Origin of the sequence: Alcanivorax sp. UBA3183 (genome assembly GCF_002364155.1) — a bacterium.
In the GTDB taxonomy this organism is placed as follows: Bacteria; Pseudomonadota; Gammaproteobacteria; order Pseudomonadales; family Alcanivoracaceae; genus Alcanivorax; species Alcanivorax jadensis.
Window position 1 is genome coordinate 42450 of record NZ_DEXN01000014.1, and the last position, 44136, is coordinate 86585.

Annotated in this window: 39 protein-coding genes; 19 read left to right on the plus strand and 20 right to left on the minus strand. The window is 57.4% G+C overall.

The features are described 5' to 3' along the window. From mbhE to polA, 8 genes are all read left to right on the plus strand, one after another. The coding region (mbhE, locus tag B3Q33_RS05940) for a hydrogen gas-evolving membrane-bound hydrogenase subunit E (RefSeq protein WP_286827187.1) at positions 1–975 on the plus strand (975 nt) is incomplete at its 5' end. Beyond that, complete coding sequence (locus B3Q33_RS05945) at positions 968–1435, plus strand: Na+/H+ antiporter subunit B (protein ID WP_273010105.1); 468 nt, start codon at positions 968–970, stop codon at positions 1433–1435. The genes mbhE and B3Q33_RS05945, both read left to right, overlap by 8 nt. Continuing rightward, positions 1432–1779 carry a Na+/H+ antiporter subunit C gene (locus B3Q33_RS05950; RefSeq protein WP_273010104.1) on the plus strand — a complete coding sequence of 116 codons (348 nt, stop codon included), beginning with the start codon at positions 1432–1434 and terminating at the stop codon, positions 1777–1779. The genes B3Q33_RS05945 and B3Q33_RS05950 overlap by 4 nt, the downstream gene beginning before the upstream one ends. After that, entirely contained in the window at positions 1776–3269 is a 1494-nt protein-coding gene (locus B3Q33_RS05955) for a Na+/H+ antiporter subunit D (RefSeq protein WP_273010103.1), read from the plus strand. Before B3Q33_RS05950 ends, B3Q33_RS05955 begins: the two co-directional genes overlap by 4 nt. Further along, positions 3266–3739, plus strand: a complete 474-nt coding sequence (locus tag B3Q33_RS05960; protein ID WP_273010102.1) for a Na+/H+ antiporter subunit E — start codon at positions 3266–3268, stop codon at positions 3737–3739. The genes B3Q33_RS05955 and B3Q33_RS05960 overlap by 4 nt, the downstream gene beginning before the upstream one ends. Before the next feature lie 141 nt (positions 3740–3880). Beyond that, a complete protein-coding gene (locus B3Q33_RS05965; RefSeq protein WP_062815253.1) occupies positions 3881–4156 on the plus strand; it encodes a cation:proton antiporter in 276 nt (91 codons plus the stop codon). A 16-nt stretch (positions 4157–4172) separates the two neighbouring features. After that, positions 4173–4520 carry a monovalent cation/H(+) antiporter subunit G gene (gene mnhG, locus B3Q33_RS05970; RefSeq protein ID WP_286827241.1) on the plus strand — a complete coding sequence of 116 codons (348 nt, stop codon included), beginning with the start codon at positions 4173–4175 and terminating at the stop codon, positions 4518–4520. A gap of 206 nt (positions 4521–4726) precedes the next feature. Beyond that, a complete protein-coding gene (polA, locus tag B3Q33_RS05975) occupies positions 4727–7495 on the plus strand; it encodes a DNA polymerase I (protein ID WP_273010101.1) in 2769 nt (922 codons plus the stop codon). A gap of 24 nt (positions 7496–7519) precedes the next feature. Here the strand turns inward: polA and B3Q33_RS05980 are convergent, their stop codons facing one another. From B3Q33_RS05980 to B3Q33_RS05990, 3 genes are all read right to left on the minus strand, one after another. Continuing rightward, the gene (locus tag B3Q33_RS05980; RefSeq protein ID WP_273010100.1) at positions 7520–9190 is read right to left on the minus strand and encodes a reverse transcriptase domain-containing protein; all 1671 of its coding nucleotides are present in this window, start codon (positions 9188–9190) and stop codon (positions 7520–7522) included. A gap of 176 nt (positions 9191–9366) precedes the next feature. Continuing rightward, complete coding sequence (locus B3Q33_RS05985; RefSeq protein ID WP_272961668.1) at positions 9367–10272, minus strand: hypothetical protein; 906 nt, start codon at positions 10270–10272, stop codon at positions 9367–9369. A gap of 86 nt (positions 10273–10358) precedes the next feature. Next, complete coding sequence (locus B3Q33_RS05990; protein WP_272961667.1) at positions 10359–10718, minus strand: DUF6559 family protein; 360 nt, start codon at positions 10716–10718, stop codon at positions 10359–10361. A 255-nt stretch (positions 10719–10973) separates the two neighbouring features. On the opposite strand from B3Q33_RS05990, the gene B3Q33_RS05995 reads away from it, so the two are divergent. Together B3Q33_RS05995 and B3Q33_RS06000 are read left to right on the plus strand one after the other, a co-directional pair. Continuing rightward, on the plus strand, positions 10974–12173 hold the full coding sequence (locus tag B3Q33_RS05995; RefSeq protein WP_272961666.1) for a low temperature requirement protein A: 1200 nt from the start codon (positions 10974–10976) through the stop codon (positions 12171–12173). Positions 12174–12410: 237 nt separating this feature from the next. Further along, positions 12411–12878 carry a hypothetical protein gene (locus B3Q33_RS06000; RefSeq protein WP_272961665.1) on the plus strand — a complete coding sequence of 156 codons (468 nt, stop codon included), beginning with the start codon at positions 12411–12413 and terminating at the stop codon, positions 12876–12878. Between the two features lie 66 nt (positions 12879–12944). Here the strand turns inward: B3Q33_RS06000 and B3Q33_RS06005 are convergent, their stop codons facing one another. The 4 genes from B3Q33_RS06005 to B3Q33_RS06020 all read right to left on the minus strand — a co-directional run bounded on the left by B3Q33_RS06005 (position 12945) and on the right by B3Q33_RS06020 (position 14920). Then, positions 12945–13379 (minus strand): tetratricopeptide repeat protein, encoded by a 435-nt coding sequence (locus B3Q33_RS06005; protein WP_272961664.1) that lies wholly within the window; start codon positions 13377–13379, stop codon positions 12945–12947. Between the two features lie 89 nt (positions 13380–13468). Further along, positions 13469–13753: a Fis family transcriptional regulator gene (locus tag B3Q33_RS06010; protein ID WP_286827196.1), complete on the minus strand. Its 285-nt coding sequence runs from the start codon at positions 13751–13753 to the stop codon at positions 13469–13471. Next, complete coding sequence (locus B3Q33_RS06015) at positions 13740–14108, minus strand: type II toxin-antitoxin system RelE/ParE family toxin (protein WP_272961662.1); 369 nt, start codon at positions 14106–14108, stop codon at positions 13740–13742. Before B3Q33_RS06015 ends, B3Q33_RS06010 begins: the two co-directional genes overlap by 14 nt. A gap of 209 nt (positions 14109–14317) precedes the next feature. Then, the gene (locus tag B3Q33_RS06020) at positions 14318–14920 is read right to left on the minus strand and encodes a lysophospholipid acyltransferase family protein (protein WP_272961661.1); all 603 of its coding nucleotides are present in this window, start codon (positions 14918–14920) and stop codon (positions 14318–14320) included. Between the two features lie 273 nt (positions 14921–15193). Between B3Q33_RS06020 and B3Q33_RS06025 the strand changes: the two genes are divergently transcribed. Together B3Q33_RS06025 and katG (B3Q33_RS06030) are read left to right on the plus strand one after the other, a co-directional pair. Beyond that, the gene (locus tag B3Q33_RS06025) at positions 15194–15400 is read left to right on the plus strand and encodes a cold-shock protein (protein ID WP_035245969.1); all 207 of its coding nucleotides are present in this window, start codon (positions 15194–15196) and stop codon (positions 15398–15400) included. A 259-nt stretch (positions 15401–15659) separates the two neighbouring features. Beyond that, positions 15660–17906: a catalase/peroxidase HPI gene (katG, locus tag B3Q33_RS06030; RefSeq protein WP_273010099.1), complete on the plus strand. Its 2247-nt coding sequence runs from the start codon at positions 15660–15662 to the stop codon at positions 17904–17906. 85 nt (positions 17907–17991) lie between these two features. On the opposite strand, the gene B3Q33_RS06035 is transcribed toward katG (B3Q33_RS06030), so the two are convergent. Next, positions 17992–18567: an NUDIX hydrolase gene (locus tag B3Q33_RS06035; protein ID WP_272961660.1), complete on the minus strand. Its 576-nt coding sequence runs from the start codon at positions 18565–18567 to the stop codon at positions 17992–17994. A 182-nt stretch (positions 18568–18749) separates the two neighbouring features. Further along, a complete protein-coding gene (katG, locus tag B3Q33_RS06040) occupies positions 18750–20918 on the minus strand; it encodes a catalase/peroxidase HPI (protein ID WP_273010098.1) in 2169 nt (722 codons plus the stop codon). A 246-nt stretch (positions 20919–21164) separates the two neighbouring features. Here katG (B3Q33_RS06040) and B3Q33_RS06045 point away from each other — a divergent pair, with 246 nt between their 5' ends. Continuing rightward, positions 21165–21932: an outer membrane protein gene (locus tag B3Q33_RS06045; RefSeq protein WP_035245963.1), complete on the plus strand. Its 768-nt coding sequence runs from the start codon at positions 21165–21167 to the stop codon at positions 21930–21932. A gap of 143 nt (positions 21933–22075) precedes the next feature. Further along, the gene (locus B3Q33_RS06050) at positions 22076–23347 is read left to right on the plus strand and encodes an ABC1 kinase family protein (RefSeq protein ID WP_273010097.1); all 1272 of its coding nucleotides are present in this window, start codon (positions 22076–22078) and stop codon (positions 23345–23347) included. Positions 23348–23405: 58 nt separating this feature from the next. On the opposite strand, the gene B3Q33_RS06055 is transcribed toward B3Q33_RS06050, so the two are convergent. Then, entirely contained in the window at positions 23406–24815 is a 1410-nt protein-coding gene (locus B3Q33_RS06055; RefSeq protein WP_273010096.1) for an aldehyde dehydrogenase, read from the minus strand. A gap of 286 nt (positions 24816–25101) precedes the next feature. Beyond that, positions 25102–26385 carry a pyridoxal phosphate-dependent aminotransferase gene (locus B3Q33_RS06060; RefSeq protein WP_273010095.1) on the minus strand — a complete coding sequence of 428 codons (1284 nt, stop codon included), beginning with the start codon at positions 26383–26385 and terminating at the stop codon, positions 25102–25104. 198 nt (positions 26386–26583) lie between these two features. On the opposite strand from B3Q33_RS06060, the gene B3Q33_RS06065 reads away from it, so the two are divergent. Then, entirely contained in the window at positions 26584–28866 is a 2283-nt protein-coding gene (locus B3Q33_RS06065) for a choice-of-anchor F family protein (protein WP_273010094.1), read from the plus strand. 56 nt (positions 28867–28922) lie between these two features. Continuing rightward, complete coding sequence (locus B3Q33_RS06070; RefSeq protein WP_273010093.1) at positions 28923–30101, plus strand: OmpA family protein; 1179 nt, start codon at positions 28923–28925, stop codon at positions 30099–30101. A gap of 82 nt (positions 30102–30183) precedes the next feature. Here the strand turns inward: B3Q33_RS06070 and B3Q33_RS06075 are convergent, their stop codons facing one another. The 4 genes from B3Q33_RS06075 to B3Q33_RS06090 form a co-directional block, all read right to left on the minus strand. Beyond that, on the minus strand, positions 30184–32532 hold the full coding sequence (locus B3Q33_RS06075) for a helicase-related protein (protein WP_273010092.1): 2349 nt from the start codon (positions 32530–32532) through the stop codon (positions 30184–30186). 96 nt (positions 32533–32628) lie between these two features. Then, positions 32629–32895, minus strand: a complete 267-nt coding sequence (locus tag B3Q33_RS06080; protein ID WP_035245957.1) for a hypothetical protein — start codon at positions 32893–32895, stop codon at positions 32629–32631. Positions 32896–32909: 14 nt separating this feature from the next. Further along, positions 32910–33869, minus strand: a complete 960-nt coding sequence (locus tag B3Q33_RS06085; protein ID WP_035245956.1) for a hypothetical protein — start codon at positions 33867–33869, stop codon at positions 32910–32912. A 116-nt stretch (positions 33870–33985) separates the two neighbouring features. Beyond that, entirely contained in the window at positions 33986–34654 is a 669-nt protein-coding gene (locus B3Q33_RS06090; protein ID WP_273010091.1) for a hypothetical protein, read from the minus strand. A gap of 142 nt (positions 34655–34796) precedes the next feature. On the opposite strand from B3Q33_RS06090, the gene B3Q33_RS06095 reads away from it, so the two are divergent. From B3Q33_RS06095 to B3Q33_RS06105, 3 genes are all read left to right on the plus strand, one after another. Then, positions 34797–35282: a YajQ family cyclic di-GMP-binding protein gene (locus B3Q33_RS06095; protein ID WP_035245952.1), complete on the plus strand. Its 486-nt coding sequence runs from the start codon at positions 34797–34799 to the stop codon at positions 35280–35282. 144 nt (positions 35283–35426) lie between these two features. Further along, the gene (locus B3Q33_RS06100; protein ID WP_277673046.1) at positions 35427–35915 is read left to right on the plus strand and encodes a hypothetical protein; all 489 of its coding nucleotides are present in this window, start codon (positions 35427–35429) and stop codon (positions 35913–35915) included. Between the two features lie 176 nt (positions 35916–36091). Continuing rightward, the gene (locus tag B3Q33_RS06105; protein WP_286827203.1) at positions 36092–38200 is read left to right on the plus strand and encodes a VIT and vWA domain-containing protein; all 2109 of its coding nucleotides are present in this window, start codon (positions 36092–36094) and stop codon (positions 38198–38200) included. A gap of 116 nt (positions 38201–38316) precedes the next feature. Here B3Q33_RS06105 and B3Q33_RS06110 read toward each other — a convergent pair whose 3' ends face one another. From B3Q33_RS06110 to B3Q33_RS06130, 5 genes are all read right to left on the minus strand, one after another. Next, positions 38317–39504, minus strand: a complete 1188-nt coding sequence (locus B3Q33_RS06110; protein ID WP_286827205.1) for a glycosyltransferase — start codon at positions 39502–39504, stop codon at positions 38317–38319. A 6-nt stretch (positions 39505–39510) separates the two neighbouring features. Then, the gene (locus tag B3Q33_RS06115; protein WP_286827207.1) at positions 39511–40641 is read right to left on the minus strand and encodes a hypothetical protein; all 1131 of its coding nucleotides are present in this window, start codon (positions 40639–40641) and stop codon (positions 39511–39513) included. Between the two features lie 96 nt (positions 40642–40737). After that, positions 40738–41973, minus strand: coding sequence for an FG-GAP-like repeat-containing protein (locus tag B3Q33_RS06120; RefSeq protein ID WP_035245940.1), 1236 nt, complete (start codon positions 41971–41973; stop codon positions 40738–40740). A 60-nt stretch (positions 41974–42033) separates the two neighbouring features. After that, positions 42034–43260 (minus strand): FG-GAP-like repeat-containing protein, encoded by a 1227-nt coding sequence (locus tag B3Q33_RS06125; protein WP_084573402.1) that lies wholly within the window; start codon positions 43258–43260, stop codon positions 42034–42036. Between the two features lie 129 nt (positions 43261–43389). Next, on the minus strand, positions 43390–44136 hold a 747-nt coding region (locus B3Q33_RS06130; RefSeq protein WP_286827210.1), incomplete at its 5' end, for a GMC family oxidoreductase.

Genomic DNA, 44136 nt, shown 5'->3' on the forward strand with positions numbered 1-44136 from the left:
CCGGCCCTGCTGGCCGGCCTGGGGCTGCTGCTGGGGCTGATTCCCGGGCTGATTGACCGCAGCCTGCTCAGTGCCGCCGCCAGCGCCAGTCTGGGTGAGACAGTGACGCAACCGCTGGCGCTGTGGCACGGCATCAACACCGCCCTGCTGATCAGCCTCGGCGCGGTGCTGGTGGGGCTGGTACTGTTTCGCTACTGGCAGGGCTTCCGTCACGCCACTCGCTGGACCGACACCCTGGCCCGATTCGGCCCAGAGCAGGCCTATCACCGCCTGATGGATGGCCTGGTCGCCCTGTCCAATGGCCAGACCCGTCTGCTGCAAAGCGGCTACCTGCGCTATTACCTGATCAGCACTCTGCTGACCCTGGTGGCGCTAGTCATCGCTGCCCTTTGGCTGAACCCGGATGCGCTCAAATTGCGCCCGGACTTCACCGACATCCAGCTCCATGAAGCGGTGATCGCCGCCGTGCTGGTCATCGCTACCCTGGCGGCGGTCACCCTCCAATCGCGACTGGGGGCGGTGGCCAGCCTGGGCGCGGTAGGCTTTTCCATCGCCCTGCTCTATGTGCTGTTCAGCGCCCCGGACCTGAGTATCACCCAGGTACTGGTGGAAACCCTCACCGTGATCATGCTGGTCCTGGTGCTGTTCCGCCTGCCCGGCTTCCTGCGCCTCACCCGCACCCGCACCCGGCTGGCGGACGCCCTGGTGGGCATCACCGTGGGCAGCATGATCACGGTGCTTTTGCTGAGCGTGCTGGGCAGTCGCTACCACGGCAGCATTGCCCACTACTTCATCAGCGAGAGCGTGCCCGCCGGTTACGGCCGCAATATCGTCAACGTGATTCTGGTGGACTTCCGCGCCCTGGACACCCTGGGCGAACTCTTCGTGCTGGCGCTGGCCGCCACCGGGGTGTACGCCATGCTCAAGCTGCGCAGCAAGGGCGACACCACGGAACCGGAGGAAACCCATGACTAGAGAGCGCCGCATTCCGCCACCGGACCGCAACGCCCTGCGCACCCAGTCGCTGATCCTGCGCACCACCGGCTTTTTCCTTCTGCCGCTGCTGCTGCTGTTTGCCCTGTTCCTGCTGCTGCGCGGACACAACGCCCCGGGCGGGGGCTTTATCGCCGGGCTGGTGGCATCCGCGGCCATCGCCGTGCACCTGTTTGCCATGAGCGAAGCCGGCGCCCGCCGGGTCCTGCGGGTCGATCCCCGCGACCTGATCGCCTGGGGGCTGATCCTGGCGCTGGCCGCCGGGGTCATCGGCCTGTTCAGCGGCCAGCCGTTTCTCACTGCCCACTGGCTCACCGTCAGCCTGCCGGTGTTCGGTGAACTGAAGCTGGGTTCGCCCTTGCTGTTCGATCTGGGGGTGTTTCTGGTGGTGCTGGGCACCGCCAGCACCATCATCATCAACCTGGCGGAGCAGGACACATGACCAGCCTGATGGCCCTGGTGGTGGGCGTGCTCTACGCCGCCGCCATCTACATGATGCTGCGCCGCTCCATCGTCAAACTGGTGATCGGCCTGGTGCTGCTGTCCAACGCCGCCAACCTGCTGATCTTTACCGCCGCCGGCCTGCACCGGGATGCCCCGCCGCTGGTGCCGGATGACGCCCCGGTGCCCGCCGGCCTGGTGGCCGATCCGCTGGCCCAGGCACTGATTCTCACCGCCATCGTTATCGGCTTCGGGGTGCTGGCCTTCGCGGTGGTGCTGATCCGCCGGGCCTATGAGGTGGTGGAAGCGGACGACATGAACCAGATGCGGGATACCGACACATGAATCTGCTGGTTATCCTGCCCATTCTGATTCCCCTGGCAGCCGGGGCCCTGTCCCTGCTGGGGCGCCACTCCCAGCGCGTCCAGGGCGCCCTGGCGGTCATCGGTAGCATCGCCCTGGTGATCAGTGCCGTGGCGCTGTTACTGGCCACCTGGGAACAGGGCCATATCGTGTCCGAGCTGGGCAGCTGGCCCGCCCCCTTCGGCATCGTGCTGGTCAGTGACCTGCTGGCCGCCATCATGGTGTTGCTCAGTGCCGTCACCGGTGCCGCCACCGCGTTTTACTCCCTGGGCACCATCAGCATCGCCCATCGCAAGGCCGGTTATTTCCCGCTCATGCACCTGCTGCTGGCCGGGGTCAACGGCGCCTTCCTCACCGGCGACATCTTCAACCTGTACGTGTGGTTCGAGGTGATGCTGGTGGCGTCCTTCTCCCTGCTGATCCTGGGCGGCGAGCGCGCGCAGATGGAAGGGGCCGTCAAGTACGTGACCCTCAATCTGGTGTCCTCCGCCCTGTTCCTGTCCGCCATAGGGCTGCTCTATGGTTTGGTGGGCACGCTCAACATGGCCGACATTGCCGTGAAGCTGGGCGAAGTGGATTCCGGCATGACCACGGTGATCGCCATGCTGTTCATGGTGGCCTTCGGTATCAAGGCGGCGGCGTTCCCGTTCTTCTTCTGGCTGCCCGCCTCCTATCACACGCCCCAGGTGGCGGTGTCCGCCCTGTTCGCCGGGCTGCTTACCAAGGTGGGGGTGTATGCCCTGTTCCGGGTATTCACCCTGATCTTCGACATGGACGACCCGCTGATCCACCAGGTGCTGCTGTGGGGCGCCGGGCTGACCATGGTCACCGGGGTGCTGGGCGCCGCCGCCCAGTTCGAATTCCGCCGTATCCTGTCGTTCCATATCGTCAGCCAGATCGGCTACATGATGATGGGCCTGGCGCTGGCCTCGGTGAGCGTGCTGGCCTTGGCCGGCGGCATCTTCTACATCATTCACCACATCATCGTGAAGGCGAACCTGTTCTTTGTCAGCGGCCTGGTCTACCGCCTGCGCGGCAGCTACGAGCTCAAGCAGCTGGGCGGCCTGTACCGGGACAAACCCTGGCTGGCGCTGCTGTTCCTGATCCCGGCCCTGTCCCTGGCAGGGATGCCGCCGCTGTCCGGTTTCTTCGGCAAATTCATCGTCATTCGCGGAGGCGTTGAAGCCGGCGCCTGGGCCCTGGTCGCCGCCGCCCTGGTGGTGGGTCTGCTGACGCTCTACTCCATGACCAAGATCTGGGCCGAGGTATTCTGGAAGGCGGCCCCGGAACCGGCCGCCGCCCCCGCCAGCGGCAGCAACACCCTGCTCTATGCCACCGTGGCCGGCCTGGCACTGATCACCGTGGCCATCGGGGTGGCGGCACAGCCCGTACTGGTACTGGCCATGGCCACCGCCGAACAGCTACTGGACCCGACCCGCTACATCACCGCCGTGCTGGGAGGCGCACCATGAGCCCGTTGAGCTGGAACCTGATTCTGGCCCTGGTCTGGGCCGCCGTCACCGGCAACTTCAGCGGCGCCAACCTGCTGGTAGGGTTTGGGCTGGGCTACCTGATTCTCGGCTTCGCCCTGCGCGATGTGCCCGACTTCGCCCGCTACCGCGAAAAAATGCCCCGGGTCCTGATGTTGCTGACCCACTTTCTGCGCGACCTGCTGGTCTCCAACCTGCGGGTGGCCTACGACGTGCTCACCCCCACCCACTACATGCGCCCGGCGGTGGTGGCGGTGCCCCTGCGGGCCAAGACCGATGGTGCCATCACCATCCTGGCCAACATGATTTCCCTGACCCCGGGCACCCTGAGCCTGGACGTGTCCAGCGACCGCAGCGTGCTCTACCTGCACGTCATGTACCTGGACAATGAAGACGACCTGCGCGAACAGATTCACAAACTGGAAGACCGGGTGTTGGCGGTACTGGAGTAGGACGGGCGGCAAACAACACCGCAACCACCACCCACCGTTGGAGCCATGCTTGCATGGCGAACGGACTTGCCGATGGCGAACATTCGCCATGCAAGCAAGGCTCCAACGGCAATACCACAGGCACGAGAAACGGAGACAGGCATGCTGCAAAGCGCAATATTTCTCAGCTATCTGCTGCTCAGCCTGGCGCTGCTGGGAGCCCTGGTGCGGCTGGTGCGCGGCCCCACCCTGCCCGACCGGGTCGTGGCCCTGGAGCTGATGGCCTCGCTCACCGTGGCCTTTATCGGCATCTATGCCCTCAACAACGACCGGCCCGCCTTCCTGGATGTGGCCATGGTGCTGGCGCTCACCGCCTTCCTCACCGCCGTGGGCTTTGCCCGTTACCTGGAAAAAGGAGGCCACCGAGGTGATCAATGACCTGCTGGTATCGGTGATGATGGTCGCCGGCACCTTCTTCATGTTTCTGGCCGGCATCGGCGTGCTGCGCATGCCCGACTTGCTGATGCGCCTGCACGCCACCACCAAGGCCGGCACCCTTGGCGCCGGGCTGGTGATGCTGGCCGTGGCCACCCACTTCCTGGATGCCGGCGTCACCGCCCGCACCCTGGCCATCATCCTGTTCATCCTGCTCACCGCCCCGGTGGCCGCCCACGCCATCGGCCGCGCCGGCTACTTCGTGGGCGTGCCCCTGTGGGACAAGATGCTCAAGGACGATCTGAAAGACCGCTACGACCCGGACACCCACATCCTCCACAACCCGGACGACGACAAGAAACCCTGACGCACCACCCACCCCCCCCCTATCCGTAGGAGCGTCGCTCGCGGCGCGATCCCATGCGCCGGGTTTATGCCCCCTGGCCGGCGTCACCTCCACTTCGTTCCGGTTCGCGCCGCCAGCGACGCTCCTACAATCCCCCGCCCCGCCTGCCGAACCCGCCCAATTCCGCTACACTCTCTCCACTCACTCATCAGCAGAAGCCGAGCACCATGTCCGCAGCCGAAAAACCCATCATCCTCGTCGATGGCTCCTCCTACCTGTACCGCGCCTTTCACGCCCTGCCGCCGCTCACCACCTCCAGCGGCCAACCCACCGGGGCGGTGCGCGGGGTCGCCGCCATGCTGCGCAAACTGATGAAGGACTACGACCCGGAATACATGGCGGTGATTTTCGACGCCAAGGGCAAGACCTTCCGCGACGAACTGTTCGAGGAATACAAATCCAACCGCCCGCCCATGCCCGATGACCTGCGCGAACAGGTGCAGCCCCTGCACGACCTGATCCGCGCCATGGGCCTGCCGCTGATCATCGAAGAAGGCGTGGAAGCGGACGACGTGATCGGCACCTTCGCGCGCATCTTCGGCGAGCAGGGCAAACCGGTGCTGATCTCCACCGGCGACAAGGACATGGCTCAGCTGGTCACCGACCAGGTCACCCTGATCAACACCATGAACGACGCCCTCTACGACATCGACGGCGTGGTGAAGAAGTTCGGCGTGGGCCCGGAGCTGATCATTGATTTCCTCGCCCTCATGGGCGACAAGGTGGACAACATCCCCGGCGTCCCCGGCGTGGGCGAGAAGACTGCCCTGGGCCTGATCCAGGGCCTGGGTTCCCTGGACAACATCTACCAGAATCTCGACAAGGTGGCCGAGCTGAGCTTCCGGGGCGCCAAGACCCTGGGCAAAAAACTGGAAGAACACAAGGAACAGGCCTTCCTCTCCTACAAGCTCGCCACCATCAAGCTGGACTGCGAACTCAGCGAAGACCTGGACGACCTGAAACTGCAAACCCCGGACGCGGAAAAACTGGCCGAGTATTACCGCACCCTGGAATTCAAGGGCTGGCTCAAGGAACTGCTGGGCGGCAAGGACCCGGTGGCCGAAGACGCCGGCAAAGACGTGGAAATGGACGCGGATGACGATGCGCCCCCGGCCCCCACCTTCGGCCGCGACGCCTACGACATCGTCTACACCCAGGCGCAGCTGGACAAGTGGATCGGCAAACTGAAAAGCGCCAGCGAGTTTTCCTTCGATACCGAAACCACCAGCCTCAACTACATGAACGCGGAACTGGTGGGCTTCTGCGTGGCGGTGGACGACAAGGCCGCCTACATCCCCTTCGGCCACAACTACCCCGGCGCCCCGGACCAGCTCGACAAGCAGCTCGTCATGGATGCCTTCAAACCACTGCTGGAAGACGACACGATCAAGAAAATCGGCCAGAACCTGAAGTACGACATGAGCGTGCTGGCCGAAGATGTGGGCATCACCCTGCGCGGCGTGGCCTACGACACCATGCTGGAATCCTACGTGCTCGATTCCGTGGCCACCCGCCACGACATGGACTCCCTGGCGCTCAAGTACCTGGGCCGCAAGACCATCAGCTTCGAAGAGATCGCCGGCAAGGGCGCCAAGCAGCTCACCTTCAACCAGGTGGGCCTGCACGAAGCCAGCCGCTACGCCGCCGAAGATGCCGACGTGACCCTGCGCCTGCACCAGACCCTGTGGCCCAAGCTGGAAAAAGAAGGCCGCCTGCCCGAGGTGTTCCGCGACATCGAACTGCCCCTGGTCACCGTACTCAGCCGCATCGAGCGTAACGGCACCTACGTGGACGCCACCCTGCTCAAGCACCAGAGCCAGTTCCTGGCCAAGCGCATGGCGGAACTGCAGGAAAAAGCCTTCGAAATCGCCGGGCAGGAATTCAACCTGGCCAGCCCCAAACAACTGGGCGAGATCCTCTACGAAAAACTGGAAATCCCGGTCATCAAGAAGACCCCCAAGGGCGCGCCCTCAACGGCGGAACCGGTACTGCAGGAACTGGCCCTGGAATACCCCCTGCCCCAGGTGATCATGGATTACCGCGGCGTGGCCAAACTGAAGAACACCTACACCGACAAGCTGCCGGAACTGATCAACCAACGCACCGGCCGCGTGCACACCTCCTACCACCAGGCCGTGGCCGCCACCGGGCGCCTGTCCTCCAGTGATCCCAACCTGCAGAACATCCCGGTGCGCTCTGAAGAAGGCCGCAAGATCCGCCAGGCCTTCCTCGCCCCCAAAGGCAGAAAGATCGTCGCCTGTGACTATTCCCAGATCGAACTGCGCATCATGGCGCACCTAAGCGGCGACAAGGGCCTCACCGATGCCTTCGAAAAAGGCCTGGATATTCACCGCGCCACCGCCGCAGAAGTGTGGGGCAAGAGCCTGGACGAGGTCAGCGACAACGACCGCCGCAACGCCAAGGCCATCAACTTCGGCCTGATCTACGGCATGAGCGCCTTTGGTCTCGCCAAACAGCTGGGCCTGCCGCGCAAGGAAGCCCAGGACTACATCGACCTGTACTTCGAACGCTACCCCGGCGTAAAACGCTACATGGAAGAAACCCGCGCCCAGGCCTCGGAACAAGGCTACGTGGAAACCCTGTTCGGCCGCCGCCTCTACCTGCCGGAAATCCGCAGCAGCAACGGCCAACGCCGCCAGGCCGCCGAACGCACCGCCATCAACGCCCCCATGCAGGGCACCGCCGCAGACATCATCAAGATGGCCATGATCAAGGTCCACGACTGGCTGGACACCACCCACTTCGACGCCAAGATGATCATGCAGGTGCACGATGAACTGGTGTTTGAAGTGGCGGAGGATCAGGTGGAGGATCTGGTGAAGGAAGTGAAGGCGCGCATGGAGTCAGCGGCGGAATTGAAGGTGCCGTTGATTGTGGATGCGGGGATTGGGGAGAATTGGGATGAGGCGCATTGAGCGCCTTACTCCCAAATCAGAAATTCACGGAGAAGGAAAGTGCTCTGCTGAAATGAAAGCATTGCTCCCCTCTAGTTCAACTCTATCCTCATGAGAAGCAACATCAACACCCCTTAATGCCATACCCACAACCTGCATATAAGCATTTACAACTGGGCCACCACTATTGCCTCCAGAAATTTGAGCATCAACTTCACAGTACCTAAATGTGCTACCAATATAAGTGTTAACAACCTTACAAGGAAGGATGGTTAAGGATTGATGCCCCGGGTGTAACTGAGGAAATCCAAGCACTGCTAATTCATAACCTGTTCCAGGAAACTTATTTGGAGCCACATCCAAGTAACGAATATTTTCAACCTCCTCGTCGAACTTTAACTCTAAAACATCTCTATCTTCATAAACACTTTTTATTTTAGCCTTATATTTTTTTCCCGGCTTATTTATCCTGTACAAATAGCAGTAATCTGGCATTCCCGCTTTAACAAAAACATGAAATGCCGTCAAAACTCGCCCGCCCTTCAAAGAAAAAGCAGATCCGCTTACAAGCATTTCATCTAAGCCTAGCCCTTTCACTCCATCAAAAGAAACAACCCATACACATTGTTCAAATCTAGCCCTATACCCCTCAGCCTTAAATGCAAAACCACTCCACTCTAAATCTTTTAAGATTTTTCCAGGATTAATGGATAGCTTTCTATCCCAGTCCAGATTATTGAATTTTCTAGCAAGCCCTTGATAAACAGAAGAATCTCTGCCTTTTATCATTCCGATATACGCGACTCTTCCGAAAACAACATCTTCCAACTGAGCATCATCACGACCATATTTATCAATGAATTTTTTATTTGCCTCAAGCGAACCAAAGGACAATGAATGAACCATTGCCTTTGTTTCTCTTATATATCTCCTATCAATATTTATTTTCTTATTTACCTTTAGCCCTGTAACAGTTTGCCTTTCTGAAGAGAATTGAATTCTGGTTTTTCTTTCATTTAATGAAAAACCATTTTCCTCAATGCAGCGAACAATTTTGCTTCCCACACTCCTATTCTTAAAGTCAAATAGCTCGGTATCTTTCTTGGATTTAAATGAGAATGTAATATCATCAGCGTACCTAGAATAATGGGCCCGATTTTTCTTAGCCATTAAACTTAGTTCTCTATCCATCCTACGGCTTATCATGTTGGAAATAACTGGAGAAGCAGGAGATCCTTGAGGCAAAACCCCATCCAGACAACAAATATGGGCTATCAAGGTTGCTGTATCAGCACGCAAGCAATAAGGCTTCGCTATTAGCACCCCCCTTACGCGACCAAAATGAATAGTGCCAAAAAAGTTTTTTAAGTCAATATTTGCCACAACCTTGCGCTTTACGTGCTTCTTTGCATTATAAACGATGCCTCTTTCTTTTATATATGCAGAAGCCGAAGGATGAGGGCTATACAACTCGTCAAGCAAAACCTTGAGTCTATCTTGGATTATTTTCAGACGACCTTCAGGCGCGTTAATGGTTCTTTTCCCACCATCGCTTTTCTCTATCTCAAACTCATTATAAAAACGAGAAACACCAAGCTTATACACAGTGTAATTTAGTTTTGGAAGAGTAGTTCCCAAGGAATGAGCCAAAGCTCTTGGCGTTGTTTTTGAAGATATCATATGAATAGAGCCCGAACCCAATTTCACATTTCGCACTGAGACACTTTGGAATCAACGTCAAGATCGGCAAGCTGAGCCAGCGATATGGGCTAACCTCATTGTCATTTAGCGGCATTTTTCTCCGCCAAGATAAATTTGGGCCGGGCGAAAATATCATGCCCGCAAGCAAAAAATCTGTCAATCAACCTACATGTCAATTTAGAATGCGAACTTTATCGAATCCTATCTTTAACCTTGTATGCCATATAGCCATCAGCCTCCAACCAGTACTCATCCACAAAAGGGAAGACTTCTTTCTCTAATGGCATCCACGCGTTTAGGTGGTGAGCCAACAAAAGGCCATCCCCCTTGCTACGTGTGATAAATGGATGAACATGAGCGGCGATCAAACCGCTAATCACTCCATACTCAACCCTAATAAAGCGGTCCGTCAAAACTGAAGCCCCATTTGCATTTTTGACGGCAGGACGATATTTGAGATTAGTCGAGATGGCCTTTCCGCTATTTCGATCAACAGTAACGACCTGAGGCCCAATCGGATACACAGACTCAAGAGCCATTGGATAACCGGAAATTCCATCACCCCCCCCCGAACCCAGGAGGCACGAATTAACTGCAATCACATAATGGTCCCCGATGCCAACAATATCATTAGCCCTATACCTTGAATGCATCCTCCACTTCTGATCAATCGAAGAGGTCCATCTCAGCAAAATCTCTTCATTAGGGAAATCGACAACTTTAACCTCACTCCTATTTTCCCCATCAACGAAAGGGTTCAAATACTCTTCAGGAAGCCTGTTATCACCAAGGCCGGGGCTAGGAACAACAGCCTCAACCCAGCATTTTTTACCCCCAATAGTCACACAAAAATCAGGCCCCTCATCCGCCGAGGATACCTCGAACCCATTTTCCAAAAAATAACACCCCAAATACATTTCCCAATATCTAGAAACCAGCTTCTCATTATCCCCTGATGTAAACTCACTCACGAAATGAGCATCAGAAAGATGTTTAAAAATCGACCACTTTCTTTCTAAATCGCGGATAACCTTATCCGCATCTTCCTGATTAAAACCAGCTGTTATTGATTTCATGAACTTCGTGATTTCACTCATATCGATCCTAATGCGATTTAGCTATCTTTAGACGCCATACGATAGTGCGATCGGGAAATAGGGGACACGCACACCTTTAGCCACAATCATTCCCCACAACCTCCGCCGCCATCACCACCGCTACCGCAGTCGGAATCGAACGCTCCGCCTACAGCAATAGCAAAGAGACCTGCCACAGGTCCCAAGCTAGCCCCTTTCCCCAGGGCCGCCGCCACAACCTCTCGCATGTCCGCAATCTTTTCTTCCGTGAACACAGCCGGCTCCAACGCCTTTTCATCACAGAATAACAAGCATGCGTACTCGTCGTAGTGTTCATTCAACCCAAGATCGCTCACCGTTCGCTTCACTTGGGCTGGCGTGTAAGGAGGCGAGCCTCCATACCGACTCGCAAGCGCCTCGGGCAGTAACCTTTGGTACTTATGAATAGCAGCATCCCTTCTGCTCATCTGCCTTTCCTCCGGAAAACAGTGTAATCACCGTTTCAGAATAGCAAATCCAGGGAACTGATGAGCCAGCCGGAGGAAAGGGGAACGAGGAAAGAAGGGGCAGGCACATATTTAATCAGCAAAAACATGGCCTTATCGTTACCCTCAGGTCAAGACCCACGGTAACAGGCCGCGCAGGTTTGCCGGTTAGATCCATAAGGCCGCCCAGCCTATAATCCGCCCCCAAGAGAATGCAACGCCCACAAGGAGTCGCCCATGGCAGCGAATGAACCTCTCTGGCGGCGGCCACGCCATTACATGGATGCCGATGACGCCCACGATCATGTGCATTGGGTCGAGCTGTTCTTCGATCTGATCCATGTGGTGACGATCTTCATTCTGGGGAACTACCTCTCCCACCACATGGATTGGCAGGGCTTCTGGGTATTTACCGGGCTGTTCCTGGCGATCTTCTATGCCTGGGCGGACAGCTCCGTCTACAACTCCCTCTACATCTCCACGGATATGCCCCATCGCGCCGCCATGGCGCTGCAGATCGTCACCATGATGTTCATCGCCGCGGCCATTCCTGATGTGACCGGCAAGGGGTGGACCTATTTTGCGCTGGGCTACGCATTGAACCGAGCGATCACCGCCTATCTGTACTGGCGGGCGCGCTGTGTTGGCGATGCCACCGATACGCTGGCACACGAGCAGGGACGGAATTTCTTTGTGCTGGCCGGGCTGTTCGCGCTGTCCGCGTTTTTGCCCAAACCCCTGGCCTACTGGGTGTTCGGCGCCAGCGTTGCGCTGATCCAGCTGCAGTACATGCTGCCGCGAGTAGGGACGCTGCGGTTCGCCCGATTCGTCCCGCGACTCGGGCATATCTCTGAGCGCTTCGGCCTGCTGATGCTGATCCTGCTGGGGGAAGGCTTTTTCAAGTTGGTGCTGACACTGGCCGACAAAGGGGTCTACAAGATCGGCGCCGGCACCTTCTTCAATGTGGCCATGGGCGGCCTGTCGCTCTTCGCGCTGGCCTGGGTCTATTTCGACAGCGCCGGCAACGCCAAACCGAAGAGCCGCGACATCGGGGTCCTGGTGGGGTACTGGCTGGCGCACATTACCATCCTGTGGAGCGCGGTGACGATTGGCGTGGCGCTGGCCGGCGAAGTCTATGTCGGTCTACTGGAGCCCTACCCGACGGGCTACGGCGCCCTCGGCTCGGTGGGTCTCGCCGTCTTTCTCGCCGCGCTATGGATACTGCAGCGACTCGTGACGGAGGACAGCCATGCCTGCCGCGGTCACAGCCCGGCTCTGCGGCTATTCGGTATTGTCATGGCCCTGGTCGTGCTGGCCGTGCATCCTTTCGTGCCCTCGATTATCGGCAACCTGCTCTGGGGGCTGGCGCTGTTCTCGCAAATTGCCGTGCCGCTTTATCGGGCGGCACGTGACATGCCGCATTTTGAGCGACAATAGCGTGTTGCTGTTGCGGTATAACAGCACATAGAACCAGGCTCAAGTTTACCCAGAGTCCAGTGCTCTACCTGGCTCGCGCCACAATAAGTCACACGCATACATCACGAGAACGCCCCAACGAAACCCGGGGCTGCAAGCACCCTCTTGCAGCCCCGGCGGGCCTTGCTGATTCATACGTGTTCCCGGCTAACGGCAACTGCTAAGGTTGGCTCATCATCACAACCCAACAGAACAAGAATGCCGCCAGCCCCGCGACTCACCATCAACCCCCGTGCATGGATGGCCAGGAGAAAACAACACCTGACCTTTCGCCTGATCCTGCTATTTGTCGCCCTGCGTCTACGCTGGCTGGCATGGCGCGACCCGGCGTTTCGCAAGGATCTGCAACGACGCAATATCATAATGGTGTGGCGCACCCATGACGGGCGCATCGCTCGCTGGTTTCATTTCAGCCCCAATCGCGTTCGCAGTGGTTCCGGTTTACGTGAGCGCTGTGATATTGCCGTGCGCTTTCAGGATGCCGACTATGGGGCAGCCACCCTGATACAGCTGCTGGATAATCAGCGGCTGTTCTTTGTCGGCATGCGTCAGGGGAAGATCCGACTCAATGGCAATATCAAGGGGCTGCTCTGGTTCAGAACCGTTTCTGAATACCTGGTCCCCGGCGGCGTACAGATATGGCGACCGCGAGCCAAGGCTCGGTGAGAAGACAGGCCCCGCAGTAATTAGGCGGCCCCGAAAGAAAACCGAGCTCAGCTATCGTTGCGGTCCTTATTTCTCTTCATGCCCTTCCAGCAACTGTTCAAGGAAGGTATCAATTTCCGCTTTAAGCTGTTTATCCTCAATCTTGTTCGCGCTTACCTGCGCACTCTCAAGACTCTTGATCGCAGCCTCATTCTGCCCGAGGTCTGCCTGCAACTTCGCCATGGAAAGGCCGATTGACGAGAGGTGGTCTTTGGCATTGATAGCCAGTGCCTTCCCCCGGGCTTTTTCGTACACCACCAGCGCAGCCTCCAGATCTTCGGTGAAGTCCGCCAGCGTTTCCCACTGCTCGGGGTGATCTTTTTCTGTGTTTTCGTTATCGGTACAAATGGCCTTCAGTTGCCCATAAAACAAATCGAACTCCGCTTGATCGTCTTTTCTGGCAGCTTCCATGAGCTGTTCAGCCAAGCTATAAACGGCCTTGTATATTTTGGTGTTAATCATTTTCTTTACTCAAAATGCAGAAACGAAGGCGGGGCCCCTGAAATACAAAAATGGCACCCCACCGTGCAAGCAATCACTGATTAGCCAATTCAACCCAGCCGCAATTCCAGCCTCTTTCCGATCCCCCGCGCTGCCTTGACCATGGTTTGCAGGGTGACACTGGGATTCTCCGCATCCAGCAACCTGTCTAGCTGGGAGCGGCTGGGATGAATGCGTTTGGCAAAGGTGGCTTTACGCACATCATTGGCTACCAGGTAGGCGGCCACTTCGGATGCCAGTACGCGCTTGATGGCAATGGCTTCGACTTCATCGAGCACCCCCTCTTCTTCGAGGAAGCTATCAAAGCTGCTGCCCAGGTGTTTATTTGCTGCCATGTCGACGACTCCCTTGATACTGCTTCAGTCGGGCTTTTGCCAAATCCAGGTCCTGTTTCGGTGTTTTCTGGGTCTTTTTGATAAACCCGTGCAGCAGAATCATCTTTGAACCGATCACCGCGAACAGTACGCGAGCGATACGTTTGTCACTGATGTTGGAGCGCACTTCAGAAACCGGGCCGTCCAGATTCTTCACCAGACTTTGCGGGTGGTAGTCACGTGGCCAGCCGAATTCGATGGCCTTGATGTCTTCTCCAATAATGCGCTTGTCCGGATTGCCCAGGCCGATCAACCACTCCCTAACCGGCTCCGAGCCACCTTCCGTAGCGAAGAAATATGCTGAAATCCTTTTCATGACCTGCAAAGTACCAAAATTGGTACTTTGTGTAAATCATGGCACGCAAGGCGCAATAACAGGGAGGGAGGAGAGGGGTAGCGTCAATAAGAGCACCGGAAGCAGGGCAAGCCCCTTTGTCCTTGGCTTCTCCCGTAGGAGCTTGCCTTGCAAGCGATGCCCCCATTGCCAAGGCGCCTGGCTCCTACAAGGGGCGCTCACCCAGCCCTCTACTCGCCGTAATGCGCCCGCACCGGCCCGGACAGTTTGCTCGGGTGCTTCGGGGTGGCGCTGGCGAAGTGGGCATAGATCTGCTGCAGATCGGCTTCCATATCGTCGCTGGGGTAAATCACCACCGGGAAGGAGAAGGTCTTCGCCTTGTAGTCCGCCAGGGCCAGGATGATCGGCACATTGGCCTGCTTGGCGATGTGGTAGAAGCCCAGCTTCCATTGCTCAGCGTTGCTGCGGGTGCCTTCCGGGGTGACGGCGATCAGTAGTTTGTCGCGCTGGCGGAATTGCGCCACGGTCTGCTCGACCATGCCACCCGCCTTGCCGCGTTCAATGGGCATGGCGCCGAGCTTGCGCAGCAGCCAACCCAGTGGGCCCTTGAACAGGCTGTGCTTGATCATCACGTTCACGTCCTGCTGCAAGGCAGAGCGGCTGACCAGAGCCAGCACACCATCCCAGTTGGAGGTATGCGGGCCGCCGGCGATCACGGCCCGGTCGATGTCAGGGAAGGGCCCCGCCCGCCAGCCGGTGAGGCGCAACAGGGTCTGGGCGACCCGCTGGCCCAGGGGAACTCGGCGCTTGCGGCCATCCGTGTGGTGACTCATTAGGTGCTCCGCTGTGACAAAGCGGGAGTATATCGGATTAGCGCCCCGCTCCGGTGGCTGTCACCCGGTCTGACTGTCGGTAGTGAAATTTAGCTGGACAGGCGCTGGCGACCCCTGTAACGTAACCAATAGCTAAAAAATCACGCTTGAATCAAGTACTACATTTCGCTGTTTTATTCGTATAACTCGTCCTGCAGTCCACAAGTCCAAGTTCCGTTTTTCAGCTACACAAGCCTTAACCGGCGAAACATCATTATTTTCAGGATTAGTATTATGTCTACAGTGAAAGGTACCGTTAAGTGGTTCAACGAAGCTAAAGGTTTTGGTTTTATCGAGCAGGAAGGTGGTCCGGATGTGTTCGCACATTTCAGCGCCATCACCGGCTCTGGCTTCAAGACTCTGGCCGAAGGCCAGCAAGTTGAGTTCACCATGACTCAAGGTCAGAAAGGTCCTCAGGCTGAGAACATCGTCGCTCTGTAAGCGATCGTTCCGGTAACAAAAAAGGGCGCATCCTTCGGGACGCGCCCTTTTTTTATGTGCTTTTTCGCCTGAACCACCCCAGACCAACACCCTGTCGGAGCCATGCCTGCATGGTGACTGGGCTGACATGCCTGCGACAACTCCCCCCCCTATCAGCTTTCCTGATGCCAGCCATAGGAAACCAGCATTCCTGTCATAAATGAGTAACGTCTATATTTTTCTGGTGCCTTGCGAGAAACAACCAAGAGGAGAGCACACCATGAGAATAAAGACTGCAACACTGGCGGCCGCCATTGCCTTCGCCGCCTCAGCCACCCTCACGGCCAGCCCCATTGGCCATCCCCATTATCAGAAAAGTCCCGCCCGCTCCCCCATGGCCAGCCCGTATTGGTGGCCGGAAACCCTGGACCTTCGCCCGCTACGTCAGCACGCTGAAAAATCCAGCCCGCTGAACCCCGACTTCAACTACGCCGACGCCTTTGCCGAGCTGGATCTGGAAGCGGTAAAAGCCGACCTGCGCAAGATGATGACCGATTCCCAGGACTGGTGGCCCGCGGACTACGGCCACTATGGCCCGCTCTTCATCCGCATGGCCTGGCACAGCGCCGGCACCTACCGGATTCATGATGGTCGCGGCGGCGCCCGTGGCGCCCAACAGCGCTTCGAGCCGCTCAACAGCTGGCCGGACAACGTGAGCCTGGACAAGGCCCGCCGCCTGCTGTGGCCGATCAAACAGAAATACGGCAACAATATCTCCTGGGCCGACCTGATGGTGCTGGCCGGCACCATTGCCATGGAAGACATGGGCTTCGAAACCTATGGCTTTGCCGGTGGCCGCGTGGATGACTGGGAAGCAGACATTACCTACTGGGGCTCGGAAACCGAATGGCTGGGCGACGAGCGCCACAGCGGTGACCGGGAGCTGGAAAAGCCTCTGGCCGCGGTTCAGATGGGCCTAATCTATGTGAATCCGGAAGGCCCCAATGGCAAGCCGGACCCACTGCTGGCCGCCGAGGACATTCGCCAAAGCTTCGGTCGCATGGCCATGAATGACGAAGAAGTGGTGGCCCTGATCGCCGGTGGCCACACCTTCGGCAAGGCCCACGGCGCCCATAAGCCGGAAAAATGCTTGGAAGCCGAACCTGCCGCTGCTGCCATTGAGGAACAGGGCTTCGGCTGGAAAAACAACTGCGGCACCGGCAAGGGTGCCGACACCATCACCAGCGGCCTGGAAGGCGCTTGGTCGGTTGACCCGGTGGCCTGGACTCACCAGTACCTGGACAACCTGTTCGGCTTCGAGTGGGTGCAGACAAAGAGCCCGGCTGGCGCCACTCAGTGGATCCCCGCCGATGGCCAGGCCGCCAACCTGGTGCCTGACGCCCACATTGAAGGCAAGCGCCACGCGCCGATCATGTTCACCACTGACCTCGCCCTGAAAGAAGATCCGGCCTACCGGAAAATCGCCAAGCGCTTCCATGAAAATCCGGAAGCCTTCGAGGACGCCTTCGCCCGCGCCTGGTTCAAGCTGACCCACCGTGACATGGGGCCCCGCGAGGGCTACCTGGGCCCGGACGTCCCGTCTGAAGCCCTCAGCTGGCAGGACCCGATCCCCGAGGTGGACTACAAGCTGATTTCCGCCGGGCAGGCCGAGGATCTGAAAGCACAGATCCTGGAGTCCGACCTGACGGTACCGGCGCTGATCCGCACCGCCTGGGCGTCCGCGTCTACCTTCCGTGGTTCCGACATGCGCGGTGGTGCCAACGGCGCCCGCGTGGCCCTGGCCCCGCAGAACGACTGGCCGGTGAACAACCCGGACGAGTTGGACAAGGTATTGGCTACCCTTGAGGAAATCCGTGCCGACTTCAATGAAGGCGGCCTGTTCCGCAGTAGCAAGGTATCCCTGGCGGACATGATCGTGCTGGGCGGCGCCGCTGCCATCGAGAAGGCCGCTGCCGATGCCGGTTACGACATCGAAGTGCCGTTCACCCCGGGTCGCGCCGACACCACCCAGGAACTCACCGATGTGGATTCCTTCGCGGTGCTGGAACCGAAAGCCGACGGCTTCCGTAACTACTTCAGCAAGGACAGCCGCCTGGCCCCCACCGATGCACTGGTGGACAAGGCGGACCTGCTAACCCTGAGCGTGCCGGAAATGGCAGTGCTGGTAGGCGGCATGCGCACCCTGGGCGCCAATGCCGACGGCAGCAACCACGGCGTGTTCACCGACAAGCCGGGCACCCTGAGCAACGACTTCTTCATCAACCTGCTGGACATGTCCACGAAATGGCAGCCGTCCGCAGAGAATGAAGGGTTGTATGTGGGCCTCGACCGCCAGAGCGGCGAACAGAAATGGACGGCCACCCCGGTGGACCTGATCTTCGGCTCCAATGCAGAACTGCGTGCGGTGGCCGAGTACTACGCGCTCAACGATAACGATGACGTGTTCGTGCAGGACTTTGTCGACGCCTGGACCAAGGTCATGAACCTGGACCGCGTACGCTTCTGATCTGCCCTGCAACGCCGGCAGGCCCACAAGGCCGCGCCGGCACTCAGAACCCGACGGCGGCGCCACAAGCGCCGCCGTTTTTTTGTTATCCCTCCCCGCGCTTTCTCAAAAACTCCTGCAGCATGCTGTAACTCAACCCCCAGATGCAGTAGCCCTGATAACGGCAACAGGGAAACGTCATTTTCCCCACCGGCGTGCGGATCTGCAGCGTGGAACGGTGTGCCGGATTGCTCAGGTAATCGAGGGGAATCCAGATGCCTTGTTGTGCTTCATGGTTGAGCGAGACCCTGTGATCGCCCTGCCATGCAAACACATGAGGCGTCACCACCATGGGACTCCAGCGGCTGTGGTGGCGGGTGAGCAGATCCGACAACCGCGCCTGATACTCGCCCTGGCGAAACAGATCCAGCCCGGTTTCCTCCAGGGTTTCGCGCATGGCGGTGTGGCGGCTTGAGGTATCGCTGCGCTCCAGGCGTCCGCCGGGAAATGCCATGTCGCCGGACCAGGGGTCGCCATCGCGGCGGGCCCGCTGAATAAAGAACAGCTCCCCATCACGCGAACGGGGCCCACGGTAGATCAGCGCCACCGAGGCACGGGTAACGTGGCGCCGGAACGGCAACTTTTGCGGGCGATATTTTTGTAGCCAGCTCAGGGATGGCATGACGGCTCACGGTAGCAATAACTCCACGTAGAATACCATCAGGATCAAACATCTGCCGTTGGAGCCTTGTTCACAAGGCGAATAATCCGGCATCAATCAAACCCCTTTCGCCTTGTGAACAAGGCTCCAACAAAAAACGGTGCGCTGTTTCCAGCGCACCGTTTTAACTGACAAGCGATGGATTACTGCTTCAGATCAAAACGATCCAGCTCCATCACCTTGGTCCAGGCGGCCACGAAGTCGTTGACCAGTTTCTCCTGACCATCGGCACAGGCATACACTTCGGCCAGGGCGCGCAGCACCGAGTTGGAACCGAATACCAGATCAACCCGGGTTCCGGTCCACATCACCTTGCCGCTGTCGCGGTCACGACCTTCGAAAGCTTCTTCATCGCTGGAGGTAGCTTTCCACTCCGTCCCCATGTCGAGCAGGTTGACGAAGAAGTCGTTACTCAAGGTGCCCGGCTTGTCGGTGAACACACCGTGCTGGCTACCGTCATGGTTGGCGCCCAATACGCGCAGACCACCCACCAGTGCCGTCATCTCCGGCGCAGTCAGGGTGAGCAATTGCGCCCGATCCACCAGCAGGTGTTCCGCACCGATGCTGAACGGGCCTTTCTGGTAGTTGCGGAAACCATCCGCCGCCGGCTCCATGGGCTCGAAGGACGCCACATCGGTCTGCTCCTCGCTGGCATCGGTCCGCCCCGGAGTGAACGGCACGGTGATGGCCTGCCCGGCATCCTTGGCGGCTTTCTCGATACCGACACCGCCGGCCAGTACGATCAGATCTGCCAACGACACCTTCTTGCTGCCGCTATTGAAGTCGCTCTGGATGCCTTCCAGGGTCTTCAGCACCTTGGCCAGCTGCTGTGGCTGGTTTACCTCCCAGTCCTTCTGCGGGGCCAGACGAAGACGGGCACCATTGGCGCCGCCACGCTTGTCGCCACCCCGGAAGGTGGAAGCAGACGCCCAGGCAGTGGATACCAGCTCAGCCACGGACAGGCCGGACTCCAGGATCTTGCTTTTGAGAGCAGCAATGTCCTGGTCGTTGACCAGCTCATGATCCACGGGCGGCACCGGGTCCTGCCAGATCAACTCTTCCTTGGGCACTTCCGGGCCCAGGTAGCGATCACGGGGGCCCATGTCACGGTGAGTCAGTTTGAACCAGGCACGGGCAAACACGTCGGCGAATTCCTCAGGGTTCTCATAAAAGCGCCGAGAAATCTTTTCGTAGTCCGGATCAAAACGCAGCGACAAGTCCGTAGTCAGCATCATCGGCTTGTGCTTTTTGCTCTTGTCCTGGGCGTAAGGAATAACCTCATCTGCGTTCTTGGCTACCCACTGCTTGGCACCCGCCGGGCTGGTGGTCAGCTCCCACTCATAGCCAAACAGGTTTTCGAAGAAGTAGTTGCTCCACTGGGTAGGCGTCTGGCTCCAGGTCACTTCCGGGCCGCCACCCATGGTGTCGTCGCCCTTGCCGGTGCCCACCGGGTTGCGCCAGCCCATGCCCTGTTCCGCCAGGCTTGCCGCTTCCGGGTCGGGACCGATTTTTTCCGGGTCGCCCGCACCGTGAGCCTTGCCGAAGGTGTGACCACCGGCGATCAGCGCGACGGTTTCCTCATCGTCCATGGCCATACGCGCAAAGGTTTCGCGGATGTCATGGGCCGCGGCCTTCGGGTCCGGGTTGCCGTCCGGGCCTTCCGGGTTCACGTAGATCAGGCCCATCTGTACCGCGGCCAGCGGGTTTTCCAGGTCGCGCTTACCGGAATAGCGCTTGTCGCCATCCAGCCAGCCCTGCTCGGCACCCCAGTAGACGTCGTTGTCCGGTTCCCAGGTATCTTCACGGCCGCCGGCAAAACCAAAGGTCTTGAAACCCATGGATTCCAGCGCCACGTTACCGGCCAGAATCATCAGGTCGGCCCAGGAAATCTTGCTGCCGTACTTCTGCTTGATCGGCCACAGCAGGCGACGGGCCTTGTCCAGGTTCACGTTGTCCGGCCAGCTATTCAACGGCGCAAAACGCTGCTGACCCCGGCCGCCGCCGCCACGACCATCACCGATGCGGTAAGTACCAGCACTGTGCCAGGCCATGCGAACAAAAAGACCACCATAGTGACCGAAATCCGCCGGCCACCAGTCCTGAGAGTCGGTCATGAGCGCATCCAGATCTTTCTTCACCGCAGCGAGATCAAGACTGTTGAATGCCTTGGCGTAATCAAAACCTTCATCCATGGGATTGGACTTGGCGGAATGCTGATTGAGAAGGTCCAGACGCAGCTGGTTGGGCCACCAATCCTGGTTGGTCATCCCCCCACCTGCTGCGTGGTTAATCGGACATTTACTCTCTGTCATAGCGCTCTCCTTCCTTGTAGGTGGGTTCGGCGTATTTGTTACTCTGTTGTAGTCCTTTTGATGCCGGATTGGCCAGTTTAGTTTGCCAAATGAGGTGATAGTTTTTATTAAAAACGAACGCAAGTGCGTCAATACAGGCTTTCCCCGGCTAACGTTCCCGCATTAGATGCGCCACTCAGCACTTACACAAATAGTGGCATATCGATTAAAATGGCAGTTGGACTACAAAAAAGGGGAAAGGAACCAATGAAAAAACAATACCTGCTTGCCATGACCGGCGCGCTTTCAATTGCCGCCCTGTCAACACCTGCCATGGCTGAGACCGGCCCTGGCGGGTTTTACGCTGGCGCAACGCTCGGTTACCAGACCACGGATATGGACTGGAAAACCAACCTAACACTAGCCCCCAACGGTAGTGTTATCGCTCCCTCATCAGACACCACCGAATCACTGGATGATTCCAATGCCAGCTATGGCCTCTTTACTGGCTATAACTGGGTGGTTGGTCAGGGGAAATGGGTGCTGGGCGCGGAATTCTCCGCGGTGCAGACTGATGCCAGTGACGAGATCCGCAATCGTATCCCCGGGCTGGGAGACCCCAACTCCAACCCGACCAGTTTTTCTGAAGTCGAGACTGACGACTTGGCGCTGGGCCTTAGCCTTCGCGGCGGGTACATGCTGCATGACAACACCATGGTGTACAGCAGCCTTGGCGTATCCCAGCTTGAAGTCGAAACGACCAGCACCTGCCCGGCCGACACCAACGTTTGCAACCCGTCTGATGGATTTCAACGTTTCAGTGATGACGAACGCATGGACGGCTGGACACTAGGTATTGGGGCGGAACATTTCCTCTCTGATAACCTGGTTCTGAGAGCAGAATATCGTTACACCGATTATGGCGATTTCGACTTTACTGCCATTCCCGCCCAAAGCGGTTCAAGTTTAGGAGCAGACGCGACAATTGAAGTCGTCCGGCAAACCCTTGAGCTTGGTGCCGCTTACAAGTTCTAAACCTCTCCTCGCTGCTTTCTAGCAGCGGTATGGGCCCCTCCAGCAATCAGGACGGGGCCCATCTTTTCTGCCTTCCCTGATTTCGCACATAGTCAGAGCACCTTTGCTATGCTGCCAATATCGTATTGGCACAGGGATCCCCCATGGAATCGACCACGCCCAACCAGCCCCAGCGCCTCGGTGAAACCACGCGCATGCTGTGGAACGCCCGTGGCCGCTACAAGCGGGTACTGGCCACTGCCGCCAGCCTGCAGAAAGTGGTGTGGAAACACCGCAAGGTACTGGGCAGTGGCGACGAGCAAGCGCTGCAGCCTCTTCATGAGGATGTGGCAGCCAGCCTGGCCACCCTGTTTCGCGACAACGGCGGCGCCTGGATCAAGTTTGCCCAGTTTCTCAGTTGCCGCCCGGACCTGTTGCCTGCGCCCTATATCGACGCCTTTTCCCACCTCCGGGAAAAAGCGCCGAAAGCCCATTTCGATGACATCCAGCCCTGGCTGAAAGCCCAGCTTGGCCATGACTGGGCGGACTCTTTCAGCGCCTTCAATATCATCCCCATGGCCGCGGCTTCCATCGCCCAGGTACATAACGCCACCCTGAAATCCGGCGCCGAAGTGGCCGTGAAACTGCAGCAACCCCGGGTCAGCCAGGAGTTCTCCGAAGATGCCGCCGCGCTGCGATTGCTGGCAAAGGCGCTGAAACCACTGCTGCGCGAAGTGGATGTGGAGCAGATCATCAACCAGTTGATTACCACCACCGAACGGGAGCTGGATTTCCGACTGGAAATGACACACATGCAGGATTTCAGCGAACTGCCACACCTGCCGGGCATCAAGGTGCCGCGGGTCTATCCGACCCTGTGCAGTGCGCAGATGCTGGTAACGGAGTGGATCGAGGGGAAGAGTCTTTCCACATTGTTGCGTGAGGACGAAGAGCAGGCCAGGCCGCTGCTGGAGCGTTTACAGGCCAGCATGATGCAGCAGGTGCTGGAGTTCGGTCTGTTCCATGCAGACCCACACCCGGGCAACTTTATCGTCACCCCGGACGGCGATCTGGCGGTACTGGATTTTGGTGCCGTGGAATACGTGGCCGCCGAGGATCGCCAGCACTACACCGCCTTGTTGATGCGCTTGCTGGGCATGGGCGACGGGCCACTGCTACCCCTGTTCGAAGCCGCCGGCTTTGGCGGGCTCACCGAGGAGCGGCTGGAAAAACTGTCGGCAGCACTGGTCTCTGCCCGCCAGGATACCGATGCCACCCTGGCGGATAATCTGCGCACCCTGCTGGATGAATTCCGTCGCCTGCGCTTGGTGATGCCGGACTCGTTCGTGGCTATGGTGCGGGTGCTGATCACCGTGGGCGGTCTGATGACCCGCTACCAAATTCCGTTTTCCTGGGGTGGTTTTGGTGCTCGTTAAACCGATCGCTGCGATGCAGTTCGCCTGAGGCGAACTGCACCGAAAACGGCGCCAGTCGTTACTTGATCATCTTCTTGAGCATGTTCACCTTGTCCTTGTAAGGCGCGTAGCGGAACTTGATATCGAACAGGGTGGTGGCCTTGAGGATGCTGCGCTTGTGGGAGAAGGCATCGAATGAATTCTTGCCGTGATAGGCCCCCATGCCGCTTTCACCCACGCCGCCAAATGGCAGGTTGGGATTGGCCACATGCATGACCGTGTTGTTGATACAGCCGCCACCGAACTGGGTGTTATCCAGCACCTGGCGCTCCACCTGATCGCTACTGGTAAACAAATACAACGCCAGCGGATGTTCTGGCAGTTTCTTCAGGTTGACGATCAGCTCTTCCAGGGTGGAGTAGGTCAGCATAGGTAACACCGGGCCGAAGATTTCCTCCTGCATGATCGCATCATCCATGGAGACATCTTTCAGAAGGGTCGGCGCGATGTAACGCTGCCCCGCATCGGTCTGACCACCCACCAGCACCTTGGCCTTGTCGATCAGTGCGGCCACCCGATCGAAATGCCGATCGTTGATCATGCGACCCAGGTCCGGGTTCTGGCTCGGTTCATCACCGTAAAACTCGCGCAGGGTCTCCACCATTTCCTTTGCAAAGGCATCGCGGATATCCGCATGGACATGAACATGATCCGGCGCGATACAGGTCTGTCCCACGTTGAGCATCTTGCCGGAGAGAATACGCCGGGCCGCCACTTTCAGGTTGGCGTCCTTGTGTACGATGGTGGGGCTCTTGCCGCCCAGTTCCAGGGTGACCTTGGTAAGATGCTTCGCGGCGGCCGCCATCACGATACGACCGACACGGGGGCTGCCGGTAAAGAAAATATGATCGAAGCGTTCTTCCAGCAGCGCATTGGTCACTTCGGTGCTGCCCTTGAAAACCGCCACGTATTCATCGCTGAAAAACTCCTTGATCATTTTCTCGATCACATTCGCCACGGTGGGATTCAGTGACGACGGCTTGAGAATGGCCGTGTTACCGGCAGCGATGGAACCGATCAGAGGCTGAACCAGCAACAGGAAGGGGTAGTTGTAGGGACCGAGCAAAAAAGTCACCCCTTGCGGCGTGGACTCGATGCGGCTACGGCCGGGCTGGGCCCACATTGATGTGCCCACTTTTTTCGGCTTCATCCAGCTTTTCAGATTTTTCAGGGTGTGCTTGAGATCTTCGATGGCGGTGCTGATCTCGATATAGGCCTCGAATGGCGGGCGGCCAATATCCGCCTTGAGCGCATCCTGAATTTCTTCCTGATATTTCACGATGGCGTCTTTCAATTTCGTAAGCTGGCGCAGCCGAAAGTCATAGCTGCGGGTGGCACCGGTTTCGAAAAACCGCCGCTGCAGCTCTACCGCCGCACCGGCCCAGCTTTGTGACTGCTTCAGGTTTTCACTGTCCAATACCGCACCCATGACTCGCCTCCTCGTTATTCGCTTAACCGCAAGGGTTGGGGAAACGAGTGTTCCATGGGTAGCGCCCCGGCTCTATACAAAGCGGGCAATCAACCTGACCAAAACAATCAGAAAGTGGCGAAAAAAGATATTTTTCCTGTCACTTAAACAAACAGGACATACATGTCCCGCTTCCATATATACCGAATGGTTTTTGTAGGAGCTATGCTTGCATGGCGAACCGCCGAAGGCGATCAGCGCAAACCAGTTCGCCATGCAAGCATAGCTCCAACGGAACGAGGAAACGCTACGCCAGCCAGTCCACGATGCGGTCCATGGCGGTGGTGCAGTTGCCGCAATACTGCCGCAGGAAATCATCACCGAGGGATTGTTCCGCCGGCACCGTTGCCGCCCCCGCCAGCGCCGCCTGGCCATCGAAATCCACAAACGCCTGACGCAAGGTCAGCTCCCCGGCCGGGCGGCCGAAGGCTTCCCCGGGCAGGGTGGCAACGCCGGTGTCTTCCAGCAGGGTTTCGCACAGGGCGGTGCTGTCGTGAATCTCCCGCTGTTGCAAGCGCTCTGCCAGCGGACTGAAATCCGGAAACAGGTAAAAGGCGCCATCGGGCATGGCAAGATCCAGCCCGGCCTGCTGATAGGCCTCCACCTGATAACGCGCCAGCCCTTTCAAAATACGCCGGGACTGTAACAGGTAGTCGTCAATGTCGGCACCGCCCTGAAAGGCTCTCACTGCCGCATGCTGAATCGGTGCCGCCACCGAGGTATAGGTTTCGCTGGCCACGGTGGCCATGGCATCGCGCAGCCAGGACAGGTTGGGCGGAAAGGCAAAGGCACCCAACCGCCACCCGCCAGCACCACACCACTTGCTCAGGCCGTCGCTGATGATGGTGCCTTCCGGGTAATAGCGGGCGATGGAGCGGTGCTGCCCGTCGTAGCGGGTGCGGCCGTAGATTTCGTCACTGAGCAGAATCAGTCGGTGGTAGCGCGCCACCTCGGCGATGTCACGCAGCTCGTCGTCGGTAAAGGTATAACCATGGGGGTTGGCCGGATAGTTGAGGATCACCAGCCGGGGACGACCCGGATCACGCTGACACAGGGCATCCAGACTCTTGGCACTCAGTTTCCAGTTATTGTGTCGGTGGGTGGGCAGCCAGTGCACTCGACGGCCTATGATGCTGGCCTGGGGCGCATAGGACACCCAGCTCGGGGTGGGGATCACCAGGTCTCCGTAGTAGACCAGTTGCAGGATGAACATGAGCTCCTTGGAGCCCGGCCCGATCATGATGTCTTCGCCCCGGAAGGCCACATCGTGCTCGCGGTCCAGATGGCTGGCAATGGCCTCCTGCAGCGCCGGCAGCCCTTTGACCGGCAGATAATCCTTCTCGCCGGCAAACTCCCGCAATGCCTCCACCACCGAGGGCGGCACCGGAAACGGCGACTGACCCAGCCCCAGCTTATAGACCTGCCGCCCCTGCTGACGCAGGGCATTGCTGCGCTCATTGATCGCCAGAGTGGCAGACACCCCCATGCCTCGGACATTCAGGTTGAGGTGTACATCGGGCTGAAACGGCATACGACTTCCCCACCAACAATTCTGCCTTTGACACTAGAGCACAAGGCGGAACATGGCAAAGGAGCCACAAGCAAGGACCAAGTTCCCGGGAAATGACCGTTTCCCCAGGGTTTATTGACACAGATCAATATGCGTATTGGCTATAAGTTTATAACCAATACTAGGTTACTTTCACATGCACCCTGCCGAGCCTGCCTCATGAAAAAATTGATAGCCACAGCTCTTGCTGCCGCTCTGACCAGCCCAAATGGCTTTGCCGGTGAGCCCATCACTGAGCCGAACACCTACGTTGATTTGCCCGTTCCACAATTAACCGGTTGGAGCGATATCAATATCCACACCATTGATGGCATGACCGGTGCGACTGCCAAGAGCCATGTGTATCAATCCGCTGCCGCAAAGGATGATCCTGGTGTCGACAGCGTTGCCGCTATTTACTGGGAACTGGATAACGGTAGCGGCCGCGCACCGGGCCTGCAGGTTGTAACCGATGATTTCGACTTCCCCACCAATAACTGCATCATGGCTTCCGGCGAGCTACAAAGTGAAGAGTTTGGTGTTGTACTGCCCAAGACCTGTAGTGACGAGGAGGGAAGCTCCAAACGGTATTTCTTTGAGTTGACGGAAAGTGATGTGCCGGTTGATCTGGTCTTCAATCTCGGCATCAAGGACATCCGCTACAAAGGCATCAAGGATCCTGCCACTGATGGTGGCGAGGAACTGGCTGCATTCAGAAGCACATACGATATTGGCCGCATCTATCGTGTCATCCAGAAAATCATCAACAACACAGATGAACGCATCGCGAGCTTCAAATTCGAAATAGGCACCGGCCTGGGTAATGAGTTCCAGCCCCTGAACTATGAAGACGACGGTGTTTCGTTTGAAATGCGCACAATGGTACCTCGTGAGTTTCTCGAAGGGGAAACCGGCGCACCAGACATCAGGGTCTGGAACCCTCTTCGCTTTGCCACTTTTTCACCAAAAATGTTTGATGACGGTAGTCGCGACCGATTTGAGCCCGGGTTCCTGGACCATTCTGCCGCGGGCTTTCTTCCACCCCAAATTCCTGCCGCAGGTATTGAGAAAAGCTCTGTCATCGACAGCGGTCTGACCATTGTTGATGGGCGAATCGGGTCAATCACGCCGAATTACTTTGATGTATCCAGCGCCCAGGGCGTGGCCTTGCCAGGCAACATGCTGGGTTACATGCTGCCTGACTCACTGCTGCCAACTGTTATCGGGGAATATCACACCAATGATGTTGGCGGAGAGTCTGAAAAAATACACGCCATCTGGGACGGCACCAACTGGCGCTCTGGTCGCGCCGGAATAGACGGCGACCCCGCCACCACGCCGGACAACTACACCATCATTCCAGACAACCTGTTGGAGCAGTGGGCAGGACAACTTTTGGGTCTGGAACTGGGCGAAGCTCCCGGCGAACAGATAATCCGTTTTGACAGCTTCCTGAGCGATGATTTATCAGGCCTGAATACTGATATTTTCATCTTCATTGGTGAAAAACTGATGGATGAAAATGGTGAACTGAAACTGGACTCCATCACATTGCGGGTCACAGCAAACTCGGTTTCTCAGGTCATCGGTGATGTTGCCGGTACGGAATCGCCTGACTGGATGATTGACGATGACATGGATCCATCCACTCCGCTGGCAAGCAATGCTTCGAGCCTGGCCGATTATTTGCCTGGTAACGACAACACGCCTATTGCACTCAACGATGTCAGAACTACGGAAGAAAACATTACCGAAGCGATCAATGTTCTCGGCAATGATCTATTCAAGATTGCCGACATGAATGTGAGGCCTATTGAGCCTGCAGATCTTACCTCGGTGAATATCTTGTCCGCGCCTGCCAACGGCACGGCCGAGGTGTACTCTGGCTCTGATCCTGCTCTGGAAAACACCATCATCTATACCGGTGACGTGGACTTTTATGGGATCGACACTTTCGAGTACAGCATCACTGCAGTTGGCGGTAATGAGTCAAACACCGCAACCGTGACCCTTAATATCCAGGCGACTCCAATACCAGATGCGCCCATTGCCAATAATGATTTTGCAGTGACATTCCAGGAGACTCCGGTAACTCTGGATGTGCTGGCAAATGATGATATGAACAAGGGCTCCCCCATTACCATCACCGTCAGCATTAACAACCCCCCACTTAACGGTTCGGCTGTTGTGGGAACAGACAACAGCATCACCTACACACCCGGCGATGATTTCTCTGGCTCCGACAGATTCACCTATACCGTGACCGTCGATGGCAAGGTTTCAAATTCCGCCCTGATTACCATTCGTGTAGACGAACCTGTTATCGATCCTTTCGATAGCGCGTCATACATGGATTCATCCTCAAATGGCGGATCGCTGGGAGCACTGATTCTTCCTCTAGCTGGCCTGCTCTTTGTTCGACGCAGAAACAATAAAGAAAAAAGGGAACACCAGACATGTTGATATCAAGGCAACGACCATTCACTTCGCCCCCCCATTCAGGAAATGGTATATTCAACATGAAGAAAATACTGGCTTTGTTGCCTTGTATGGCTCTCATCAGCTCACCGGCATACGCAACTGGCATTGGCTCGTTGCCCAGCATCAGGGACAACGATGGCAAAGTCTCCGTCGACGTTGGCTATTACTACCAACGCAGTGACTTCGAAGGTATTGATGGCTCTCTGGCCGACAACGCCATGGAAGATATCACCCGTGACGCACCGTATTTACGCCTGAACTATCAGTTTCATCCAGGCTGGTTGGTTTCGGGAATCTATGGTTATGAGGATATCTCCAACGACCCTGACCAGGACTCCCTGGAGCTGGGATCAGACTTGAGAGACACCTTCTTTGGCATGCAACTGAAGGGGCGGCTTTATGAGTCAGAGCAATTCGATGTTGGTGCCTTTCTACAATATACCAATCATGCCGATTACGATTTTGTTGGAAGAGTTCTGACAACAGATTATGCCATTGAAGCTGACGGCCTCAGGGATTTTCTGGCCGGCACCATGCTACAAAAAAACTACCAGTCTTTTGATGTCTATGGTGGCATCTTCTACCAGGACAGCAGAGCAGACATAACCGGCACAGTTGGCACGCTAAACATCAGAGAGACCATCGACGTTAAATCCAGCATGGGAGGCATGCTCGGTGTGAACTTCCATATCCATGACAAATGGGACATCAATCTGGAATATCAGAACCGCGGTGACCATGGGATTGATATTGCGGCAACCTACCATTTCAAGAAACCCCGCCCGGAAACGGTCACAAAAATTGTCGAAGTTCCCGTGGAAGTCCCTGTGATGGTGAGCACACCGGTTATCAAGCCGGACTCCTTTGAAGGAACCGTGCATTTTGCCAAAGGCAGCGACGATATCGACAGAGAACAGCGGACTATATTCCGCAAACTGGCCCTGTTTCTTGAACAGAACCCGCAAGCCACTGTGTACATTGAGGGCCACTGTGATTGTCTCGGTCCGGAAGCCAAAAATCAGGACCTGTCCGAACAGCGGGCAATGGCCGTGCGAAACTATCTTGTTGAGTACTATGCGATTAACGCCGATCGCATCGAGACGGCAGGTTTTGGCGAGAGCGTTCCCATCGACACCAATGACACTCCCGAAGGGCGGCAGAACAATCGTCGCGTGAGGATTGTCGCCAACGTTGATGAGCCCGATACCACAGACTGAAGCCACACAACATCAGGACGCCTGTTCAACAACTCTCCCATGCACCAGGCAGTGGTGAGGGGGAGGGGTTGGCGGCGCCTGTCTAACGTACATCCACCACCCGGCTGGCCTTGCGATATTTCACCTTCCATCCCGACCAGGCAGGCAGCTCCCACCGCTTGGGATCACCCTTTCGGCCACCACTGACATATTCGGCAATAACCTGGCGCATCGGCACCTTGTAGTGGATGCGAAGTTTCAGATCACTCAGGTTTACCCGGCGTGGATACTTGTCATCGAATCGTTCCCGTTCCCAGTCGGGTATCCCTGGAAAACGCAGGTCATCCGCCTCAAGAAACCACCTGTCTTCCATCCGCTCCACACCCAGGCTTGCCAGTTTTTTCAGCAGCCAGGCTTCTGCTTCCGGCACCTCCCCCTTACCTTCCTCCAGGGCCACATATAACTGCCAGGCTTCCAGATGATCCAGCAGCTTCCCACCGGCAGGATGAAGAAACTCCTCTGACAGAATCAGCCGGGCCAGGACCTGACGGGCAGCCGCTCCTTCCGGTTCCGCCACCTCGGTGTGAATCACCCGACCGGCATAACACCATTCCCGGGTGGCCACCGCCTCACCATTATGCTGCCGGACCGGACCGACCCGGGGTTCGGCCAATTCATGGCTTACCAACACCGACAACGATAATGGCGCCAGGCAGGTGGCGGCGGTGAAGGTCTCGCGGGTGCCGCGACAGGGGACGCTGTGGCTATCCAGCACAAGAGCAGCTTCCACATCATCGTCAAAACGAGAGTCATCACCGATCCATAGTTCACTGACTCCGTTACCCATGGCCTCACGGCGCTTGCGTTTTTCCCGCCGCACAAATACGGCATCCGGGGCCACCCGGGCGGCCGCCCCCCAGACGCCAGCCAGAGACTTCGGCAACGAATCCGGTATCTCCGGCAGACCCAGAGTCCGACGCATCTGTGTTGCCAGCTTGCGCGCTTCATCCCTTGCTGCCAGGTTCGGATGCAGTTCCGGGGGCGGTCGTTGGCGGACTGCCTGTATCAGGGTCGTGGCGTCGCAGGGCTGTGGCTGCCAGGCCCCCATGACCTGCCGCCCTTCCTCGCCGCGCGGCAACGTCACCGGCCGCCGCCAGGCGCTGAGAGCCGCCGCCAGATCCACCATGCAGCCTTTAGCGTCAGCGTCGGGCAGGGCCATGATCAGGTGGGCAAAAAAGGTATCCACCGGCAGGGCCGACAGGGCAAGGCCACGTGCCGTAGCCAGTCCTGTTTCATCCACGGCGGACAGGGCAGCGAGCTGATCCAGAGCCCGTTGCCGTGTGGCAGGAGGTAGGGGATCGGGAAAAACTAACGTATCCACCGGTGTGCCAACACAGGCCGATGCCAGCACCAGGTCCACCAGCTCCTCGCGCTGGATTTCCGGTGGAGTGCGCTCCTCCAGTGGAGCATTTCGACCCCACAAGCGGATGACACTTCCCGGCGCGGTTCGCCCGGCACGCCCCTTTCGCTGATCGGCGCTGGCCCGGGAGATGGGTTGCAGGGAAAGTACCGTTCGCCCATTACGCTGATGAGTTCGGCGCTCCATACCGCTATCCACCACCAGGGTGACACCGGGAATGGTAACGGACGTTTCCGCCACATTGGTGGCAACGATGATGCGCCGACGGGCACCAGACTGCAGGGCGCGCTGCTGCCCGGCCGCCGGCACCCCCGCATGCAAGGGGATGACATCCGCCTCCAATCCCTTGAGCACGGATACGACCTGCTGGATTTCACCGCGACCGGGCATGAACACCAGTACATCACCGTTTGTGTTTGCCAGCCCTGCGCTAACCGCTTTGTGCACACGGTTGGCCAGATCATGGCGCGATGGCATCTGCCGGTCGTTGCTGGCCTGATAGTTTTCTCTCACCAGAAAACCACGTCCCTCAGACATCAGATGCGGGGCATCCAGATAGCGCGACAGGCGGTCACCATCCAGAGTCGCCGAGGTGACAATCAAGCGACATTGCCCGTGCTCACGCAGCAGGGCCAGCAGTAGGTCGGTATCCCAGCGGCGCTCGTGAAATTCATCCAGCATGATAGTGGCAAAACGCCCCAACTGACCTTCCTGCAACCAGCGCAGAGCAATACCTGGGGTTACGAAAACGATATGGGTGTCTTCATTGAATGCCTGGTCAAAACGGATCGCGTAGCCCACAGACTGGCCCACGTGTTCGCGACGGCAAGACGCCAGAAAAGTGGCCAGTGCAGTGCAAGCCACGCGGCGCGGCTCAACCACCAACACTGGACCCAGCGCCCCGGCCCACACCGGCAGGCGAGTAGACTTGCCTGAGCCTGTGGCCGCTGAAACCACTATGGAGCCATCGGCCAACGCCGCGTCAACCTGGGTTTTCAGTCCATCAATGGGAAGGGAATCGTGATCTGTCATGGCTCCTTCTATCCGCCCTGAATCAAACCGCGATGGTAAGGGGCCTGGCGCAGGGAACCAAGCGCCACTGGACGGCAGTGGCGCATGGAGGGAGGGTCAAACCTTCAGATATTTCGCCGCCTTGGCATCCGCTTTTTTGGCCAGCGGTTTCAGCTCGGCGATTTTTTCACAGACCGCGTCGCACTCTTCCTTGCTGAGCGCATGGCCATCCACCGCCTTGTGCAGCTGGTGCATGTAGTTATCCAGAATCGTCAGTACCGACAGGTGCACCAACGGAGCAATGGACGACTTCTTCTGGGTGATGTGCTGTTTGCGGTGGGCCTGCTCCCAGCGTTTTTCGAATTCCTTGTGGCTCAATGTCATGACAACCTCCCTGTTCAGAATGTGAGTTTATTAACGCTGATGCTGTTCAGCCCCAGCTCGCCGCCGCTGATGCCCTCCAGGGCCACCGGCAGGCTGATGTCGTTGAGCGACACCTTGCCCAGGGTGGCACCGAGCTTGGCATCACTGAGCGTCATGCTGCCCACGTTCAAATGCACCGTGGGGGTGACAGCGATGCTCACCTTGAGGATGCCCAGATCCACGCCCAGGGATTTATCCGAGGCCGTGGCATCCACATTGAACGCCTGGCTGGTGGCCGCCGGCATGGTCACGGACGGGATGCTGATGTTTTCCAGGCTGGCGCCGGGCAGGACCAGCTGTTCGGTCGGAGCCGCCCGATTCACCCGCAGGGTTTCGCCGTTCGCTCCTGGCACCGACAAGGAACTGAGCGACAGCTCGCCGATGCCCATACCGGTCACGGACAACCCGGCGCTGGGCAGGCCCAGTTTATCCAGGCGAATACCGGACAGATCCAGGTTCCCCAGATTGAGCTGGTCGATGGGTTTCATCTGCGCCACCAGACCGGGAATATCAATGGCCGGAATCTGCAGGTCGATATTACCCAGGTCCGGCACTGTGATGGTGCCCAGATCCACCGGGATATCCAGGCTGCCCATATCCTCGTTGCCATCCCAGCTGCCTAGCCAGCCCAAGTCAATTTTCCAGTCCAGGCGGAACCCCAGCTCGACAATGGTTCGCACCTGGTTGAGCACGGCTTTGGCGCTATCCACCGAGGCCTGGGTATTTTCCACGTGTAGATTGCCGATGCTGGCACTGCCCAAAGTGACCTTGTCCACGCGCAGGTTACTGAGCGTGCCGTCTTGCACGCTGACTTGATCGATGGCGATTTTGCGGGAAACCTGGGCGCCAAGAACGCCCAGGCGGGTGAGAAGATCCCGGGAAACCGGGAGAGAATCCAGCAGGTTGTCCGCAGACAACCGTTCCTTTAGTGACATGTTTGCCTCCTGGCAGAGTTGAGTCCGCACACTCCGGTGTGCGCTTACACTCTAACCAGTGAGGCATTCGTTGCATATAAAGCGAGCGTGCCAATTTGCTCGCCTCTGACTCCCGGTTAATTCGCCGGGGGCACCACTTCAACGGGCTTAACAGGCTCCTCGGGCACCCCACCCAGCGGCAAATAATCCTCTGACTCCGGCTTGCGCCAGTCGGGGCATTCCGCCGTTTCCTGCAGATCGGCCTCGGCTGCCGCAAACGCCTGTACCGACTGCGAAGCGGGAGGGAGATGGTGATAATCACTCTGTGGCACCTGAATGGCATTGAACCAGCCATTGGGAATCCAGTTGAAATCCGGGCTGGGCAGGATCTTGCCGTTGAAATGCCCACCCCGGGAAAAGGCGCGCAGAATATCGTAGGTGGAATTCATGCAGTTGCGACCGAACAACTGGTACGGCTGGGCGCTGACCCAGGCCATGACACGCAATGCCGCATCAGGATCGGGCCATACCTGACTGGTCATGGTCAGATATTTGAAATAATTATACTCCGCCCCATGATGCACCATGTTGGCAAACACTTGGGTGGCCTGCCTTTCTCCCGACACTCTGCGTGACCAGAAGCCGTTCATGCCATTTCCGTTGGCCCAGCCGTCACCTTCCACGGCTCCCACCATCCACTGCCCATCCGGCAGTTCAAACCCCCACCCCACATGCCCCAGCAGAGGCTGGCCGGCTAAATCCGGGCGTTTTGGACACAGTACGACGATTGCATTGGCTTGACTCATTACGTTCCCTCGCGATCTTTATGGTGTTTTTTTTGCCGTTCTTCCTGAACGATGAAGCCTGTCGATACCCTGACGGGCACCCGCAGACCAAAAAGACTATAATCGCAACCTTCTTACAACGGAATATGCTTGCGGACTTACCATGCCTTCTTTCGATATCGTCTCTGAAATTGATGAAGTGGCCCTGCGCCACGCGGTGGATAACGCCAACCGCGAACTAGCCAACCGTTTCGACTTCCGTGGCGTCGAGGCCAGCATTGAGCAGAATGGTCTGGATGTGACACTGAAGACCCAGTCGGATTTTCAGGTGCAGCAACTGGAAGAGCTGTTTGCCAAGGCGGCAGTAAAACAGGGCATTAGCGTGGCCGGCGCCGATCGCCCGGAAAAACCTGAGCACAGCGGCAAGACCTTCTCCCTGACACTGACCTTCCGCCAGGGCATCGAGCAACCCCTCGGCAAACAGATCGTCAAGATGATCAAGGACAGCAAGCTCAAGGTGCAGGCTTCCATTCAAGGCGACCAGGTTCGCGTGAATGGCAAGAAGCGTGATGACCTGCAGGCGGTGATGTCACTGCTGCGCGAATCAAGCATTGAAACACCGCTGCAGTTCAATAATTTCCGGGATTAATTCCAGTCTCGTCTGTCTTTGCAAGAGCTATGCGTGCACGGCGAATTCGGAGTTGGGAACGTTCGCCATGCAAGCATAGCTCCTACAGAGGCTGGCGAAGGGCTCGCTGGCTCAAGGACCAATAACAATAATCAAGGAGACTTCATGTCCGCTTCTTCGCACCCGGCAGTGCCACGCCTCAACCTGCTCTGGTTTACCGTGCTCGCCGCGCCCATGATGATCGGCATCGCCATCGCCCTGATGATCCAGTTCGGTCAGTACCAGGCGACCATGAAAGTGCTGCCCCAGGATACCCTGCGCATGGGCGCACTTGGTGCCATGGCGCTGATGCTGGTCGTGGCAAGGCCGCTGCGCAATCTTCTGCTGGCCCCGACAGCCATCGCACAACGCCCCCTACAAGGCACCACGCCGGCCAGCGACGATGACACCGCAGCCATGAAAGTGCAGACCAGCATGTTCATGCTGCTGGGCTTCCTCGATACGGTTGCCATCATCGTGATTGTCCTCTGTCTGATGCAAGCGGATGGGCACCTTGCCATTCTGAACGGCATCTTCAGCTTGATAATGGCGATCATCGCCAAACCGAATTTTTCCGCACTGATTGAGAAGACCCGGCAGCAACTGCAACGCTGATCGAAGATCGCTCCACGGGTCATTGCGACCCGTGCCTGCGGCCGGACATGTTGTTGATGCGTCTGGTCTGCCCCCTATTGAACACCCCGCGACATAAATTGTTAATGAACACCGTTTAACAAAGCCACTCCAATACCCTACAACTGTTCCCGTGATTGATAACAAGGAGAATCATCATGGGTTTCAGGAACGGATTTACCCGCTTGTTGGCCGGCCTGGTCCTGCTGTTGGGCAGCATGACTACACCGGCCGTGGCCGCCGGGTTGATGACGCCGGCCAACAGCAGCCTGCCACCACTGCAGATCCGAGAACAACATGTCACAGTGGACGTGGAAGACGGCTACGCCATCACCGAAGTGGAGCAGGTCTTCCACAACCCCAATGATCAGGATCTGGAAGCCTATTACCGCTTCCCGGTCCCCGAGCGCGGCACCGTTGCCGAATTCACCGTGTGGATCGACGGCAAGCCGGTGATCGGCGAAGTGCTGGAAAAACAGCAGGCCCGCCAGGTCTACGAACAGGAAAAAGCCGCCGGTCGCGAGGCAGGCCTCACCGAAAAGGACAGCTACAAGGCCTTTGATGTGCGGGTACAACCAGTGCGCGCCGGCCAGGATACACGGGTACGGCTGGTCTATATGCAGCCCGCTTTTGTGGATACCGGCATCGGCCGCTATGTGTACCCGCTGGAAGAAGGCGGCGTGGACGAGAAGAAGCTGGCGTTCTGGACCGCCAACGACAGTGTGGAAGAACACTTCAGCTTTACCCTGAACCTGCGTAGCGGCTACCCGGTGGACGCCCTCCGCCTACCCAAGCATCCCGAGGCGCAGATCCAGCAACTGGACCCACAACAATGGCAGGTAAAACTGGATAATCGCGCGGCCACCGTTACCAGCAAGGAAGACGAAAACAGCGAAAGAGCGAACTTCGCGCCCCCGCCCGCCAATGGCCAGCCGACCAATGCCTTCACCCTGAATCAGGACATCGTCGTCTACTGGCGCCACCAGCAGGACCTGCCCGGCAGCGTGGACCTGGTAGCCTACAAGGCACCGGGCAAGGACCGCGGCACCTTCATGCTCAGCATCACCCCTGGTGATGATCTGCCAGCCATTAGCACCGGCAGCGACTGGGTGTTCGTACTGGATATTTCCGGTTCCATGAATGCCAAGCTGGCCACCCTGGCGGACGGCGTCAGCCAGGCCCTGGGCAAACTGCGCGGCGGAGACCGCTTTCGCATTGTGCTGTTTGATGACCGCGCCGAAGAACTTACCAATGGCTTTGTGGATGCCACCCCGGACAGCATTCGCCGCTACACGCAGAAAGTCATGCAGCTGCAATCCCGTGGTGGCACCAACTTGTTCGGCGGCCTGAGCCTGGCCCTGAAACCGCTCGACGCAGATCGTCCCACCGGCATCGTTTTGGTCACCGATGGCGTAGCCAACGTGGGCAAGACCCAGCAGAAAGATTTTATCGACTTGCTGGAAAGCCACGACGTTCGGTTATTCACCTTTGTCATGGGCAACAGCAGCAATAGGCCCATGCTCACCGCCATGACCGATGCCAGCAACGGCTTTGCTATCAGCGTGTCCAACAGCGATGACATCGCCGGGCAGATTCTCAACGCCACCGCCAAGCTCACCCACCAGGCCATGAACGACGTGGAGATCGATATCGACGGCGTTCGCACCGCCAACCTGCAACCGCAACGTGTCGGTAGCATCTACCATGGCCGTCAGATCGTGTTGCTCGGCCACTACTGGGGTGACGGCCCGGCGAAAGTCACCCTGCGTGCCAACGTGGGTGGCCAGGACAAGCAATACAAAACCCGTTTCGACTTCCCCGTCACCGGCGGCGATAACCCGGAGCTGGATCGCCTGTGGGCCTACGCCACCATTCAGGGCATGCAGCGGGAGATCAATTATTTCGGCGAAGAAAAGGACCTGCAGCAAGGCATCGTAGACCTGGGCCTGGAATACGGACTGGTCACTAACCACACCTCCATGGTGGTGCTGCGCGATGAGGTGTTCGCGGAATACGGTATTGAGCGTCGCAATGCCAAACGTCGGGACATCGAAAAACTGGCCAAGGCCCAACGCCAGACCAAGGCGCCCACCAGCAACCGGGTGGACCAGGCACAGCCCATGTACACCAGTAACCAGCCTTCCTACAGCGGCGGCGGGGCCGGGAGTGGCGGCGCCTTCGGTATCAGCGCACTACTGCCCTTCCTGATCCTGCTTATCGGCGGCGGACTGCGACGAAAACCCGACAACTCGGAGAACATTTTATAAAGGTGAGTTATCAGAAAAAATAATGCTGAATAAAGTCAGGCTCATTGCCCTGATGCACAGTGAAATCTTTCCGGTCAATGAGCAACAACGCAGAATAGTGGCGGCGAAAAACGCTTCTACGCGCTTAATCCAAGCGCCACTTCCAGGTCCGCCGCTGCCTGCCGAATGGCGCAATTCTGATCGTAATCACGATACTGATCCGCAAAACGTCTCGCGCTTTCGCCATAGCCAGGACTGGACATGATGGCATTGATCCCCGCAGCAACCCGTTGAGGCTGGTCGAGAGTAGCGATCTCCCCGGCTCCCATGGCTTTGATTCGGCGGGCAAACATCAACTGCTCCATATACAGAGGTATCTGCATAGTCGGAGTACCTGAAAGCATGAACATGGCGGTGGAGGAATGATTGCCATGAAACACACCCAGAGAGGACTGCTCAGCCAGCTTCTTGATATCTACCAACCTATCAAGAAAACGACACTTTTGGTTTTCGAACGGAGCTCGGAATTTACCCTCAACACCAGGGCAATACACCAGGGTCGGCAAACCGGTTCGACTTAGCATCGCAAGGACTTTGTCGACCCCGGGGCGGGCAGTCAGATAGGCAAAAATCCGCTTCCCCTCCCCTTTTGGCCAGCGCGGTGAAATTGGAATCGACGGTACCCAGGCGCCACGGAAAATATCATCATTGTCACGGCAGAAATGATCCAGCTCGCGAAAACTGGTCAGTACGTTCAGGCAAGATAGCCGATAGAGTTCAGAAACATGCTCAAGCGCAGGTCGACTATCACCAATAACGGTATTTATGCTGTCCAGCAACATGACATCCTGATGTCTTCGATGTTTTTCAGACAACTTGTTGCTGATAACCCCGAAGGGCTCCTCCTCGGCAGGAGGACAAAAAAATCCATTGCCCTGCAAGGCAAACGGAATACGTTCCATATAACAGGCAATCATTGCTGATGGCGCGAATTCCAATAGTGCGGCATCCGGCTGCAACGCGCTGAGAAGGCTGCGCCACCCGGTAACCGTAGACATCAGTTTTTCGGGATCCCGAAATCCGATATTACCCAGCAATTGAGAGTAGCAATCGGTGCGAGTCATTTCCCAGGGGCGGTAGGTCACTTGAGGAGTTTGCAACCAGACAACATCCAGACCTTCCAACGCGCGCTGTGCCGCAGAGACATCTCGCACGATGAATGTCAGTTGATGTCCTTTTTCCAGTAAAACTTCAGCAAGCATGCGCAGTGGCATGATGTGGCCCATGCCATGCCCCAGCTCCCAGCCAACGACCAGATGCGCCATCTTTTATCACTCTTCCAGCAAGGTATTGAAAAGGCGCAGCGCCAGTGAATCTGGCACCGTTACATGATCCCAGCGAACCCTGTCGCCTTCGCGAATGGTATCGATCAGCTGGCAATCCTGCAGCAACCCTATCGGCACAAAATCACGATGTTGCTCAAAGGGAAGGGTCTCGCCCCGGAACACAAAACTCCCCAAGGCTCGCGTCACAATGTCTCCAGCTTCCATGTCGGCCTTTGCGATCGCACACACTCCGACAGAGGGTTTTCTTCCATTATTCAACAGGGGTTGCCTGCCATTCAGAACGGCCTCTATCGTTCCCACCATTTCCAGGTGACAAAGGTGAAAGGGTTGCAGCAAAAAGTAGTAAGGCCCCTCACCCAACTTGAGATATTTGAGAAAGCGCTGTTGTTCCGCATCATGGCGTGCAACAACAAACACCCCGGCAGGACCACCGGCATTAAGCACATAGTCACTCACTGGCCCGGCTTCGTGCTCTTCTGCCATCTCCCCCAGCTGCTTTGCCGCCGCCTCCAGGTCGGGGGAATCCGGCCCCATCATGCCTGAACGTAGCAGATTTGCGCCCAGCCCATTGGCCACCAGAGCCTGTTCAATCTGAATCTTGGTGCCATCGGTAAAGGCGGTGACCTGAGGAAGGCTGATCCCCTGCTTTTCTGACCAGAAAACCATATCCTCACGGGATGGTTTCGTGTTGAGGAACCCTTTGATATTTCCGAAGACCACCGGCCGAAATCCCATGGCCGTCACTTTTTCATTCAGTGCTGCCAAACTGCCCGGCTGGTCCCCTTCCGCTTCCGTGAGATAGCCCGTGTCCACAAAGGCACTGCCAACAGTAACGTGAAATTCCGAATTCATGGTGACAACAGGAATCCCGCGTTGATGCGCGGCAGCGACAATCTCACTGGCAAGCAAGACATCGCCACTGCATTCCACCAGCAAGTCGCAGCCTGAAAGAAGCTTTTCACGGTCATTAGTAAGAACCTCCGGGAATGGATGCTCTACCTCGCGCACCGGGCGGCGCGTATATACTTGGCTGACCTTCAGCCGGGGATGCCGTTCCAAGGCCAAAGCCAGGCCGACTCCGATAAAGCCAGTGCCGCAAATAGCAATAAAAGACATGGATCACTCAACCTATTAGCGTTTGCTTCATCATGCCTGAGACGAAAAAAAAGCGCCCGGGCAAAACCCGGGCGCTTCTATTTGAGGGACCAAGGCTTAGCGACGGCGGCGACGCAGCCCAAACAGCATGCCCATCAACACAGCAGCGATACCCAGGGAACCGCCGTTAGAAGAAGACTCTTCCGCAGCAACACTGTCATCCGCGCTAGTATTGCGGAAATAACGAATGCTTTGCGAGCCTTCCAAAGAAATCCGTCTCTCAGACTGTCTAGGCTGGAGTTCTGGCTCAGACATATTCAACTCTACGACAATCAGATCATCCTTGCCGTCACCATCCATGTCGGCAAAGGTGGGCGCAGCCCAACCGGTGGAGGTCACATCCAGGCTGCCGGACGTATCTTCGACCTCGACAAAATCTGCCGTGGAGGCCGTGCCCTCGTTGATGAAAAGGCGTAGTGGTGCAGCGGAAACAGTGCCCATCACCAGATCCAGATCACCGTCGGCATCCACATCGTGAAGGACAGCCGGGGCGCCGTAATAGGGCGCCGTCAAGGCACTGGCTTCCACCAATGGGCTGTTGGCACCAAGATCCATGAAAGTATAGGGGGTGGTTTCGACAGTCATAGACGTATTCATGAATACGCGCAACGTATCTTCATCCACACTGACGATGTCGATCTTGCTATCGTTATCAAGATCCCCGGCAGCAAAGCTTACAGATCCACAGCCAGCGTAGGCGGCGCTCGGTGCCAGCACATTACCGTAAAACGGATTGGCACTGGAGCCATACCCACCACCACTGTACGTGAACGGATAATGGGTCACACCGGTGACAACCCCACTTTCATCGCTCTCAACTTCGGCGAAAGAAAGCTGGGCGCTGCTATAGGCGCAGTCCTGCCCACCGAAGAAATCCAGATCACCATCACCTTCCAGGTCGGCAGCGGACACCGGGTGGCCATAATAGCGGTCATAATCATCCGCAAAAGGGCTCACTGCGATGTCCTGACCCGCATAACCGGGGCCGGCATAGCTCACATCAGGGACATGAGAAAACTCTGGCGCGGTTGCACTACCGATATTTTCCCAGACACTGGTTCCGCCATAGCTATATGGGTAGTTGTCATTCTGATAATTATGGAAAAGGACAGCATCTTTATCGCCATCATTATCCAGATCCATCATCACCAGCGACGGGTTTCCACCGGTGGACGTAATAGCGTCAAACGGATTGGCTTCGGTCACTTCCTCGAAAGCGGCGTTAGCGACCCCGACAAGGCCGACGGAGGCTGCGACAGCCACGGCAAGACGGCGACGTTGAAATTTCTTCATGAATATCTCCTTTTATGTATCCGATAAATAACAACCCGGCAGAAACCGGGCTGTATAGCGTTAACGCCGACGACGACGCAGCAGCAACAAAGACAGCCCGATAAGCAATCCACCGACAGCACCACCTGACGAGCTGCTGCTATTTCCTGTGTTATTTTCGTTCGCCGTAGCACCAGCGCCATCATTCAGGAACAGTCGATAAGACGAAGCTCCACTGGCCTGCTGTTCAGCAACGACCAGATCGTCATCATTGTCGTTATCGATATCGGCCATCACCGGGGCGGCATAAATGTCGGTGGATACGTCCAGGGAGGCGTCAGCTTGTTGCTCAAACACGGCCATGCCAGCAGTGCCGGTGTTCACGAACAAGAGCATATCCCCGGGTCCGTTACGCACCCCCACGATGACATCCGTATCGCCGTCGTTATCCACATCGCCGGCGGCCAGAGGGGCGCCGTAGTGTTCTGAATGATTCAGTGCAGGAATATCATCCGGGATACCCATATAAACGCTGTTGGAAGCACCCGCATAAAAGGGGTTATTGCTGCCGGTGAGTTCATTCAGCTGAACCACGCCATCGATACTGCCGTTATTCTGATAGACACGAACAAACTGGTTATCCATGACGACAAGGTCCATATCGTCATCACCATCAATATCCAAAGGTACCGCTGAGGCATATCCGCCGTATTCGTCCAGATAAGGCACCAGGCCCTGGCCGTAATAGGGACTGTCAAACCAGTAATACGTGCCGTTGTGGTAGCCGTCGGCCAGGCTAGTGGCTACGCCATAGGCATCCGTAGTCGTGACCCCAAACCACATTTCCACGCTAGAGGTGTTGGAACCGCCAATAAAGTCGGCATCCCCGTCGCCATCCAGATCGCCAGCAGCCACCGGGTGGCCATAGGAGCTATAGGTCCAGGAATTCGCAAACGGGTTTACCTCGAAGGTATCACCACCGTAACCGGAGATGGGAACGTCGGCGACCTGGGTGAATTCGGCACTCTGGGCAGAGCCGGTATTTTCATAAAAGCTGATATCACTGCCGTAATAGGGAAAACTGTCAGCGTCCGCAGCATGGAAGACAACGGCCTCGAGATCACCATCATCATCAAAATCCTGCAAAGTCAGGGACGGCATTACTGTGCCAGAGGTAATAGCATCGAACGGATTGTTTTCGGTCACTTCGGTGAAACCAGCGTATGAAGGGCTGGCAATGATGGCGAAACCACCAAGCATAGACGCACGAATAGCAGCAGCCAGCGGCTGTCGACTAAATAAAGACATGATTTTCCCCCATCAACCCCAGAGTCTGGCCGTTAATCCTTGGCCGCTTTTTTACATTTCGTCACGATATTAGGTCACTTTTCCAACAATGTGAAATGGTTCGCATAAAAACAACGGAATGAATTAAGTTCATTGCTTTTTCTGTTTCGAAAGGAGCGCCCCCAGGCGCTGACTCAACGCTGTCAGAATAAGGGTTGGAGGGACAGTCATCCCGCTGGGGAAGACACTGCTGCCAGCCACATACAGGTTTTCGGTACCCCAGACTTTCAGGTTGGCATCCACCACACCATCACGGGGGTCCAGCGAAAGGCGTGTCGCCCCCATCAGATGATGCGATCCGGGCCTCAGTGCGGTTTGCTTGTCGACACTTCCCACTGCTTCAGCAAGCTGGCGCTGCAGATCACTTCCGACCTTGATGGTGCGGCGGTCTTCAGCGGTGAGGCGATAATCAACCCTGGGCAGGGGGTCACCCAGGGCATCGGTCTTCTGGCCGGGCAGAATACGGTTTTGTCTGCTTGCTTCCTGCTCAAACAATACCTCGACCATGGTGAACTCCGAGCCCTGCGGCCCGGGTTTGAGCCCTACATGGAAAAGCGTTCCCCGGATGCCGTCATAGGCCGGGTCATGGAGCATGTCGCGGACATGCAAATGAGTCTCCGTTGCCCCTTGCGGCAACAACGCTTTCTCCCGGCGCCCATAAATCTGTTGCCCGGGATGCTCCATAAAGCCTGCACCCAGCCAATCGCTATGATTGCCCGGTGCCGCTCCGCCGTTGCTGCTGGCGCTGTTCCACAGCAGCCTGGGGGTCTGCACGCCACCACCACAGAGAATCACCGTACCGGCCTCCACCTCCAGCGGCTTGCCCTCCCGGTCGGC

What these genes read in the sequence shown, in the direction of transcription:
- katG (WP_273010098.1), bottom strand. Translation starts at nt 20,918, where the DNA reads ATGACAGAGAGTAAATGTCCGATTAACCACGCAGCAGGTGGGGGGATG.
- B3Q33_RS06080 (WP_035245957.1), bottom strand. Translation starts at nt 32,895, where the DNA reads ATGACATTGAGCCACAAGGAATTCGAAAAACGCTGGGAGCAGGCCCAC.
- B3Q33_RS05990 (WP_272961667.1), bottom strand. Translation starts at nt 10,718, where the DNA reads ATGAGCAGAAGGGATGCTGCTATTCATAAGTACCAAAGGTTACTGCCC.
- B3Q33_RS06115 (WP_286827207.1), bottom strand. Translation starts at nt 40,641, where the DNA reads ATGTCTTTTATTGCTATTTGCGGCACTGGCTTTATCGGAGTCGGCCTG.
- B3Q33_RS06095 (WP_035245952.1), top strand. Translation starts at nt 34,797, where the DNA reads ATGCCTTCTTTCGATATCGTCTCTGAAATTGATGAAGTGGCCCTGCGC.
- B3Q33_RS06125 (WP_084573402.1), bottom strand. Translation starts at nt 43,260, where the DNA reads ATGTCTTTATTTAGTCGACAGCCGCTGGCTGCTGCTATTCGTGCGTCT.
- B3Q33_RS06110 (WP_286827205.1), bottom strand. Translation starts at nt 39,504, where the DNA reads ATGGCGCATCTGGTCGTTGGCTGGGAGCTGGGGCATGGCATGGGCCAC.
- B3Q33_RS06010 (WP_286827196.1), bottom strand. Translation starts at nt 13,753, where the DNA reads ATGGCAGCAAATAAACACCTGGGCAGCAGCTTTGATAGCTTCCTCGAA.
- B3Q33_RS06005 (WP_272961664.1), bottom strand. Translation starts at nt 13,379, where the DNA reads ATGATTAACACCAAAATATACAAGGCCGTTTATAGCTTGGCTGAACAG.
- B3Q33_RS06085 (WP_035245956.1), bottom strand. Translation starts at nt 33,869, where the DNA reads ATGTCACTAAAGGAACGGTTGTCTGCGGACAACCTGCTGGATTCTCTC.
- B3Q33_RS06120 (WP_035245940.1), bottom strand. Translation starts at nt 41,973, where the DNA reads ATGAAGAAATTTCAACGTCGCCGTCTTGCCGTGGCTGTCGCAGCCTCC.
- polA (WP_273010101.1), top strand. Translation starts at nt 4,727, where the DNA reads ATGTCCGCAGCCGAAAAACCCATCATCCTCGTCGATGGCTCCTCCTAC.
- B3Q33_RS06090 (WP_273010091.1), bottom strand. Translation starts at nt 34,654, where the DNA reads ATGAGTCAAGCCAATGCAATCGTCGTACTGTGTCCAAAACGCCCGGAT.
- B3Q33_RS06050 (WP_273010097.1), top strand. Translation starts at nt 22,076, where the DNA reads ATGGAATCGACCACGCCCAACCAGCCCCAGCGCCTCGGTGAAACCACG.
- B3Q33_RS06055 (WP_273010096.1), bottom strand. Translation starts at nt 24,815, where the DNA reads ATGGGTGCGGTATTGGACAGTGAAAACCTGAAGCAGTCACAAAGCTGG.
- B3Q33_RS06025 (WP_035245969.1), top strand. Translation starts at nt 15,194, where the DNA reads ATGTCTACAGTGAAAGGTACCGTTAAGTGGTTCAACGAAGCTAAAGGT.
- B3Q33_RS06020 (WP_272961661.1), bottom strand. Translation starts at nt 14,920, where the DNA reads ATGAGTCACCACACGGATGGCCGCAAGCGCCGAGTTCCCCTGGGCCAG.
- B3Q33_RS05960 (WP_273010102.1), top strand. Translation starts at nt 3,266, where the DNA reads ATGAGCCCGTTGAGCTGGAACCTGATTCTGGCCCTGGTCTGGGCCGCC.
- katG (WP_273010099.1), top strand. Translation starts at nt 15,660, where the DNA reads ATGAGAATAAAGACTGCAACACTGGCGGCCGCCATTGCCTTCGCCGCC.
- B3Q33_RS05950 (WP_273010104.1), top strand. Translation starts at nt 1,432, where the DNA reads ATGACCAGCCTGATGGCCCTGGTGGTGGGCGTGCTCTACGCCGCCGCC.
- B3Q33_RS06065 (WP_273010094.1), top strand. Translation starts at nt 26,584, where the DNA reads ATGAAAAAATTGATAGCCACAGCTCTTGCTGCCGCTCTGACCAGCCCA.
- B3Q33_RS05985 (WP_272961668.1), bottom strand. Translation starts at nt 10,272, where the DNA reads ATGAGTGAAATCACGAAGTTCATGAAATCAATAACAGCTGGTTTTAAT.
- B3Q33_RS05995 (WP_272961666.1), top strand. Translation starts at nt 10,974, where the DNA reads ATGGCAGCGAATGAACCTCTCTGGCGGCGGCCACGCCATTACATGGAT.
- B3Q33_RS06100 (WP_277673046.1), top strand. Translation starts at nt 35,427, where the DNA reads ATGTCCGCTTCTTCGCACCCGGCAGTGCCACGCCTCAACCTGCTCTGG.
- B3Q33_RS06070 (WP_273010093.1), top strand. Translation starts at nt 28,923, where the DNA reads ATGAAGAAAATACTGGCTTTGTTGCCTTGTATGGCTCTCATCAGCTCA.
- B3Q33_RS05945 (WP_273010105.1), top strand. Translation starts at nt 968, where the DNA reads ATGACTAGAGAGCGCCGCATTCCGCCACCGGACCGCAACGCCCTGCGC.
- mnhG (WP_286827241.1), top strand. Translation starts at nt 4,173, where the DNA reads ATGATGGTCGCCGGCACCTTCTTCATGTTTCTGGCCGGCATCGGCGTG.
- B3Q33_RS06015 (WP_272961662.1), bottom strand. Translation starts at nt 14,108, where the DNA reads ATGAAAAGGATTTCAGCATATTTCTTCGCTACGGAAGGTGGCTCGGAG.
- B3Q33_RS06060 (WP_273010095.1), bottom strand. Translation starts at nt 26,385, where the DNA reads ATGCCGTTTCAGCCCGATGTACACCTCAACCTGAATGTCCGAGGCATG.
- B3Q33_RS06035 (WP_272961660.1), bottom strand. Translation starts at nt 18,567, where the DNA reads ATGCCATCCCTGAGCTGGCTACAAAAATATCGCCCGCAAAAGTTGCCG.
- B3Q33_RS06045 (WP_035245963.1), top strand. Translation starts at nt 21,165, where the DNA reads ATGAAAAAACAATACCTGCTTGCCATGACCGGCGCGCTTTCAATTGCC.
- B3Q33_RS06105 (WP_286827203.1), top strand. Translation starts at nt 36,092, where the DNA reads ATGGGTTTCAGGAACGGATTTACCCGCTTGTTGGCCGGCCTGGTCCTG.
- B3Q33_RS06000 (WP_272961665.1), top strand. Translation starts at nt 12,411, where the DNA reads ATGCCGCCAGCCCCGCGACTCACCATCAACCCCCGTGCATGGATGGCC.
- B3Q33_RS05965 (WP_062815253.1), top strand. Translation starts at nt 3,881, where the DNA reads ATGCTGCAAAGCGCAATATTTCTCAGCTATCTGCTGCTCAGCCTGGCG.
- B3Q33_RS06075 (WP_273010092.1), bottom strand. Translation starts at nt 32,532, where the DNA reads ATGACAGATCACGATTCCCTTCCCATTGATGGACTGAAAACCCAGGTT.
- B3Q33_RS05955 (WP_273010103.1), top strand. Translation starts at nt 1,776, where the DNA reads ATGAATCTGCTGGTTATCCTGCCCATTCTGATTCCCCTGGCAGCCGGG.